Consider the following 57671-nt stretch of genomic DNA (forward strand, 5'->3'; position numbering starts at 1 on the left):
TCCAGGAGTCGTATGCGGGCCTGGAGCGAAAGGTTAAAGAGCGCACTCGCGATCTGACCGAAGCGCTCGAGCAGCAGACCGCGACCAGCGAGATCCTGCAGGTGATCAGCAGCTCGCCGACTGACTTGAAGCCAGTATTGGACGCGGTTGCCGAAAGTGCGGGACACCTGTGTGACGGCGATACAGTCGCAATCCTGCGCGTTGACGGTGATGGACTTAAATTTGCTGCGGCGTGGGGCCCACTTCCTTCGCTTCCATCTTACGAGACCATACCGATCCGCCGCGATTTAATAAACGGCCGGGCAATTCTCGATCGAAAAGTTATCCATATTCCAGACTACCGGAGCGAGTCAGACGAAGAATTCGGGGGTGCCAAGGGTTACGCAGCGCGTTTGGGATTTCAAGCGGCGCTCGCGGCACCCATGCTTCGAGAAGACCTTGCTATTGGTGTAATTCTCGTTGAGCGTGTCGAGGCCCGCGCGTTTTCAAACAAGCAAATCGAGATGCTCAAGACCTTCGCCGACCAAGCGGTCATCGCCATTGAGAACGTGCGGTTGTTCAAGGAGCTTGAAGAGCGCAATAAGGCGCTTACCGAATTGCTCGAGCAACAAACCGCAACCAGCGAGATTCTTCGCGTCATCAGCCAGTCCCAGCGCAATGTGCAGCCAGTGTTCGAGGCGATCGCGGCAAACGCTCAGAAGCTGTGCGAAGGTACTTTTAGCGGCGTGTGGACTTATGACGGGGAGCTGATTCACCTTGAATCCGCAGTGGGCTTTACCCCAGATGAGGCTGAGGCGATGCGGCAAACATTTCCCAGGCGACCGGGGCACGGGGGAACCAACGAACGCGCGATCCTGACCGGAGCGGTCGTCTACCTCCCGGATGTCCTGGAAGATGCGGAATATGAGTTACAACACCTAGCTCGTGAAATCGGGTTCCGCAGCATGTTGTCTGTCCCGATGCTGAAAGATAGCAGGCCGATCGGAACGATCGGCGTCTCCGGTGCCGAACCGGGAATGTTCTCCCCAAGGCAGATCGCCATGCTGGAGACGTTTGCTGATCAGGCGGTGATTGCAATCGAGAACACGCGCCTGTTTAAGGAGCTCGAGGAGCGCAACAAGTCACTCACGGAAGCGCTGGAGCAGCAGACCGCAACGAGTGAAATCCTGCGGGTCATCAGCAGTTCGCCGACCGATCTGCAGCCAGTGCTGGACGCGGTAGTGGAGCGAGCTGCACGCCTGTGCTCGGCAAGGGATGCTGTGATCTTTCGAGTTGAAGGCGCGTCGCTGCGGGCAGTAAAGCAATACGGGTCTTTACCGCCGGTCCCGGGAGAGGGAGTGCTGCCGATCAGCCGCGAGTTCGTATCCGGGCGAGCTGTCTTGGATCGACAGACTATTCACGTGGCCGACATTCTGGCCGAGCCGGAAATCGAGTTCGCGGGCGGGCGAGAGATCGCAATTCGTATGGGTTACCGAACGGTGATCGTCGCACCGATGATGCGTGAAGGCGAGCCGATCGGCGTTATCGGTGTGTGGCGCACCGAGGTACGTCCCTTTTCGGATACGCAGATCGCGCTCCTCCAGACCTTCGCCGATCAGGCGGTGATCGCCATTGAGAACGTGCGATTGTTTACCGAGTTGCAAGAGCGGCTGGAGCAGCAGACAGCTACCAGCGAGATTCTGCGGGTGATCAGCAGTTCGCCAACTGATTTACAACCGGTTCTGGACGCGGTGGCAGAGAGTGCGGCGCGGCTGTGCGATGCCAGTGAGGCCATGATCTTTCGTAGCGGGAGCGACGGGCTCCAAATGGCCACACAATACGGATCACTACCAACGATCCGCGCCGACGAGCGTATCCCGATCCGCCGTGACATGGTTGCCGGACGGGCCGTGATCGACCGCCACATCGTTCATGTGTCCGACCTCCTCGCAGAATCCGACGAAGAATTCGCCGGCTCAAAGGCCTATGCGGCCCGTTTGGGCCACCGAACCGTGCTCGCGGCACCGATGCTTCGGGAAGGGGAGTCCATCGGGGTAATCTACATTCGCCGTGTGGAAGTGCGACCATTCACGGACAGGCAAATCGAACTCCTCAAGACCTTCGCCGACCAGGCCGTGATCGCCATCGAGAACGTGCGGCTGTTCAAGGAGCTGCAGGCACGCACGGAGGAACTCGCGCATTCTGTCGAGCAGCTGCAAGCACTTGCCGAGGTCAGCCAGGCAATCAACTCGACACTCGATCTCCAAGAATTGCTGTCGGCAATCGTCATGCGAGCGGTGGAACTCTCATCGACGGACGGAGGCGCCATTTACGAATATGACCAGGCAAGTGGCGAGTTCCGGCCGCGGGCAACGCACGGATTCCCTCAGGAGCTGGTCGAGATGCTGCTGGCCACGCCTTTGCGAATCGGTGAGGGCGCCACCGGACGGGCGGCAGCAACGCGTGCGCCGGTTCAGATCCCGGACGTACAAGCCGAGGGCGCATATTCCAGTCCGCTTCAGGAGGCGACCATTCGGGCAGGAGCGCGTGCAGTGCTGGCGGTGCCGTTGCTGCGCGAGGGGCGCGTTCTTGGCGGACTTGTCGTCTCACGAAACAGCGTTGGAGACTTTCCGCCCGATGTGGTCGACCTTCTGCAGACCTTCGCAGCACAGTCGACTCTCGCGATCCAGAACGCGCATCTGTTCCGCGAAATCGAACAGAAGAGCCACGAGCTGGAGGTCGCGAGCCAGCACAAGTCGCAATTCCTTGCCAACATGAGCCACGAATTGCGCACGCCGCTCAACGCGATCCTCGGTTATACCGAACTGATCGTCGACGGGATCTACGGCAAGGTGCCGCAGAAGATACGCGACGTCCAGGAGAGGGTGCAGAAGAGCGGGCGCCACCTGCTCGGCCTCATCAACGATGTGCTGGACCTGTCGAAGATCGAGGCCGGACAACTCGTGCTGGTGCTCAGCGACTACTCGTTCAACGACGTCGTGCAGACAGTCATCACTTCGGTCGAATCTCTTGCCGCCGAAAAAGGGCTGCGACTGACTGCAGACGTCGCGCCCGATCTTCCGGTAGGGCGGGCTGACGAGCGGCGCATCACGCAGGTTCTGCTGAATCTGGTCGGCAATGCAATCAAGTTCACGGACAAAGGAAAGGTCTTGGTGAGCGTAACGGTCGCCGACGGCAAATTCGTAGTTTCAGTCAAGGACACCGGTCCGGGAATTGCCGTGGCCGAGCAGGACAGGATTTTCGAGGAGTTTCGTCAGGTCGACAGCTCGTCGACACGCGCCAAGGGTGGCACCGGGCTGGGGCTCGCCATCGCCAAGCGCATCGTGGAGTTGCATCGCGGGCGGATCTGGGTCGAATCTGCCATCGGGAAAGGTTCGAACTTCTTCATTAGCATTCCGGTCAAGGCGGATCTACAGGGAGGCACCTCATGAGCAAGCGGATACTGGTGGTCGAGGATCAGGAGGACAATCGGCAGATCGTGCGCGATCTGTTGACGGCCAAAGGATTCGAATTGTATGAGGCGGTCACCGGCGAAGAGGGGGTCGCGTTCGCCAAACGCGAGCGACCCGACCTTATCCTGATGGACATCCAGCTCCCGGGGATCGACGGTTATGAGGCTACGCGACGGATCAAGGCCGATCCCGAGCTGTGGCATATTCCCATCATTGTCGTTACGTCGTATGCACTGAGCGGGGACGATCAGAAGGCGTTCGCGGCGGGGTGCGACGGTTACGTGACCAAGCCGTTCAGCCCGCGGTTGCTTCTGGCCAAAATCCGCGAGTACTTGCCGAAATAGCTCGCCATGCACGTGCCGCCGCGCATCCTCGTCGTCGACGACAACCAGGCCAACGTAGATATTCTGCGCGCTCGCCTCGCCGCGCAAGGGTACGACATCGTCACGGCGACGGACGGGGAGGAAGCACTCACGGCGGTGAGCAAGCACCTGCCGGACCTCGTCCTGCTCGACGTCATGATGCCCAAGCTCGACGGCATCGAAGTCTGCCGCCGGCTGCGCGCCGATTCCACGCTACCTTTCATCCCGATCGTGCTGGTCACCGCAAAATCCGACTCGAAGGACGTGGTGGCGGCACTCGAAGCCGGCGGGGACGAGTACCTGACCAAGCCGGTGGATCACGCGGCATTGGGGGCTCGCGTCAAATCCATGCTGCGCATAAAGGCGCTCCAGGACACAGTTCACGAACAGGCGGCGCAACTTCAGGAATCCAATTGCACGCTCGAACAGCGAGTCGCGGGCCAGGTTTTCGAACTGGAGCGGCTCGGCCGGCTCAAGCGTTTCTTCTCGCCGCAACTCGCCGAGTTGATCCTGGCCGGCGGCGCCGAAGATCCGCTCAAAAGCCATCGCCGCGAGGTAACCGTCGTGTTCCTCGACCTGCGCGGCTTCACCGCTTTTGCGGAAACCAACGAGCCCGAAGAGATCATGGACGTGCTGCGCGAGTACCACGCGGCAATGGGGCAGGTGATCCTCGCCCACGAAGGCACGCTCGAGCGCTTCGCCGGCGACGGCATGATGGTGTTCTTCAACGACCCGGTTCCGGTGCCGGATCCCGCGGCGCGGGCAGTGCGGATGGTTCTGGAGATGCGCGAGCGGCTCGGCGACCTGACGGCGAAGTGGCGAAAACGTGGTTTCGATCTCGGTTTCGGCGCCGGCATCGCTCAGGGATTTGCGACCATCGGCGCGGTCGGATTCGAAGGAAGATGGGACTATGGCGCGATCGGAACGGTTACCAACCTCGCGGCACGCCTGTGCAGCGAAGCGAAACCCGGGCAGATCCTGATCTCGCAGAAAGCATCCACGGCAATCGAGGGCTTCGTCGAGTTGGAATCCGTCGGCGAACTCCAGCTCAAGGGTTTTCTGAAGCCGGTATCCGCATACAACGTGATCAGGCTCACTGTGTAGGTCTCTGTCGGTGCACGGTCCGGCGAGTCACCGCACTGCGCTCGGAAGTCCCGGCAGCGAGTCTTCGTCGATCCAGGATGTGAAGTGCTGAACTCACTCGTTGGTGGAGGACGCCACGCGGATCGGGGTTTTCGGCATCGGCTTCAAGCTGTTCGATCCCAACGGCGCCTTCATGATTCGCTACGGGGCCACGGTGCTGCAGTTGAACCAGTGGGTGCACGTCGCCGGGGTGTACGACGCGGCGGCGCAGACCATGGCGGTCTACCTCAATGGCGTGGCCGACAACGGCACGCTGCTCGGCACGGTGGCCGGCATGCAATTGAACTCGACGCTGGATCTGTTCATCGGACGGCGCGCCGACACGGCCGGGCAGTACAATTTCAACGGCACGATCGACGAGGTGCGCCTCTACAACCGCGCGCTGTCCCAGGCCGAGATCCAGGCCGACATGAACACGGGACTGGGGAGTACGTCGCCGGTGGCGCTCTACTTCATCCAGCCGGACCCATTGAACACCCCGCGGGTCATCACCAAGGAGGGGGGCTACGGGGTCGTGCCTGCATAACTGTATAACGAAGCCCTCCAACGCCCGCATTCCTGCGGGCGTTTTTGTCTCAGCCGCTCTCAGGCGCCGGCGATGATCGCCAGTGCTGCGGTTGCGGTGAGGATGCGGATGCGCCGATAGCTTTTGAGATCGAGCAGATGCGCATCTCCCGACACGATGAGATCGGCCTGGGCCGAGAGCGCACAGGCGATCACGTGCTCATCGTTGGGATCGGCGCTGCCGGTGCCTTCGATCATCGCGGCAGCCGTCAAATTCGCGATCGTCATGAAACGGCCGATGCACCGATCGACCGAATCACCGTTGGCGGTGATGCGCTTGGCGAACTTCGCATAGGCGAGCGCCTCGCGTAACTCCATGGCGAGCACCGCGCTGGTATAGATATCAACCGTCCCGCTGATCGCCGCATCGAGCAGTCTGCGCGGCGGGCCGTTCCATAAAAGCCCCGAAATGACGATGTTGGTATCGAGGACCAGGCGCATCAAGTAGCGCCGCGCTTGCGCCGCTCGGCGCGCACCGCGCGCACTTCAGCCACGATCTCCTGCTCCATCGCTTCGGTGAGTTCCTCTTGCGGCATGCGCGCCCACATCGCGCGCAGTTCCTCGCCGGCCTGACGGCGCTGCTCCTGTGTTGCCAGGAAATCCACGAAGTCGGCGATCTGCCCCAGACGCTCGGGCGGCAGGGCTTTTAACTTGGCGAGCAATGCTTCGGCGGTAATAGGGGCGTTCATGGGCTGGCCTCCTTTAGCGGCTTGCTTGCGCGAGCACAGTCATCACGCTTCAATTGTCTCGAATTATCTACCTGTTTCGTTTGCCTTACAAAAGCTTGCTCAAATCACGCGCGCAACTAAAAGTGCGCCTCTAGGCAAAAATCTGGAATGAGTGGAGGTGTATCTTCGTTTCGCGCGTGCAACTGAATGAGGCGTCTTGAGAAATCGCCTGCGACTACGACGAATGCGCGTCAGGCGGTTCTGTTTACAAGTACTTCAGGGATTACTCGCCTGATATTGGTGCGCACGCGCCCTTCGATGCTATTGCCTCTCTACCGCAGGCGGCTTGGGTGACCCCTTTCCGCTCCTGTTTACGAGAGCTTGCGTTGACACGGTATTCACCTGTCCCCTAGTCGCGAAGCCGACCAAAAAAAAGGCCCGCTGTAAAGGCGGGCCAAAGCCGGGAGGGTCTTCGGTTCAGTTGGAGGTGGACGAAGCCACGCGCACCGGTGCGGCCGGAATCGGTGCGCAGTGGATCTTGTCGTCGATCAGAACGCACTTGTCGTTGCCGTTGAGGCTGAAGTCGACGTGCTGCTTGCCGTTTTCCATGGAGACGCGCAGCGTGTCTTCGGCGAAGGCGGTGGAGCAGGACAATATGGCTGCGATCACCAGGGTGCTGAGAATCTTGTTCATGGTTGGTTCCTCCAAAAGCGTTTCGTGTTGGAGAAACTTTACGTTTGAGGGGGGTGTAGGCGCGTTGAACTATTACCGCCTTTGCGTGTGATTTATTCACGGGCAATGCGCGAGGGCCAACTAGCCCGCGGAAGGCCTTTTGATGTCCCATGCCGACGGGCCGATAGCGGGCCAGTACCGGAACTTGAGTTGAGCCGGTGGTTTCGAATCGCCTCCGGCGCGAGTCGCTTTCAGTGAATATTCACACAGTCGCGTTGGTCGGTGCCCATCGCGTTCAGCTGTCGATATTCGCTTGACCAATAGCGGGCGAGATCGTCGTTCGCATGTCCGGCCACGCAATCGGGGCCCGGGTTCCATTCGACGACTTGCCAGGCCCGGTTATGGCGGGCGGATTCCTGTTCTTCAGCCCCGAGTCCCAAGCCGTCGACAATCAAGGCTGCCGCCGCTAAATGCAGCGCGATCAATACGGGCAACAGCATTTTCGGGTTCATGAGCGATCCCCTTTCGCCGGCGTGTGACTTATTCACGCTTCCCCAGCCTGTCGATTCAGCCGTTGACACGGGCACGCTCGTCCACACCACACACGCCTGACAAGACGCATTCGAATTCCTGGCGCGTGACATTGGAGCCAATACGCAAGGCCTCGTCGGCCTGCCGCACACGGCAGGGCTGCAGGCCACGCGCCCCGCCTTCCTGATGCGTACAGCGAATGACGGACTCTCCGGCGCGCTGCGTTTGTTGAGGTCTTGCGTCCGGGGTCGAAACGGGCTGGGCATGGGCAAACATTCCCGGCCAGGCGGTCAACGCACTATATATTGCGATTGCTGTCATTCGGTTCATGGCTTTCTCCTTCATCGGTCCGGTTGTCTAAAGGCACGAAGCGATGCCAGATTAATGCGGCCAACCCGATTGATCCCGTACGTTTGACACAGATGTCCTGTGAAAAATTACCGCTCGCCACCGGGGGAGCGGGATTGGGGGCGGGATCGGATGGGACGGCCAGAGGTCGTGCCTGCCTTGTCGCCCCCGGGTAATAGGCGCAGAATTTTGCGGCGCGGACAATTCAAGGCCAGGGAGAGGAGCGATGACAGCGTCGTTTGATGAGAGTACCCAGTTCTGGAGTTTGCCTCCGCAACATCTCAAAACTCTTTCCGATCAGGGAAGCGTGAAGGCCTATCCGAAGAACACGATCATCATCAGCGAGGGTGAGCGTAGTGAGTCGCTGTTTATCGTTCTTTCGGGTAAGGTCAAGGTCTTCCTTGCCGACGAGGATGGCAAGGAAGTCCTGTTAAGCACGCAGGGACCCGGAGAGTATTTCGGCGAAATGATCCTGGACGAGGGACCGCGTTCCGCCTCGGTGATGACGCTGGAGCCTTGCCGCTTCGCGGTCATCACCACCGATCAGTTCAAGCAGTTCCTTGCCAAGAACCCGGAAGCCGGCCTGGAGCTGGTCAAGAGCCTGATTCATCGGGTGCGCGCGCTGACCAAGGCGGTTGGCAATCTGGCTTTGCTCGACGTGTACGGCCGGGTCGCGCGGCTGCTGCTCGACCTGGCAACCGAGATTGACGGCCGGCAAGTCATTACCGAGCATCTGACTCAGCAGGACATGGCCAGCCGCGTGGGATGTTCGCGCGAAATGATCAGCCGCATCATGAAAGACCTGCGGGTGGGCGGCTACATCAAGATGGACGGGGAAGACATCATCGTTGCCAAGACCCCGCCGCGCAATTGGTAAGCCTCGCGCCGGCTTCGGCGACATCTTCATCGTGAATTTTCATGTTCCGCAACGGCAATCCTCACGAGATTGTCCGCACCCTCCTCGATATTCTGGAATCGTGGGCATGTGCTCACGCAACCTCTCGCGAGGAGTGATATGAGAACTCAGTCGAAATCCGTTGTGGTATCCGTGGTTGCGGCATTGTTCGCAGTCGCGGCATTCAATATCCACGCAGCAGATCAGGTGAAGTCCGGCGGACCCTCCGACCGGCCTGCCCGCGCGCTCGATGCTGAAGGCGTCAAGTCGCAAGGTGCAAGCAGCAAGCCAGGCCGTGCACTCGAGGAAGGTTCGGTCAAGGCGCAGGGCGCATCGAACAAGGCCGGCCGTGCGATCGATGAAGGCACGGTGAAATCCGCCGGGACGTCGAACAAGCCGGCTCGTGCTATCGAAGAGGGTGCAGTGAAGTCAGGTGGCGCGTCGAACAAACCTGCCCGCGCGGTCGATGAAGGCGTGGTGAAGACCAGCAAGCACAAGAAAGCACATGACCGTGCGATCGAAGGCGGTGCAGTAAAGTCGCAAGGAGCTTCCGACAAGGCCAGCCGCGCGGTGGATCAGGGAAACAAGTAAATCAGCGGACTTTGCCTAGCCAGGCCGACCGATCTGGTCGGCCCTTTTTTTGTCGGCTGCGACGTACAACGGCCGGCATCTTCCCTGCAGCGACGTTGGTCGAAAGCTGGTGGAGTACATAAGAATGCTGGACACCAGGTGCCTAGCATATTGCCATCCCAACGAGGAGACTCCGCTGCTACCGGCCTCGGGCGATCCGCATTACACGTCCCAGGGGTTCGGCCGGTCGGCGGCAATGCCGTATTTCTCGATCGCGCGCCTGACGATCTTGCGATCGATCGCGCCTTCGTCGGCCAGCGCCTTGAGCGCGGCAACGACAACGTGGTTGCGATCCACTTCGAAGAAGTCGCGCAGCGCGGCACGGCTGTCGCTGCGGCCGAAGCCGTCGGTGCCGAGCACGACATACTTGCGCGACACCCAGGTGCGGATCATGTCGGGCAGGGCGCGCATGTAGTCGCTGGCCGCGATGACCGGTCCCGACGTTTTCGCCAGGCTTTGCTCGACCCAGGATTGTTTCGGCTGCGCATCGGGATGCAGGCGGTTCCAGCGCTCGACGCCGAGGCCATCGCGGCGCAGTTCGGTGAAGCTGGTTACGCTCCACACATCGGCGGCGATGGTCCAGTCTTTCTCCAGCAGTTCCGCGGCAGCGATGACTTCGCGCAGGATGGTCCCGGAACCGAGCAGTTGCACGGTGGGCGCGCCCTTCTTGCTCCTGCCCTCGCGAAGTTTGTACATTCCTTTCAGAATGCCTTCTTGCGCGGTCGCCGGCATCGCGGGATGGACGTAGTTCTCGTTCATCACGGTGATGTAATAGAACACGTCTTCCTGGTTTTCCAGCATGCGGCGCATACCGTCGCGCACGATGGTCGTGACTTCGTAGCCGAAGGCCGGATCGTAGGCCACGCAGTTCGGCACCGTAGAGAACAGGATGTGGCTGGAACCGTCCTCGTGCTGCAAGCCTTCGCCGGACAGCGTGGTGCGTCCGGCCGTGGCGCCCAGCAGGAATCCGCGCGAGCGTGAATCCGCCGCCGACCAGACCAGGTCACCGATGCGCTGGAAGCCGAAGCAGGAATAGAAAATGTAGAACGGGAGCATCGGCACGCCGTGCGCACTGTAGGAAGTGGCGGCGGCGATCCAGGAAGAAATCGCGCCGGCCTCGGTGATGCCTTCCTCCAGGATCTGTCCGTCCTTGGCTTCCTTGTAGTAAAGCAGTTCGTCCTTGTCTTCCGGTTCGTAGAGCTGGCCGTGCGGCGAGTAGATTGCGACCTGGCGGAACAGGGACTGCATGCCGAAGGTGCGCGCTTCGTCGGCGACGATCGGCACGATGTGCTTGCCGATGGCCTTGTCGCGCAACAACTGCGACAGCATCTGCACGAACACCATGGTGGTCGATTGCTCGCGGTTGCCGGAGCCTTCGAGCAGCCGTGCGAAGGATTGAAGTTCCGGGACAGGCAGGGATTCCCCCTTCGGCTTGCGCGCCGGGACATAGCCGCCGAGCGCCTGGCGGCGCGCGTGCAGGTATTTCATTTCCGGACTGTCGTCCGCCGGCTTGTAGAAGCGCAGGTTGTGCACGTCCTCGTTGCTGAGCGGCAGTGCGAAACGGTCGCGGAACGCGAGCAGCGTATCGTCCTCGAGCTTCTTGGCCTGATGCGCGGCCATCTTGCCTTGCGCGGCGCTGCCCATGCCGTAACCTTTCTTGGTCTGGGCCAGGATCACGGTCGGGCGGCCCTTGTGGTTCACCGCCGCGTGATAGGCGGCGTAGATCTTCATCGGATCGTGGCCGCCGCGCTTGAGCCGGTCGATGTCCTCGTCCGACATGTCCGCGACGAGTTGCTGCAGTTCCGGGTACTTGCTGAAAAAAGCTTCGCGATTGAAACGGCCGTCGGTCGCCGCGTATTTCTGGAATTCCCCGTCGACGGTTTCGTGCAACCGCTTGAGGATCACGTTGTCGCGATCGCGCGCGAACAGCGGGTCCCAGTCCGAGCCCCACATGACCTTGACGACATTCCAGCCGGCGCCGGCGAACAGCCCCTCGAGTTCCTGCACGATCGAACCGTTGCCGCGCACCGGGCCGTCGAGGCGCTGCAGGTTGCAGTTGACGACGAAGATCAGATTGTCGAGGCCTTCGCGCGCCGCCATTGCCAGCCCGGCGATGGATTCGGGCTCGTCCATCTCGCCGTCGCCGACGAAGCACCATACCTTGCGCGACTTGGTTTCCAGAATGTTGCGGTCTTCGAGATAGCGCATGAAGCGCGCCTGATAGATCGAAGTGATCGAGCCCAGGCCCATCGAACCGGTGGGAAACTGCCAGAACTCGGGCATCAGCCACGGATGGCAATACGACGACAGGCCTTTGCCGCCGGTCTCGCGACGGTAGTTGTCGAGGCTTTCTTCGGGAAGCCGGCCTTCCATGTAGGCACGCGCATAGACGCCGGGCGCGGAGTGCGGCTGGAAATAAATGGCGTCGCCATCCTGGCCGGCGCGGAAGAAATGGTTGTAGCCGACCTCGAACAGATCGGCGGACGAGGCGTAAGTAGCGATATGACCGCCGAGTTCGGAATTCGCGCGATTGGCGCGCACCACCATCGCCAGTGCATTCCAGCGCACCAGCGCGGAAATGCGCGACTCGATTTCCGGATTGCCGGGAAACTGCGGCTGGTCGGCGAGCGAGACCGTATTCGCATAAGGCGTATTCAGCACCGGCGGCATCGGTACGCGCACCATGCGCGCGTGGTCCAGCAGCTTTCTCAGGACGAAAGTCGCCCGCTCCGCGCCTTCGTTCTCGACGATGGCGTCGAAGGCATCCAGCCATTCCCTGGTCTCGATCGGGTCGAGATCCTGCGCGAGCACGCGCCAGAGGCCGGAAACGCTGATGTCGGAAAGATCGGTCATTGCTTGGCTCCTCGCTTAGGCGGTGGCCGGACTCAAGCAACCCGGCTGCCATTTTCTGCAAGGCGGAATGCTACCCTGATTCGAAAAGCACAGGGTTTCGTTTTGCACATGAAAAATCCATATTTAAGGCATAATTATTCGAAATTGACATTCTGGAAAGCATTAAATGCCGGAATTGCAGCTGGATTCGATAGACTGGAAAATTCTCGGCTTGCTCCAGGCAGACGCGCGCATACCCAACGTCGAGCTGGCGAAAGCGATCGGGCTGTCGCCATCGCCTTGTCTGAACCGCGTGCGCGCGTTGGAAGAAGCCGGCTATATCAGCCGCTACGTTACCTTGCTCGACGCGTTGCGCGTCGGCCTCAAGGTCAGCGTATTCATCCAGGTCACGCTCGAACGTCAGATCGAATCCGCGCTGGAAAGGTTCGAAAACGCCATCCGTGGCCGGCCCGAAGTCATGGAGTGCTACCTGATGACCGGCGATGCCGACTACCTGATACGTGTCGTCGTGGCGGACATCCAGGTGCTGGAAGAATTCATCCTCAAGTTCCTGACGAAACTGCCCGGAGTGGGAAATATCAAGTCGAGTTTCGCACTGAAGCAGGTGAAGTACCAGACGGCGTTGCCGCTGCCCTCGGCAGCGGTCGCGCGAAAACCGGGCGCTAAGGGGAAAGGGAAAAGGTGAAAGCTTAAAGGGTAAAGGTAAAAGTAAATTGTAGTAGTCGCGACTTGATTTCACATACAGCGCCCGATGTGGTCAAGAGTTTTGTTCCATCAAAGGCAGGAACCAGTCAGAAGCTGCTGCTCGGGCATGCTTAAGTGAGAGACACCATTCAGACTGACATGAGCCATTCGTCTTCGACTATCATCGACCGCACACGACTGCTAGGCACGGACGGCCAGAACGACGAAAATTTACAAAGACAAACACCGAACGTATCGTCCATGAGACGCTTTAAGAAATCAGAGTTGGAAGCTCTCACAGAATGCCCCGATCAGGGTGCAGCGGAATGGCTCGCCGGTGCAGAGGACTCGGTGTCCTACCTGAAAGTCAATGCTGAAAACGACGAGCTGGTGATCTACGCCAGTGCGAAATCTGTCTTGGTCCATGGGGTGCTTGCGCCAACCTCCAAAGTTACGCCACCGGACGGACACGATTTGCAACATGGTTCTTTTCCGATGGCTGACGATTGCTGGGCCATTCAACGTGTTTGGGGCGGCGGGCAAGGGCACCGCATATACCTAGAACCTCCTCTCAGTTCATGGGGTAGCAAATCATTCGAGGGCGGCGAGAAGCTGATTTACCGGCGGTCATTTGATGGAGTACAACAAGGCCCTTCGCCTATCGAATTGAGTCAAAAGCTCGTACACAGCCTGGACCTCTACTTCGTACCCGAACGCAAAGCGTATTGCAGGCTTGATCGTCGGGGCGAAATCGAGGATGTGATCAAAATCATCCAACGCGAGTCAGCCGAGGTGTGGGAAGGCTTGGACGTGGTCACGATCCTTCGCAAGGATCTGGACAAGTTCATGGCGCTGTCGGAAACGTCTCTGGTCCTCAGGTTTGATTTTACGCGTGTAAGGTGGGGAGCCTTTGGCGGCTGGGGCGAGATTGATCGATACGAGAGGGATGAGCCTGACCTGTTCTATCACGGGGGCAAGGATGGTCAAGGTAGCTTTGCGAACGGAGCCATCATCGTCAGGCCTAGAGTCACCGTCGATGAATTGGTAGAAGCATGGAAAGACGAGGAAGACCCAAAGAAGCGCCAGTACGCGATATTCAAGATCTACGACCGCAAGAACAAAACCAACGTCGAGACCTCCTGCGCCCCCGAATTCCTGTCTAACTACTTTCAGAAGTCTGATCTGCCGTGGGAGTTGTCCCCGGCCTTCTTCCGGCCGGAAGTCTTGCTCCGTTTTAAAGCCGATCCCGAAAGATTTACATTAGAGGATCGAAGCATCACGTCCCGGAGCGCGTGGCACCTTAAAACGTTTGACATCAATGAGGCTGGCCATGTGCACTCGTACATCGGTTACTTGGCAGCCCTGCCGTATGAAGAACAGCTCTACTGGCAATCCTTCAACGAATGGCCGCAGGGGTCGATATCCGAGCGCGCTCACCAAACCGATATTCTGGGCGAGTGGGACACCGCATATGACCCGCTGAACGCCCTGAAACATACGATCCGCCGACTCGATAAATCGCCGCCTGAATGGTGGAAACCAAGGGGCGAAGCACTGTCCGACGCGACACGGTATCCGGCGACGGATTCCCCGAAGGAGTGGGCAGACGAAATCTTGGCGCTCGATCAGTTCCTTGTCGAAGGCTTCCTCGGTAAACCCCTGAGAGCGCTGGCTGAAGTGGCTGGGCGCAAACTTGACCCGAACTGGGGACCGCTCAAGGTCATGCAGGAAGTACTGGTCGCGAAAGGGCGGAGCGAAACAGAGGCAAAAGCTGCTGTGGCACCCATGCAGAAAGTCCACGGCCTGCGGACTGAACTAAAAGGCCACGCGACAACTGACAAAAGGAGGAAGGCCGAAATTGAGGCGCGGGTCAAGCACGGTAGCTTCCGTTCGCATTTCACTCAGTTAGCGGCAGAGTGCGACAAGGCACTTAACGAGGTGCTTTCTACTTTCGGCATTGTCCTTGAGTCGTAGAATGCGCTGACCTTCGCGATCGACCGGTTTTTCTGTGTTGCTGCCGCTCAAAACCCGGGGCTGAATGTCTGCAGAGGGTCGACAGTTGCCGGCCACGTTTACGAAACGCTTCCGGTCAATTCGTGTACGCTCCGACACTATCTATCCGGTCGCGTCTTAAAGTTCTACAAGTAAATACGGAGTGCAGTCCCGGCCCTTTGCTCTTCCACTTTCCCCTTTAACCTTTCAGCTTTCACCTTCTTCCTGGAACGGCTGCTCGGGCCGCATCGCGAATGCCATTACCGCACCGAGCAGCATCAACACCATCGATCCGACGAACGGCAGATTCCAGTTGCCGGTGGTATCGATGATCCAGCCGGCCACCACCGGCGAGACGATCGCGGCAAAAGCCGAGCCGACGTTCATCAATCCGGCTGCGGTACCGGAGAATTGCGGTGCGATGTCCATGGGGATCGCCCACATGGGGCCGATGGTCAGTTCGGCAAAAAAGAAGCCCAGGCTCAGACACATCACCGCGACCGCGAGGTCCCGCGTGAACAGCAGCGGCAGCAGCGACAGCATCGCGCCGAGCATGCCGAACACCACGAGGTTGCGCCGGGCGACAGTGCGGCTGCCAGTCCGGCGCAGCAGCCAGTCGCTTGCGATGCCGCCGATCGTGTCGCCGACCACGCCGGCGAAGAACACGCCGGAGGCAAAGATCGCAGATTGCTTCAGGTCCATGCCATAACGCTGCAGGAAGTACATCGGAATCCAGCTCAGGAACAGCCACAGCGTCCAGCCATAGCAGAAATACACCAGGGTGACCGGCGCCATGCGCCGCATCAGCCTTGCCCATGGAACCGGCTGGCCTGTGCGGCCGCCAGTATAGGCAGGGAGGATCTGCAGTTCGTGCTGCGTCATGCCGGGATGGTCCTTCGGATCGTCGCGAAAATAGAGCACCCAGACGACCGTCCAGGCGAGGCTCGCCGCGCCCAGCACGAAAAACGAACCCCGCCAGGTCAGCACTATCATCAGCCAGGCGACCATCGGCGGCGTGATCGCATTGCCGATGCGCGCAAAAGCGTGGGTGATGCCCTGCGCGAAACCGCGCTGCGAGGCCGTCGTCCAGTGCGACATTGCGCGGGTGGCGGCCGGAAAAGTGGCGCCCTCGCCGAGGCCGAGCAGCACCCGCGCGGCCAGCATCGAAGCCAGTCCGCCCGCGAAACCGGTCAGGATGGTGGCGCCCGCCCAGACGACACCGCAGATGAACAGGGTTCGGCGCGCGCCGAAGCGATCGCTAAACCAACCACCGACGATCTGGAACACGAGGTAAGGATAGGCGAAGGCCGAAAATACGAGTCCGACCTGCGTGTTGCTGAGCCCGAGTTCCTGTTTGAAGGCGGCCGCCGCCGTGCTGACATTGACGCGATCGACGTAAGTGATGAAGTACATCAGGCACAACATCGCGAGGACGCCGTGGGTTGCGCTGATTTTTTTGATGTTCATATATGCGACGTGCCGGCAGGTCCGCGCAGTGTACCGTCAGGTGGCGCGGCACATTTGAATGGCCGCGGACAAGTCGTGCTAAATTCGCACAGAACGCGTCGATCGTACGATCGGGGGGAAGATCTAATGACTGTGGAAGCCTGGACCAAGCTGGAAGAAGAAGTCGCGATGCGCGTGACCAATCCCGGCGTGAGCCCGCTGGAGGAAATGCGCAAGCGCTCGGGGCTGGAATTTCTGCGCGACATCGCCTCGGGCGTGCTGCCGTTGCCGCCGATCGGAAAAACGCTGAATTTCTTCTTGATGGAAGCGGAAGAAGGGCGGGTGGTCTTTCAGGGCACGCCGACCTTCGATTTCTACAATCCGATCGGTACGGTTCACGGCGGCTGGGCAGCGACTCTGCTGGATTCGTGCATGGCCTGCGCGATACAGACCACGCTCAAGAAAGGTTACGGCTACACGACCGCCGAGCTCAAGGTCCATCTGGTGCGGCCGATGACCGACCAAACCGGCCCGGTGCGCGCCGAAGGCAAGGTCATCCATCCCGGCAGGCAGGTGGCGACTTCGGAAGGGCGGCTGTTCGGTCCGGACGGGAAACTCTACGCGCACGGCACGACGACCTGCGTGATTTTTCAGATACCAACCTGAGATTTCCGCGCCTCGTTACCTCGCGCCGCACATCTTTAGGAAGGTTGCAAACTCTCTCGAAAGGGATATTGTGACCTTGGCGGTCGACTCGCCATGATTGCCAGAGCCGCATTTCCCTTGCCGTGACTGAATCGCTACCGGACAGGCGTTGATCACGGCCCTGGTCTGCTCGGAGGGGCCCACTTGATGGAGCCTGGTCGCAGCCTACCAGAAGAAAAGCACGATCGCGAGGACGCAGCGGCGCCGTCCCGTCTTGTGCCGGGAGGAAGCCCGCCGCCGGCACCCGCTGGTGCGCGCGAGCTTTCTGTCGAAGTCGGGCAGGCCGGTCAGTCGCAGGAGGAATTGCGCTTGTTACGCGAACGGCAACGAGCAGCGGATGCGCGTGTCGACGAGCTGGCACGCGTCAACGAATCCTTGCGCGCGGAACCAGTCGAGGTCGGCCGCGTTCGACGCACAATTCCGCTCGAGCCCGCGGCCGTCGATAGCGTATCCCGCGCCCAGATCGCGGTCATCACCACCACCCTGGCGTCGCTGACGACGGAACCGAGCCTCGACGCATTCATCGGACCGTTGCTCAAGACCATTGTGCAGCAGGTGGGCGGCCAGGAAGGCGCTTTGTGGAGGAGCGAAAACGTATCCGGGACCCAGCGCCTGGCTTTGAACTATGAAGCTGGACAACTGGTGCGCGGCGAAGACGCACAGCACCCGGGGCGCTCGCCGCAGAAGATCCCGCGTCAACTGATCGAAAGATGGAAAAACGGTGATTCGCGTCCGATCGTGTTCGATGCCGCTTCCGCGGCCGACGAGCCGGAATGGGCCGTCTATTGCGACTACTACTCGCGGCGCGGCATCAAAACGGTACTGATGCTGCCACTGATTTCCGGCGATCAACTGATCGGAAATTTTGCGGTGCGGTTCATCGGCGTGAGAACGTTCCGTCCGCACGAACTGGAGCTCGCCCAGGCACTCGCGCTGCAGGCAACGCTGGCGTTGCATCTTGCGCAACTGGGCGAAAAAGCCCAACAGGCCGCCGCGGTGCGCGAACGCGAATCTGCGGAGCGGGAGAAGGCGGCCGAACTCGCGCGGACCAACAAAGCGTTGCTGGCGGAAATCAGCGAACGCCAGCGCGCCGAACAGATGCTGCGCACTCATGGCGCGGTCATCAATACCACGCTGAAGTCCTTGACGACGGAATCCAGCCTCGATGGATTCATCCGCAATGTGCTCAAGACCATCGTGGAGCAGCTCGGCGCCATAGGCGGGGCGCTGTGGATACCGAGCGAAATACCGGACCGCGCGCAGGTCGTGCTCAACTATTACCTGGGCGAGTTCGACGACGGGGAAAACATGGCGCACCCCGGCCGCGTTCCGCAGCGCCTGCCTGACGATGTCTCGCGGCATTGGGTCAACAATCGAAACGCCGCGCCGCTGGTGTATGACCGGTCCTACATCGAGACCAATCCCAACTACGCGCCCTATCGCGAATGGGCGAACAAGCTGGGAATCAAGAGCGTGTTGCTGGTGCCGCTCATGTTCGGAGACGAATCGCTGGGCGGGCTGTCGCTGCGCTTCAGCAACGACCGCAAATACACGCCGGAAGAATTGCAGCTCGCGATGACGCTGGGGCAGCAGGCCACGCTGGCGCTGCAGTTGAAGCGTCTGGGCGAGAAGGCGCAACAAGCCGCTGTCGCTCAAGCGCAGGAGAAAGCGGCGCGCGAACAGGCGGCCAGGCTGGCGGAGGCCGATCGGGCGCTGCGTAACAGCGAAGAACGTTGGCGCTTCGCGCTGGAAGGGGCCGGCGACGGAGTTTGGGATTGGAATGTCAAGACCGACGAAGCGTTGTTCTCGAAACGCTGGAAGGAGATGATCGGCTACGCGGAGGACGAGTTCGAGAATCGCGGCGCGGAATGGATGGCGCATCTCGACCCGGCTGACAAGCCACGGGTGCTTGCCACCCTGGACGATTATTTCAAAGGCAGGATTGCAAACTACATCGTGCAGTTCCGGCTCCGCTGCAAGGACGGAAGCTGGAAATGGATACTCGCCCGCGGCATGGCGGTCAGCCGCGATAAAGACGGCAAGCCATTGCGCATGCTGGGCACCCATACCGACATTACGACCGAGGTCGCCGCAAAGGCGGCACTGCAAGCGGAAGTGATCGAGCGGCGGCGAGCCGAGCAACTGGTCCGCGCCAACGCCGCGCTGATCACGGATACGTTGCGGTCGATCACGCGCGAACCCACGCTGGAAGCCTTCATCGAGCAGGTATTGAAGACCATCGTCGAGCAATTGGGCGGCATGGGCGGCACGTTCTCCGTGCCCGGCAGTGTGCCCGGCACGGTGCTGGCTTATCTGCACTACCAGGACGGACGGGTCCTACCCGGGCAGGCATCGGACCATCCCGCCCGCGTGCCGCAGAAAGTTCCGCATCCTTCCAGCGGCTGGACGGCACAGACCGCGGAACCCGAGATTCTGGACGCGGAGTACATGCGGACCAGTCCTGATTACGCTCCTTACCGTGAATGGGCGAGCCGGCAAGGCGTGAAGACGGTGCTGCAATTCCCGCTGTTATTCGGCGGCGATGCTTTTGGCGTGCTTGCCGTCCGCTTCCCGGTGGAACGGCAATTCAACCGCGACGATCTCGAGCTCGGCAAGGCGCTTGCGCTGCAGGGAACGCTCGCCGTACGGCTCGCACGGCTCGGCGAAACCGCACTGCAGACCGCGGCGCTGCAGGAACGGGAGCGTGCCGCGCAGCAGCGCGTCGGCGAGCTGGATCGCGCCAACGCGGCTCTGCAGCGCACCCTGTCGAAGCTGGTCGGCGTCCAGGACCTGACACCGCTGCTGGAACACATCCTGCGCGAAGCCGGCAATGTGGCGCAGGCGAGGATGGCGACAATTTTCCTGCACGATGAGCGTACCGACACGCTTTCGCTCGCCTGGTGTGTGCGCGACGGCGCACCGGTCGATGTGGCGAAGGATCCGCGCTTCGAAATCTGGCGCAAACCCGTTCCGGCGCTCTCCTCCAAGGCATGGAACAAGATCGCCGAAACCGGAGGTTATTCCTGGTTTTCTTACGACGACGAGGACTACCACACACCGCCCTACGCGCTCGAGTGGCAGCGCTCGATGGGACACCACGCGATCCTGCCCGTGCCGCTGCTGGTCGGCGATCAACCGCTGGGCTTCATGGCGCTGTTCTTCGATCACGCGTCATTGCCGGTGCAGGAGCACGTCGAGTTTGCGCGGGTGTTCGCGCATCAGGCGGCGGCCGCAATCCAACTGGCGCGCCTCGGGGAGCAGGCCCGGCAGGCAGCCATCAGCCAGGAGCGCGAGCGCGCGGCGCAGGAGCGCGTCGCGCAACTGGTACTGACCAACGATGCGCTCACCCGCACACTCGACCGCCTGGCCTCCGAACCGTCCCTGGACGCCGCGCTCGGACATGTCATGGTCGCGATCACGCAGCAACTGGGCGCGGTATCGGCGGCACTCTGGCTGTACGACATTCCGGCCGGAATGTCGCGCATGCATATGACCTGCGAAGGAGGGCGGATCATCCCGGGCGGCGAATCCGATCATCCGCACTCGCGGGTGCCGATTCCCATTACCGGATCGAATTTCCAGAGCAGGATATTGGACGGCCGGGTGTCCCTCACCGTAGTTTCACCCGAGAACGGGTTCCACTCGAGCGTATGCGAGTACTTCAGGGCGCAAGGCGTCCACTCGATCCTGAGTGTGCCGATGATGGCGGGTGGCGAATCGGTGGGCTGCTATCTCGCGCGGCTGACAAAAGGACAGAAGCCGGATGCCGAGCAGATCGAACTGGCTCGTGTGTTGGCACAACAGGCGACCCTTCTTGTCCAGGTCACGCGGGTGGCGGATCTGGCCCGACAGGCGGCCGTCAGCCAGGAACGCGAACAGGCCGCGCGCGAGCAGGCGGCTGCGCTGGAAACGCTCAACGAGGTACTGCGCAATGAGATCGCCGAGCGCCAGCGTGCAGAGCAGCTTGCGCGCGCCCACGCCGCGGTGATCAGCACGACCCTGGAGTCGATCCGTCAGGATGCAGCGGCGGATGCCTTCGTCGCCCAGGTGCTGAAGATCCTGGTGGAACGGCTGGGCGGGATTGGGGGAGCACTGTGGATGGCCGGGTCGGACGATGAAGTCGGCCGGGTCGTGCTCAACTATCACCTGGGCGTTTTTCAAAGGGGTGCGGAGATCGATCATCCCGGCGGCGAGCCGAGCAAGCTCGCGCAGGAGGAATGGCAGACGTGGAACCGAAACAACGCCGAACCGCTGGTGCTGGACTCTCATCACATTGCAACGTCGCCCCGTTACGAGCGGGTCCGTTCGTGGGCACACAAGCTCGGGATCAAGACCGTCCTGCTGGTGCCGCTTGTCTTCGGCGACGAGTCCATAGGCACGCTGGCGGTGCGCTTCGCCGACGAGCGCCGGTTCTCCGCCGAGGAGATGCAACTGGTGAAAGCGCTCGCGTTGCAAGCCACACTATCGCTGCAACTCGCACGTCTGGGCGAGCAGGCCAAGCAGACCGCCGTTCTCGAGGAACGCGAACAGGCCGCGCACGACCGTGCCGCGGAACTCGCCAAGGCCAACAGCGTGCTGCAGGAGTCTCTCGCGGTGCTCGCCTCGCAACCGGAGCTGGACCGGTTCCTGGAGCACGTGCTGGCCGCCATCGCCGAACCGCTGCATGCGCACAGCAGCGTGCTGCTGCTGATCGACGAGTCGAGTGGAACCATTCGTCCGCACCTCTCATACCGGAACGGCGTGATCCAGACTGCCGAGGAACTGGGCACCTCGGGTCTTGCCCGGGCCCTGGAAGCCTGTCGCGGCGATCCTGCCTTCAAGGCCGAGTTCGAAAGCGCCGTTCCCCACGTGTACACCGATGTTTCAAGCACCGACAGGCTTCCCGAAGGGCTCCGCCGAGCGCTGGTTGCCCTCGGCGCGCAATCGGCGATCTCGATTCCGGTAAGAGTGGGAGAACGCGTGCTGGCGCGGTTCGCCGTGCGTTTTGACCGCGAGCACGTGCCCGTGCCGGGCGAACTGGAATTGCTGCAGGCGCTTACGCATCAGGTCGCGCTTGCGCTGCACCTGGCCAGTCTGGGCGACCGCGGACGCAAGTCCGCGGTGCTGGAAGAACGCAACCGGATGGCGCGCGACATTCACGACACGCTGGCCCAGGGCTTTACCGGCGTCATCATCCAGCTCGAAGCGGCGACCGACGCACTCGTCCGCCGGCGCAGCAAGGAGACCCGGGGACATATTCAAAGCGCCGCGGATCTCGCGCGACAGAGCTTGGCAGAAGCGCGCCGCTCCGTCCATGCACTGAAGACCCTGGCGCTGGAGGACGCGGATCTGCGCACCGCTTTCGAGGGATTGTTCAACCGCATGACCGCCGGGACCGGCATCCGCGCCCGCGTTTCGGTGGCGGGCGTGGCGCGGCCGCTGCCAGCCGATTGGGAAGAGCACTTGTTCCATATCGGCCGGGAGGCGTTGACCAACGCCATCCGTCACGCCAATCCGTCGCGGTTCGAAGCCGTGCTTGCCTATGAAGACTCGCGGGTCACGCTAACCCTGCGCGACGACGGCACGGGCTTCGATCCCGCCACGGCGGCAGGCGAGGGGATCGGCCTGATCGGAATGCATGAGCGCGCCGCAGCCATCGGCGCGCATCTCCAGTTGCACAGCGTCGCCGGCAAAGGCACCGAAGTCGTTCTGACGCTGGAGCTTTGAGTCCGGCGGGTACAAAGAATAAACAACAACAAGCGAGACAGCGAGACCTGAAGCATCATGACATCAGATAAAAATAGAAACACATTGAACGCCGCCTCGGCGAATACCGGCAGGAAGATCACCGTATTGCTTGCCGACGATCATGCGGTCGTGCGCGAGGGGCTGGTCGCCATCATTGACCGCCAGGCGGACATGACTGTGGTGGGCGAAGTAAACAACGGCAAGCAGGCGTGCGCCTTATGGCAGGCGCACCGGCCCGACGTCACGCTCGTCGATCTGCGCATGCCGGAGATGGACGGCGTCTCGGTCATCTCGGCCATCCGGGCGATCGAACCGAAGGCGCGCATCCTGATCCTGACCACCTACGACGGTGACGAGGACATTTATCGCGGCATGCGTGCCGGCGCGAAGGCCTACCTGCTGAAGGACACGCCAAGGGAGGATCTCCTCGCCTGCATCCGCGCCGTGAATGCGGGCGAGACCTACATCCCGCCGGCCCTGGCAGCCAAGCTTGCCTCCCAGGTCAGCGGCGAGCGTCTTACCCAGCGCGAGCAGCAGATACTCGAGTTGCTGGCCGATGGCAAGAGCAACAAGCTGATCGCCCGCACGCTGCTCATCACCGAGGGAACCGTGAAGACTCACGTCAAGAGCATCCTGGAGAAGCTCGGCGTTACCAGCCGCACCCAGGCGGTATCGCTCGCCGCCAAGCGTGGATTGATCAAGCTCTGAGAGGCGGATATCCGTCTCGGCCGCGAAGATGCCTTCCTGGCCTGCCATGGCGAGGGTGGCAGCAAAGCGCAGGCAGACGACCGGCATGCATCGCCGGCGGGCTTCTATCCCTAAAGAGGCACTCCCTTCTATCCCGCTGTCCATAGGCGGACCTCCGGAAGATTGAGCACTGAAAAATCCTGCTTGCTGCCGATGGCCCCGGCGCACGCCGCGGACGACACTGTGCATCATCCGTGGCGCGTGCTGGCCCGTTGTCGAACGATGTTCGAACAGTGCAAGCGCCGCTGCCCCGGATCCGAAGGATTGCTGGAGTAGCGACGATGCAGCAGGCACCGAACCATTGTGGCCGCACAGGGACGGAATCCCGTCCCGCCGGTGGCATCGCCACGGAGCAGCAAGGCGGCAGCGTCCTTGATCTCGTGTTTCCTCCCCCGAACAAGGCCTTCGGGCCCGCTGTTCGGTTATCCAGCGGCTGGGCTGTTCCCCTGCGGTCCAGCCGTTTTTTTTGAGGTGCTGGTAGCGCAACCGAACTCTTCCAATTCTGCAGTAACGATGAATATTCGAAGGACGGCGTTGCGCCTGGAACACGGCATCCCGGGACACTCTGTCGCGGGTACGCTTGCGCGTGTCCGCAGCGATGCCGTTGCCAATGCGCTGATTTATCCGTGCTGCCGATGATGCCGAGACTGCCGGCGACTGCAATGTCACGCCAGGGCGGCAGCGCGCGCCCGGCGTTGCTCGGTTTCCTGCTTGCTGTTCTTGTCGTCGGGTTGCTGATGCTGAAGCACTGGCGCGAAACCGGTGTGCATCAACTATGGGGTTCCTCGGCGGTTCTGCTCGTCATCCTGGTTGCGGCCTTCGCGTCGCTGTGCTGGGCGATCGCATGCTCGCAGCGGGGTGCGCGGCGGGCGCTGTCATCGCTTCGCGAGAGCGAAGAACGCTTCCGCAACCTGACAAACCTGTCGTCGGACTGGTACTGGGAGCAGGACGACAAGTTGCGCTTCACTTTCCTGTCCACCGGCTTGTTCACGCGTTCCGGGTTTGCGGACGCCAGCGCTCTGGGACGCCTGCGATGGGAACAGCCGGGGATAGATCTTGCATCCGCGGATTGGGAATCGCACAAGGCAGCCTGCCACGCGCATGAGCCGTTCCGTGATTTCGCATACCGACGGACGCATGAGGACGGATCCGCCTGCTGGATCGCAATCAGCGGCGAGCCCGTGATCGATGCGGACGGACGGTTCCGGGGCTACCGCGGCGTGGCGAGCGATATCACTCACAAGAAGCGGACCGAACAGGAAATCACGCGGCGCAAGGACTTCTATGCGGCGCTGTCGCACACCAACCGTGCCCTGCTTCATATCCGCGAGCCGGAAGCGCTGTTCCATGAGGTGTGCCGCGGCGCCGTGGAGTACGGCCACTTTTGCCTGGTCTGGATAGGCTTGCTGGACGAGCAGACCGGCTGGGTCCGCCAGATTGCCACCGATGGTCCGGCCAGCCGTGGCTGTCCGCCGATCCGGGTTTCCGTCGACCCGGAAATTCCCGAGGGACGGGGCTTCTCGGGCGCGGTACTGCGCGAGGGCAAGTCCTACGTCGTCAACGACTACTTCGCCGAGGCACGCATAGGACCCTGGGCGGACCAGGCCCGCGCCGCCGGAGTCAAGTCGATGGCGACACTTCCCCTGACGAGGAGCGGCCGCTGTGTCGGAGTGCTCAATCTGCACGGCGACGAGGTCGGCTTCTTCACCGACGATCTGGTGGCACTGCTCGAGGAGATGGCGGCGAACATCTCCTTTGCGCTCACCGGCATGCAACACGAGACCGAGCGCGAGGCCGCGCAATGGGCGCTGCGCGGCAGCGAGGAGAAATTCCGGCTGCTCGCCTCCAGCATTCCGGAAGTGTTCTGGATCTCCGAACCGGGCTGCACCCGTGTCATCTACGTAAGTCCCGCTTATGAGCAGATGTGGGGGCGTAGCGTCGAGGAGACACTGGCGAACCCGCTCGACTGGATCGAGTCGGTGCACCCCGATGATCGGCAACGCGTGGCGGGCGTCGTGCGTCAAAGCGACACCGGCAGATTCGATCACGAATACCGCATCGTTCGCCCGGATGGAAGCCTGCGCTGGATCCACGACCGCGCTTTTCCGGTGCTGGACGAGTGCGGCAAGGTCATGCTCGTCACCGGGATCGCCGAGGACATCACCGCTCGCAAGGAGACGGAGGAATGTCTGCTGTACCTGGCCCACTACGACAGCCTGACCGGGCTGCCCAAACGGTTGTTGTTCTACGACCGGTTGCGGCAGTCGCTGGCCCATTGCAAGCGATACGGCAGCGGCGTCGCGGTAATGTTCGTGGACCTGGACCGCTTCAAGCTCGTCAACGATAGCTTCGGCCATGCGGAGGGCGACCGGCTGCTGCAGATGGTGGCGGTCCGGCTCAAGGAGAGCCTGCGCGACGGCGATACGGCCGGTCGTTTGGGCGGCGACGAGTTCGCGATCATTCTTTCCGATCTGGGTTCCGCGGACGATGCTTCGGCCATCGTGCAAAAGCTCATGCATGCCCTGGAACGGCCTTTCGATCTGGACGGTCACGAGATCTTCGTTACCGTCAGTGCCGGCATTTCCCTGAGCCCGCTCGACAGCGACGATCCGGACGTGCTGATCGGGAATGCGGATGTGGCCATGCATCTGGCCAAGGAGCAGGGGCGAAGCTGCTTTCAGTACTACAAGGCGGAGATGAACGCCCGTTCGATCGATCGCTTGTCCATCGAGAACCGGCTGCGACGGGCGCTCGAACGCAACGAGTTTCTGCTGCATTACCAGCCGAAGGTGGATCTCGCCAGCGGCGACATCACCGGAGCGGAGGCGCTGCTGCGCTGGAATCATCCGGAGTCCGGACTGGTCCCGCCCGCCCGCTTCATCCCCATCCTGGAGGACAACGGACTCATCGCGCCGGTCGGGGAATGGGTGCTTGCCGAGGTCTGTCGCCAGATCAACGCCTGGAGCGCGGATGGACTGGTGCCGGTCCCAGTCGCCGTCAACCTGTCCGGCCGCCAACTGCAGCAGCCCGGTCTGGACCGGCGCTTTCAGCGCATCCTGTCGGAGTCCGGCATCGATCCGCGATTGATCGAACTCGAGATTACCGAGAGCGTGCTGATGCGCAATGCCGAGCACGCCGCCGGCATGCTGTGCGGGCTCAAGCAGTTGGGCGTGCGCTTGTCGGTGGACGATTTCGGCACCGGCTATTCGAGCCTGAGCTACCTCAAGAGCTTTCCGCTCGACGGCCTCAAGATCGACCGATCCTTCGTGAGCGACATTACGGCCAATCCCGACGATGCGGTGATCACTCGCACCGTGATCGCCATGGCTCATGGCCTGCACATGAAGGTGGTCGCGGAGGGCGTGGAAACCGAGGAACAGCTTGCCGTCCTGGCTGCGAACGGCTGCGACGAGATGCAGGGATATTACTTCTCGGCTCCGGTCAGTGCCGGGAACTTCGTGCAGATGGTGCGCGAGCGCCGGCAATTGCGCGTCCCGGGGCCGGCAAGAAGGAGCGGTCGGAACGTGCGGTCATTGCCGCGCGACGAACACTCCGCCGCCGAATCCGAACCACGTACGCCAAGCATGCGATAGGAGCCGAGAGGACCATGATTCGCATTTGTACCGACGCAGACCTTCCGGCAATCCTCGAGATCATCGGCGAGGCTGCGCAAACCTGCCGCGGTCCTGTTCCGCTGGACGGCTGGACGGAATCGTACATGTCGGAGCTGCGCCGCGAAGTCGCCAGCCATGTCGTCTTCTGGGGTTACGAAGAAGGCGGCCAGTTTCTGGGCGTGATGGGCGTCCAGGATGTCGCCGATTTCACCCTGGTGCGGCACGTCTATGTGCGGATTCCGCATCGCAATCGTGGAATCTCCACGGCGTTGCTCTCCCATCTGCGCACACTGACCGGCAAACCTATCCTGATCAGTTCCTGGAAACCGGCGACCTAGGCGACAGTTGTCGCCGCACACGCGGCTTCCGTTTGATCCCCCAAAAAAGGAATTCCTGCCAACGAGGCACGCGCCGGTCCGGCTGGCCGCCGGCGCCGCGCTGCTGTGTCTCTGACAACAATATGGTTCGATCGGATTGACGGCGGTACCGCAATCGTCCGCGGCCCCGATGCACAACAGTCAGGCGCTCAGGCCGTCGTCATGCGCAAAATCGGTGCCGCGTGCTGCTTCCCCATTTTGCGCCACGTGAAAAATCCGCTCGCCGACCCTCTGCAAGTCATAGATTGATTTCGTTGTTTCCTTCGGGGAAACCTCACCCCCGAAAGAGCGGCCTGCTCGCGTTGCGATGGCGCGCTTGTTGCGATGTGAATGCCGGACAGTCGGTTCGGCACCCCGCGTTCTTCCGGTTTGCCCGGAGTGTTTTCCCGGTGCCCGTCATTTTCCTGAAGAGGGATTCATGTCCGAGCAACACGCCAGTTCCTGCAATCACGACCACGCTGCCGAGGAAACATCCACCGCAGCGCAGGAGTCGCCGCAAATCGACGCAAGCCGCAGGAACTTCGTCTGGGGAACGCTCGCCGCCGGCGGTGCCGCGGTGTCGGCGGCAACCATGTCGATCCCCTATGTGTCGACCGCACAGGCGCAGGGCCTCGATCCGGTCAAGACGGGCGTACGCAACCACTACTATGTGGCTGCGACGGACAAGACCGTGCACTGGGGATACTTCAGCAAGAAGCTCAAGCCGGTCGTGACCGTCGACTCCGGCGATTTCGTGACCGTCGAAGCCATCACGCATCACGCTTACGACGACTACGACCGCCTGATCAAGGGCGATCCGGGCGTCGAGAGCATCTTCCACTGGGACAAGAAGAAAAAGAACGTCAACCGCCGCGGAGCGGGTCCGATGGACGCGTCTATCAAGGGACGCGGCGCCGGCGAAGGATTCGGCGTACATATCTGCACCGGACCGGTGTTCGTGAAGGACGCGGAACCGGGCGACATTCTCGAAGTGCGCATCGTCGATGTCAGCCACCGGCCGTGCGCCAATCCGGCGTACAAGGGCAAGAGCTTCGGCATCAATGCCGCCGCCTGGTGGGGATTCCACTACAACGACTTGATCGAAGAACCGAAGAAACGCGAAGTCATCACTGTTTACGAAGTGGACTCGACCAAGGAGCGCAGCTGGGCGAAAGCGGTCTACAACTACCGGTGGGTAGCGCAGACCGATCCGTTCGGCGTCGTCCACAGCATCATCGACTATCCCGGCGTGCCGGTGGACCACAGCCTGGTCAAGGAGAATCACGGCATCCTCAAGGACGTGCGCATTCCGGTGCGGCCGCATTTCGGCGTCATCGGCCTGGCACCGAAAGAAGCGGACATCGTCGACTCGATTCCGCCGGGGCCGTTCGGCGGCAACATCGACAACTGGCGCATCGGCAAGGGCGCCACGATGTATTACCCGGTACAGGTGAGCGGCGCGCTGTTCTCGGTAGGCGATCCGCACGCATCGCAGGGCGATTCGGAACTGTGCGGGACGGCAATCGAATCCTCGCTGACTGGCACCTTCCAGTTGATCCTGCACAAGAAGGCGACGCTCGCCGGCACGACGCTCGAAGATCTCAAGTACCCCCTACTGGAAACCCAGGAAGAATGGGTGCTGCACGGATTCAGCTTTGCCAACTATCTCGAGGAGCTGGGCCCGGAAGCGCAATCGCAGATCTACTCGAAATCATCCGTGGACCTGGCAATGCGCGACGCATTCCGCAAGGTGCGCCATTTCCTGATGACGACACAGGGGCTTACCGAGGACGAAGCCATCTCGCTGATGACGGTCGGCGTCGACTTTGGCATCACCCAGGTGGTGGATGGCAACTGGGGTGTGCACGGTATCGTCAAGAAAGGGCTGTTCGCGGGGCGCAGCGATTTCTGAACCAGGCTGGGGGAAACGAAAAGGGCGCCTCGCGGCGCCCTTTTTTCACGGAATTCGTGAAATCAGTCGCGGATGGCTATTCCCGGCGAATGAGCTTCTTCAGGTTTTCCGGATCCTCCCAGAAGGCCTGCGCCCGCGTCAGATATTCCTTGGGCGATTGCAGGAATTTCTGCTTGGCCGCCTGGTTGGCGAAGCAATAAAGCTTGTCATCGGGCCCGACCCAGAGGATGGAGCAGTCGGTGGCGTGTTTCTTTCCTTCCGCCATGCCCATCGTGCATTGCCCGTTGAATTCGGGATCCGCGGCGTAAGCGTTCGAGAACAGGTAAAGCAGGGCAGCGAACAGGAGACTGAAGAATTTCATGACGTTTTCCTCGAAGTGCAGTCACTGGCTGGGAGATTTTACAGGAAGAAAGCGGCAAGATGCTGCGGGGTACTTCCCGGCGCGCAGAACGCACCAGACTACTTTCTCACGCCCATCCGGCGTTCCTTCGCCCGCACCAGGGCGCTGATGACTTCGTTAAAGGGTGCCGCGATGCCGACGGCTTTTGCGGCTGCGGGGATCGCGCCGTTGATCGCCTCGATCTCCGACATCCGTCCGGCCATGTGGTCGAGCAGCATCGACGGCCGCGCCTTCGGGATCTTCATGCCGAAGGCGTGCACATAGGCAACGGGGTCGTCGAAGTCGAGCCTGATGCCGCGTGCACGCGCTACCTGATAGGCCTCGGTCGCGCATCCCGAAGCCACTTTCCAGGTGTCCGGATCCTCGATCACTTCGACAATGGTGCGCTCGGTCACGGCGCAGGGTCCTGAGAAGCAGACATTGCAGATCAGTTTTTCCCATACCAACTGGTCGATGTCGTCGAAACACTTCACGCGAAATCCGCCGGAGCGCCAGACTTCGGCCACCGCTTCCAGTCGCGGCGAGATCGGCCCGGCGAGTTCGCCAAGACGAACCAGTTCCCAGCCGTTGTGATGGGCATGGCCCGGCGCTTTCATCGATGCGCCGAAGCCGCCGACGACACCGACGAGTACGCGTTCGCGGCCGAGGACCTTCGCCGCGCTGTCCGGTCCGCCGAGTCCGTTCTGGATCGAAAGCACGACCGTGTCCCGATGCAACAGCGGCTGCATCGACTTCGCTGCCTTCTCGACGTGCATCGCCTTGGTCGCCAGGATCGCCAGATCGCAAGGTCCCGCATCCGCGGCATCCATCGTCGCATTCACGCGCACGGTGCGGTCTCCGGATGCGCCTTCAACGCGCAAGCCATTGGTCATAATCGCGTCGACGTGCTCCTTCCAGTTGTCGATCGCCCACACTTCGTGCCCCACATCGGCAAGCAGCGCCGCGTAGACGCTGCCCATGGCACCACAACCGACTACGGCTATCTTCATGCGTAGTTCTCCTTTTCTGTCCGGCGATTCTAATGAACTATGGCGTTTCGCGTGCGGCGCCGTTCGATGGGCCCTGGCGCGTGCCGTTGAATTACAATCCGACTCTGCATAGTTCACAACCCGGCTCTGTGGCCAGATAGAGGAACGATCGATGGAATTCAGGCAGCTTGGTGGTTCGGGTTTCAAGGTTCCGGTGTTGAGTCTGGGTACCGGCACCTTCGGCGGAGGCAATGAGTTTTTCAAATCCTGGGGTGCGAGCGATGTAGCCGAAGCCACGCGGCTTGTCGATGTCTGTCTCGAGGCCGGCCTGACGATGTTCGACTCGGCGGACGTCTATTCGAACGGAATGGCGGAGGAAATCCTCGGACAGGCGATCAAGGGCCGGCGCAACCAGGTGCTCATCTCCACCAAAGGCACCTTTCGCACCGGTCCGGGTCCGAACGATCTGGGTTCGTCGCGCTTCCATCTGACCGAAGCCGTCGAAGCGAGTCTGCGGCGGCTGGGAACGGATCATATCGATCTGTATCAGCTCCACGGCTTCGATGCCAGGACGCCCATGGAAGAGGTGCTCCTGACCCTCGACAACCTGGTACGCGCCGGCAAGATCCGCTACATCGGCTGCTCGAATTTTTCCGGCTGGCACCTGATGAAGTCGCTAGCGATTTCGGAAAAATACGGCCTGGCGCGCTACGTCGCCCACCAGGCTTACTACAGCCTCGTCGGACGCGACTACGAATGGGAACTCATGCCGCTGGCCCTCGACCAGAAAATCGGCACCGTCATCTGGAGTCCGCTCGGCTGGGGCAAACTGACGGGCAAATTGCGCCGCGGACAAGCGTTGCCGGAAACCACGCGCTTGCAGAGCAAGCTCTCGAACGACAAAGGCCCGCCGGTTGCGAACGAGCATATCTACAAAGTGGTCGATGCCTTGGACGAAGTGGCCCGGGAGACGGGCAAGACCCTGCCGCAGATCGCGCTCAACTGGTTGCTCCAACGCCCATCGGTGGCGACCATCATCGTCGGCGCGCGCAACGAAGAACAATTGCGCCAGAACCTCGGCGCAACCGGCTGGAGTCTGACCCCGGCGCAGATTGTAAAACTGGATGCCGCCAGCGCCACGACACCGGCTTATCCCTATTGGCATCAACGCGGCTTTCCCGAACTCAATCCGGCGCCGGTTTGAATTGCTGCAGTCGGCCTGACGTTGAACTCTGAAAAACAATGATTTGTTCTGGTTGGTAACGAGGATCGGATAGATGCGTCCATTGGATGGAGTAACCGTTGTAGCTCTTGAACACGTGATTGCCGCGCCTTTCTGCACACGGCAACTGGCGGACCTCGGCGCCAGGGTGATCAAGATAGAGCGTCCGGGCGTGGGCGATCCCGCGCGAGCTTACGATGAGCGGGTGCGCGGCCTGGCCTCGCACTTCGTGTGGACCAATCGATCCAAGGAAAGCATCACGCTGGACCTGAAGCAGGAGGACGCCAGGAAGATCGTCCGCAAACTGCTGCAGAACGCTGACGTGCTGGTGCAGAACCTCGTACCGGGTGCCGCGGCCCGCATGGGTTTTTCCTACGAGATGCTGAAGGACGAATTCCCCCGCCTGATCGTTTGCGACATCTCCGGCTACGGCGCCGACGGGCCTTATCGCGACAAGAAAGCCTACGACCTGCTGATCCAGAGCGAATCGGGATTGCTCTCGATTACGGGAACGCCCGATGCACCGGCGAAGGCCGGCTGCTCGATCGTCGATATTGCCGCCGGCATGTATGCCTATACCAACATCCTCGCGGCATTGATCCAGCGCGGCAAGACCGGGCAGGGATGCCGCATCGACGTGTCGATGCTGGAAAGCATGGCGGAGTGGATGAGCTTCCCGCTCTACTACGCCTATGACGGGGCGGAACCGCCCGCGCGCGCCGGCGCGGCGCATGCCACCATCTACCCGTACGGACCGTTTCCCGTGGGCGACGGCAATGTGGTCATGCTTGGGCTTCAGAACGAGCGCGAGTGGGCGATTTTCTGCGACAAGGCGCTGGAGAAACCGGAACTGAAAACCGATCCACGTTTCTCGACGGGTCCGCGCCGATCCTCCGCCAGGCAGGAATTATATGGAATCATCGTCGAGTCGTTCTCGCGCCTGACAGCCGCGCAGGTCGTGAAGCGGCTCGATGACGCGCAGATCGGCAATGCGGCCATGAACGACATGCGCCAGGTGTGGGAACACGCGCAACTCGAAGCGCGCAAGCGCTGGGCCGAAGTCGACACGCCGAACGGTAAAATTCTCGCGATGCGGCCTCCGGGTGTGCCGGAAAGCTTCAATGCGCGCATGGATCCGATTCCGGCGATCGGCGAGCACACCACGGCGATACTCGAAGAGATCGGTTACAGCGAATTCGAGATCGCGCGGCTGCGCGCCGGGCAGGTGATCTGACGCGGGCGCCGTCTATGCCTTCATCAATTCAAGCAGCAGCGGTGCAGCAGATGATCGCGCGGTCCTATCTTTTCGTTCCAGGCGATCGTCCGGACCGTTTCGACAAGGCCTGTTCAGCCGGGGCCGATATGGTGATCGTCGACCTCGAAGACGCCGTGCCGCCCTCGAAGAAGATCGAGGCGCGCACGGCGATCAAGAACTGGTTGTCATACGATAGGACGGTGGTATTGAGGATCAATGCGGACACGACCGAATGGTTCCGCGATGATCTGCACTTGGCCCGCGCCCCGGGCGTGGCCGGTATCATTCTGCCGAAGGCGGAACGCATCGACCGCGCGCTCCAGACGATTTGCGCCGATGATGGAAAATTCCTGCTGCCCCAGATCGAGACCGCGCAGGGCTTCGCCAATATCCGTGCACTTGCGTCCGGCCCCGGCGTACAACGATTGATGTTCGGGACGCTGGATTTTCAGATGGACCTCGGCATCGACGGGGAAGGCGAGGAGCTGGCTTACTACCGGTCGGAGATGGTGCTGGTATCACGCCTCGCTGAAATTCAGCCGCCGGTGGACGGACCTTGCACGGCGCTGGACGATGCGGCGCAACTGACCGCCGATACGCGCCGGGCGAAGCGCATGGGTTTCGGCGGCAAACTATGCATTCATCCCAAGCAGGTTGCACATGTGAATGCGGCGTTCGCGCCGACTGCTGATGAACTGACGTGGGCCCGGCGCGTAGTGGCGGCTGCCGCGGAGTCAAAAGGCGCCGCGGTTGCATTGGATGGCCGCATGGTGGATCGTCCCGTCATTCTCAAAGCCGAACAGATCATCCGCGAAGCGGCGCGGCGCAGGATTGGGGCTTCGCGATAAACCTTTAGCCACAGAGGTCACAGAGGACACAGAGAACGGCAAAAAACGAACATGGGAACCGGCCCAAGAGACAGGATATCCTGGGGTAAATTATTTTCTTCCCTCTGTTTTTGTTTTCCTCTGTGCCCTCTGTGGCAAATGCATTTTTTTTGGCCTTCAGAATGAGATCGGAACAATGACACCCAAGACCATGCGCGCGCTGGAAGCCACGGACTTTACGATCGATGCATTGAAGCTCGGCGAGCGGCCGGTACCGAAACCTCGTCGCGGCGAGATCCTCGTGCGTATCAAGGCCGCCAGCCTGAACTATCGCGATCTGGCGATTCTGGCGCAGAAATACCTGCCCAGTCTGGCGCTGCCTTACGTGCCGGCGTCGGACGCCTGCGGCGAAGTCGTCGAAGTCGGCGAGGAAGTGACGCGCTTCAAAGTGGGGGATCGGGTGACGCCGATCTATACCCAGGGCTGGCATGACGGTTTGCCGACGCTGGAATTGCGCACCAAGCGCACCCTCGGCGCACCGCTGTCCGGCGTGCTGCAGGAATATATTGTGGTTCCCGCGGAAGACGCCGTGTCGGTGCCCGCGCATCTGAGCGATGGCGAAGCGGCGACGCTGCCGATCGCCGCGCTGACGGCGTGGTCCACGCTGCAGGAGGGCGGCGTCAAACCCGGCGACACGGTGCTGGTGCAGGGCACAGGCGGCGTGGCGTTGTTCGCACTGCAGTTCGCCAAACTCGCCGGCGCGCGCGTGATCACACTTTCGTCGAGCGACGAAAAACTCGCACGCGCCAAACAACTCGGCGCCGACGTCGGCATCAACTACCGCACGACTCCGGACTGGAACGTCGCCGTGAAAGATGCCACGCTAGGCAAAGGCGTGGAGATCGTCGTCGAAACGGCGGGCGCCACCATGGACAAATCCCTGGCGTCCCTGGCCTTCGGAGGCTTCATCGGCGTGGTCGGATTCGTCGCGGGCTATAAAGCGGAGATCCCGCTGCGCGCCGTGATCGGGCCGATGATCCGGGTACAGGGCATTGCGGTCGGTTCGCGTGCGCGCTTCGAGGCGATGAACCGCGCGATCGCACAACACGAGCTCAAACCCGTCGTCGATTCGACTTTCCCACTGGAAAAAGCGACGGAGGCGTTCCGGCACATGGAGCAGGGCAAGCACTTCGGCAAGATCGTGGTGAAAATTTGAGCACCGGAAATTCCAGCGTTGTGGATATCGATCATTTGCGCGAGTGGATCGGCCGTACCGAAACGCGCCTCGACCAGGCGACCGCGGCGCCGATCGCCGCGCTGTCGGTTACGCTCGACCGCGACGATGGCGAGCCGCTGCCGGGGTCGGACGTGCCGCCGCTCTGGCACTGGCTGTACTTCCTGCCGCTGGCGCGGCAGAGCGACATCGGCCCCGACGGCCATGGCAAGCGCGGCGGATTTCTGCCGCCGGTACCGCTGCCGCGCCGCATGTGGGCCGGAGGACGACTGGAATTCCATCATCCCGTGCAGATCGGTGACAAGATCTCACGAGCATCGCGCATTGTGGACGTGAGCGGCAAGGACGGGCGCAGCGGCACGCTGGTCTTCGTCACCGTGCGTCACGAGATTTCCAACGCAAGCGGAGTCGCGTTGACCGAGGAGCACGACATCGTCTACCGCGAGAATCCACGGCCCGATGCGCCGGTATCGAAGCCGCAACCGGCGCTGAAGGACGAGGCGTTCTCGCGCGAGATTGTGCCCGATCCGGTGCTGCTGTTCAGGTATTCGGCGCTGACCTTCAATGGCCATCGCATACACTATGATCGTTCCTACGTGACCGGGGTGGAAGGCTATCCCGGCCTCATCGTGCACGGCCCGCTGATCGCCACGCTGCTGGTCGATTTGTTGAGGCGCAATCTGCCGCAGGTTCAGGTGCGCCGCTTCAGTTTCCGGGCGATGCGGCCGCTGTTCGACGTCCATCGCTTTGCCGTTTGCGGACGCCGTGACGGGGATCGCATCGCGCTATGGGCGCGCGACCATGAAGGCTGGCTCGCAATGGAAGCGGGTGCCGATCTTGCCTGAATGATATTCTCAGCCGAGTGATATCCTCGGACCCCGCCATGCAGAATTCGACAACAGACAAGTACCATGAAATCCGTGAAGCCGTGCGGGATCTCTGCGCAGACTTTCCGGATGAGTACCACCGCAAGATCGACGAGCAGCGCGGCTATCCCGAAGCATTCGTCGAGGCGCTGACGCGGGCCGGCTGGCTCGCTGCGATGATTCCGCAGGAGTACGGCGGCTCCGGCCTGGGCCTGACCGAGGCCTCCGTGATCATGGAAGAGATCAATCGCTCAGGCGGCAACGCCGGGGCTTGCCACGGCCAGATGTACAACATGGGTACGCTGCTGCGTCACGGTTCGGCGGAGCAGAAGCGTGCCTACCTGCCGAAAATCGCCGATGGCGAACTGCGGTTGCAATCCATGGGCGTGACCGAGCCGAGCACCGGCACCGACACGACACGGATCAAGACCACTGCGGTGAAGAAGGGCGACCGTTACGTGGTCAACGGCCAGAAGGTGTGGATCTCGCGGATCCAGCACTCGGACCTGATGATCCTGCTGGCGCGCACAACGCCGCTTGGCGACGTGGAGAAGAAATCGGACGGCATGTCGATTTTCGTCGTCGACCTGCGCACGGCGATCGGCAAAGGCATGACCGTGCGGCCGATCCGAAACATGGTCAATCACGAAACCAACGAATTGTTCTTCGACAACCTGGAGATTCCGGTAGAGAACCTGATCGGCGAGGAAGGCAAAGGCTTCAAGTACATTCTCGACGGACTCAACGCCGAGCGCACGCTGATTGCCGCCGAATGCATCGGCGACGGCTACTGGTTCATCGACCGGGTGACGAAGTACGTCAAGGAGCGGGTCGTATTCGGTCGCCCCATTGGGCAGAACCAGGGCGTGCAGTTTCCGATCGCCGAGTCTTACATCGAGGTCGAGGCGGCGAACCTGATGCGCTGGAAAGCATGTGAACTGTTCGACGCTCACCAGCCTTGCGGCGCCGAGGCCAACATGGCCAAGTACCTCGCGGCCAAAGCCTCATGGGAGGCGGCCAATGCCTGCCTGCAATTCCACGGCGGCTTCGGCTTCGCCAGCGAATACGATGTCGAACGCAAGTTCCGCGAGACGCGGCTGTATCAAGTGGCCCCGATCTCGACCAACCTGATCCTTTCCTACGTCGCCGAGCACATCCTCGACCTGCCGCGTTCGTTCTGAAACAAGCGGTTTATTTTCGAGTCGGCGCAAAAATCTGAGTTTTTCGGAAATGGCGGTGATAGCAGGCGTGAGAATTGGGCGGATGGCGCAGATCCAATCCTTGGCCCAGTGACGAATTAGCGAGCTGTGCGCGTTATTCTGAAACGCGGCGGCTTTTCTGCCAGCGCTTCTTCATCTTCGAGAAAGTCCTTTACCTCCCTATCTGAAAGATCTGCAAAAAGTCTTCGCTTATGTCTTGGCAGGCGATTTCGCTCAATTTTTCTCAGTCTTGCGCTTAGACTTTCAAAGTGTCTGTAAATCTCTGCCTCTGTCGGCAGTTCGTCATGCAAAAATTTCCTGTACCGGATAGTGGCTGTGTGGTACCGGACTACCCAGTAGTAGAAAAACTCCCATGCGGCCTCTTCATCGATTGCCTTTCGGTCGACCAAGAAGCCGATCTCCTCAAAGAAATTCAATACATCATCTACGCAATCATTGCCATCTGTAGTGCTCAAAAGCAGCGCCTTTCCGGCTTTTGATCGAATTGCTCGCATCTCGGATGTGTCGAATCTTTGTCCGAACTTCAAGATCAAATCTATTGCAAGTGCATAGCGCGCTCGGTTTGCTTGTACAAGGATTCCCATTAAAGCGAAAAACGCGCTGAACCATGCCGCATATGGCAATACGGTAGCGATTAATTCTTTAATTCTGCCTTCCGACATTGTGGCGCTCCACGTTGGGAAATATGTCGTGAAGACAGCGCCTAGTATAAAAAATACAGCACTTATTAAAAGTAAAATCGTGATGCGCCAATAAGCTTGCGCCGGAATCAATTTAGTCCAAGAGATTCAAGTGAATTGTCATTTGTTATTTTCCAATAAACCGCTGCCAATGAACAGATGAACACAAATCATGAGGGGTGAATTACGCCCTTCCCCGAAGTCTGCGCGTCGAAAAGCTTGTAAGCTTCCTCGGCCTGTTCCAGTTTCCAGCGGTGCGTGAACAACCGGTCGATGTCGATGCCGCGATCGGCGATGTAGCGCGCGCAATCGGCCTGGCCGACGGTGGAGAAAGTCCACGAGCCCATCAGCGTGACTTGCCGGCGCAGCAGGTCGCTGCTGACGTCGAGCGTGACGCTGTCGCCTTCTCCCACGAAGCAGGCTTTTCCCCAGGTGCGCACGCAGCGCACGGCCTGGGCTCTCGCTTGCGGCGAGGACGAGGCGTCGAGCGACGCATCGGCGCCGCGCCCGTGGGTGAGGTCGCGAACGGCCTGCACGACGTTTTCTGTTTTCAGGGGATTGATCAGCACGTCGGCGCCGAATTCCTTTGCCCGCGCCAGCCTTTCCTCGCTGGTGTCGAGCGCGATGACTCTGGCGCCCATCTGCGCGGCGAGCAGCGTAACCGACAGGCCGACCGGGCCCTGGCCGAATACGGCGATGGTGTGGCTGCCCTGCAAGTCGAGGCGGTGTAGTGCGCCCCACGCCGTGCCGGTTCCGCAGGAAATGGCCGCGCCGGCGTCGAAGGACAATTCGTCGGGAAGCGGAACCAGGGTGCGCGCCGGGCATTTCATATAACGCGCGTGTGCCCCATGTCCCGTCGCTCCGTACACCTCCGCCACGCCCTCCACGCAAAGCTGCATCCAGCCGGTCGAGCAATGCTCGCATACGCCGCAACCGCGGTAGTGGTGCTGCATCACGCGCATGCCGACGCGCGCCTGTTTCTCCGCTACGCCGGCACCCACCGCGATGACGACTCCGCACGGTTCGTGTCCTGCGATGATGGGGCCACTGACTTTTCCCAACCCGAGGGAGGAGGCGCCACCGACGGCACGATAGAACTTGAGATCGCTGCCGCACATGCCGGAGGCTTTGATCTCGAGCACGACCTCACCGGGACCCGGTGTCGGGTCCGGAAAATCGAGAAACTGAACCTTGCGTTCGCCGGGAAATACGACTGCCTTCATTTTCTCCTCCTCCTGTGCAGAATCTTGTTGTGGTCCGGACACCGCTCCGAGTTTAAAGCGTGCAGCCACGCGCCGCCAAGGTTTCCGCGCCGAGGCTGTTGCCCTGGATCGGTGGTGGAGTTGAAAAAAGTCATAAAGAGCCGAGAAAGGCGGTGAGCGCTGCGCGATCTTCGCGCGGGAATTTCCTGAAGGCTTCACGCGATACTTCGGCTTCGCCGCCGTGCCACAGGATCGCCTCGGTGAAATTGCGTGCGCGGCCGTCATGCAGAAAGGCGTTCGCGCCGTTCACCGTTTCCGAGAGTCCGATTCCCCATAGCGGTGGAGTACGCCATTCGGCTGTACCGGCCAGGAAATCCGGACGTCCGTCTGCCAGTCCTTCACCCATGTTGTGCAGCAGCAAGTCGGTGTAAGGCAGGATCGTCTGCCTTGCAAGCTGCGGCAGACTCGCCGATTCGCCGGTCTTCAACTCGGGGACATGACAGACCGAGCAATGCGCCTGGGCAAACAATTGCTCGCCCCGTACTACCCGCGCGTCGCCGGTATGCCTGCGCACCGGCACCGTCAGCGCGCGAATGTAGAGCTCGGTTGCGTCGAGCCGCAGCGTGGTGATTTCCGGTTTGCCGGCAACCATCTGCTCCTTGCAGACCTTCTGCACCGGCGGACAGTTCTGGTCGGGATAGACTGGCGAGCTCAATCCGATGTCGTTGAAGAAGGCGCTTGCGACCTGCTCGCGAACGCTGCCGTGATTGGCCTTCAGGCCGAAGCGACCGAGCACCGTTTTCCCCTGGCTTTCGTCCCACACCCGGTTGACCTTGCCGCGGATGCCGGCGACGGGTTCGCGCGCCGCCAGGGCGACGATGGCGTCCTCGGGTATCGCCTCGAGCAGGCCGAGCCCGACCAGAGGCGGCGCGAGACGAGGCCCGATCATCGCGTCGTCGCCCAACGGTCCATAGGCGAGATCCGTGATTGTGATGATGGGCGAACGCAACCGGACCTGCTCCCCGTCGCCCAGCGTGGAAACCTGTTCGCGCCACTCGATGCCGAACTGGCCTTCCGCCGGAACGATGCCTTTTACGCCGAAGATCTGCAACTGATCGCCGTAATCGGGATGCGGCAACGGTCCGCCGTGCGGGCCGTTGCCCCTGAGGCTGATGCGAATGACCATGTTCGGTGCCGGCTCGTAGGGCACCGTGATGTGGTGATCGCGCACGGCACCATCCACCCCGGTCATCGCGGCATGCGGTGTTGCCGGCGCCAATCCCCGGCCGTTGTTGGCATGGCAAGTTGTGCAGGCTTGCGCATTCGAAGTCGGCCCGCGTCCGAATTCCGCATTCTCGAACCAGAAAAACGCCCAGCGGTTGTTGAACATCTTGTGGCCGAGTGCAAACAGTTCGGCCTGTTTTGCGTCGAGCGTGGCGGGCGGATGCAAATAGGCAGTGTTGCCCGCGTCATCGTTGCTGATGCTTCCACCCGACAGCGCCTGGGGCGGCAAATCCGCGGCAACCTGCAGAAATGCCGGCGCCGGCATCAGCAACAGTGCCGCAGTCAAACCCGCTCGCAAGAATCTGTGCATCGCTGTCTATCTCTTTTCAAAGTCTTCACCGCAGAGGCGCGAAGGCGCAAAGGAAACGCAAAGGGGGGCAAGGGACATATTGGAAGAATGGGATTGAGGTCGGGCAGTCATCCTTTGGTAAGGGCATCCCTCGTCGAATCTTGTCCATTGCGACAATTACACCGGCGGCTCCCGTGACCCCTGCTCCCGTTCCCCGCTTTCTTTTATTGGAACTCCTTTGCGTTTCCTTTGCGCCTTCGCGCCTCTGCGGTGAAAGGTCTTGATTTAGAGTGGTGGTAGTTCTACGCCGATCTGCTCCAGTATTCCCCTAGGTGCGCCGCCGACGAACGGCTCGGGGAAGATGATCGTCAGTTTGTCGTTGGCTATACGGTAATAAAAGTAATGTTCCGGAATGCGCACCGCTTTCCCCGTCGGCGCAATCGGTTCCATGCCGGGCATCGCCCAGGTGCCGGTGTGCGTGCCGCCCTGATCCCATTTGATGGCGTAATTGCCCTGGCCGCGATCCTCGATCCGCTCATAGGCATAGTTCCAGTCGGGAAAGCCGGTGTACAGCGCGGTGAGCATTTTCAAGGCCTGCTGCTTGTCGAGAATCCGCGTCGCCGAAATGAATTTGAGGTCTTCCGCCGCGGTGCTCGCGATCTTCTGAATGTCGTGCGTCTTCAGTCCATCGACATAGGTCAGCAGCACCGGTGGAATCGGTTTGTTCACTCCCGTCTCCTCCTTCATTTATTTTTTTGGTCAGTACCACACTGCCACGCCGAACAGGTTGGCGTGGAATTTCAGCAGCAACGCGTAGGCGATCAGGCCGGCCACAACCGCGCCGATATCGCCCGCGATCGTGCGACGGTTTTGCGCCGGGAGGACACCGCGCCGGTTCTGCGACCACATCGCATAGAGAGCATAAAGGCCGAACCCGCCGAACAGCAACAGACCGGCGAGGTCGCCGTTCGCGAGCAGATGCACCAGCGCCCATAGCGCGATTGACCAAAGCATCGGATGTGCGGTGAATCGCTTCAGATTTCCGGGAATGAAGGCGGCCACGAGCAGAATCAGCGCGAAGGGCATGAACCAGATCGCCGCATAACGCCCCCACGCCGGCGGGTCCCAGAGTTCGATCGGCGGCGCCTTGCTCATGCCGGCAACGATCAATCCGAAACCGGCCAGGGAAAGAAGCGAATAAAGGCCCTTGTATGGACCTTCCCCCAGTTTGGCGATGAGGCGCTCACGCGCCGAACGCAAGCTGGTAAAGACATGAACGCCGAGAAATAGTGCCAGACCGGCAATCAGCCATGACATGATCCCACCTCCTTCTGCGTCAGTGTCGCTTGCGCGCCTGCACGATCGCGTCGCGCAACAGGATGCCGACGCCGAAAACGAGCAACACCAGTCCGCTCCAGGCAATCCACATTTTCGGTTTCTCCACGCCGGTATCGATCTGCAGGCCCACGCCGGAAACCGTCAGTGGCGGGGTGCCGACTTCTTCCAGCACCAGCAGGTAGCTGCCGGGATAGAAGATCTGCAGCGGATCCAGCGCCACGGCGACATTGCCCCGGCCCCTGACCCGGATGCTGCGCTCGGCCACGCCAGTATCTCCTTGCAGCAGGCTGACCTGATAATTGTTCGTCGCGTCGGTGGCGGCGGAGTCGGCCTGCGTGACATTGAAACTGAAGCGCAGTCGATAGCCGTTGGACTCGGGCGTGAGCTCCAGCGGCAACGGCTTGTAGGCCAGCCCGCCGCGCAATCTCAGTATCGAGCCGTCCGGCAACGGCCAGCGATTGCCGCGTTCGGTGAGCGCGTAGTTCTGACCGGCGCGACCGCTGACGTGCTCGCAGAATGCATAGTAACCGGGGCCGATCAGCAGGCCGAGCACGATCAGAAGCAGCGCCTGCGGTTTCACGCGTTTCCAACCCTCATGTTCCGGTTTGTCATTGGCATGTCCCGGGATTACCTGCTGCGCGGCGTGGATTGGGAAACACGTAACCGTGACTGCGATAGTGCGCAACCTGCATCGCGCCGAGTGAGTTGCCCAAGTTATCTCCGCCCAATAGTGATATATATACGGGTATTGTCGCATGCAGGCGAGAACGGGTTCCGTGCCTTGACATGGAACACGCGGCGCCATCCCATGGTGCGACGGGGGGAGCGCTCAGATGAATCACCGACCGGTCCGTCGACCGGTGAAAGCGCTGCTTTTCCATGACTTGAAGGTTTCGTCCCGCTGACTGGCGCGCTTATTGCACCGCGCCTATTGCACTAAGTTCGCCGCTGACAGCACGCATGGCCAAGTGGGGGAGATAATGACCGCACCGAAGGCCTGGACCCTCGGCATCCTGTTTTCGCGTACCGGGCTGATGGAGATTCCGTCGACGCAGCATGTCTACGGCGCGATGCTCGCGATCGACGAGATCAACGCGGCCGGCGGGGTGCTCGGCAAGCCCCTCGAAGCGATTCACTACGATACCCGCTCGGACCTCGGCTTGTACCGGCAATTCGCCGACCGGCTGCTCACCGAAGATGCGGTCGGCGTCATCATCGGCTGCTGCACTTCGCTGAGCCGCAAGGCGGTACTGCCTTCGATCGAGCGGCGCAATGGGCTGCTTTGGTATCCGGACCTGTATGAGGGTTTCGAGTATTCGCCGAACGTCATCTATGTCGGCGCGGCCACCAACCAGAACAGCCTGCCGCTGGCGCGCTACCTGTTTCGCCTCGGCGCACGGCGCTTTCTGCTGATCGGTTCCGACTACATCTATCCCCGTGAAGCCAATCGCGTCATGCGCGACCTGATCGAGCGTCATGGCGGCGAGGTACTGGACGAGATTTATGTGCCGATGCAACCGCCGGAGGAAGAACTGGACCGGCTGGTGGCGCGCGTGCGGACGCTGCGGCCGGACGTCGTCTTCAGCACGCTGGTCGGACGCAACATCTGCCACTTCTGCGAGCGCTATGCGGACGCCGGTATCGATCCTGCCGATATTCCGATTGCCAGCCACAACGTGACGGAAGCGGAATTGATCGAAGTCGGCCGCGCAGAATGCGCGGGATACATCACCGCCGCGCCGTACTTCAGCAGCATCGACAGCAAGGCAAACCGCGACTTCGTTCGCGCATTCCGGCAGCGCTTCGGCGCTTCGGCGCCAATCAGCCAGTACGCGGCATCCGCCTATTCTGCGGTGCGCCTGTTCGCGGTAGCACTCGAACGCGCCGGCGAAATGGACACTCAGCGCATGATGGTGTGCGCGCGCGGCCTGGAAATGGAGGCGCCGCACGGACGCATCGTCATCGATTCGGATAACAATCACACCTGGCTCACGCCTCGCGTCGGCGTCTGGAACGGTGTGGATGAATTCGATCTGGTCTGGGAATCGGAGCAGGCGGTGCAACCGGATCCGTGGCTTGTATCCTACGGTGGCGTCGAAGATTTGCCCGAGACCGACCAGGCTGCGGGCTGACAGACAAACAAGGAGAGCATCGATGTCCCTCGATCCGATTCGTGAACTGCGCGGCACGCGCGTGTTGGTCATTCATCCAGCCGATGAGGAAATCGACGAATTGATCCGGCATTTGCGGCGCATCGGCTGCCAGACGAGGCTCGCATGGCCGTTGCCGCCGGCTTTGCCGACGGATGTCGATGTCGTGTTCTTTTCGATCTGGCCGACCGGGTCCACGACCGTGCCGGAATCCGCCGCTGAGCCGGGACCGTCGCTGATTGCGATCGTCGACTTCGAAAATCCGACGGCACTGAGGAGCCTGCTCGACACCAATGCGCACAGCTTCGTCAGCAAACCGATACGTCCATCCGGAATTCTTTCGAGCCTGGTTATGGCGCGTGCGCTGCACGGCTATCAGATCCGGCTGCTCAACAAAGTCGCCAAGCTCGAGGAGACGCTGCGCAGTCGTCGCGAAATCGAGCGGGCGACGCGTATCCTGATGGAGGTAAAGGGTTCGAGCGAAGACAGCGCGTACCAGCTCATCCGCCAGCAGGCGACCGCGCAGCGTCTCGCCATGGGCGTGGTTGCGCGGTCGATCATTACCGCGCACCGGGTGTTCGACAAGAGTGTCGAAGACAACACACGCATTGCGCGCGAGACGCGCAGCAGCGTGCTGCGCTTGCCGGTTCGCAAATCGCCTTGACAGATTTGTGGGCGCCGTGAAAAACTGGTGCTGTTGGGTTGCGCACGCGGCAGGGCTGCCGCGTTACATTTGAGGCTATGAAGCCTTCGTTCTGACGCCGGTACGGCGGAACGAGGGCTTTTTTATTTTCTGCGCAGGGTTTCGCGCTGGTGCATGCATCGAATGGATGCACGCATTCAGTGCGCGGCAGTGATGCTCGCTGTGCGCAAAGCGCCGATTCAACTGTTCTGTTGACCGCGGTTCAGCGGCATGGCGTTTGCATTGGCACTGCGCTGGCTGCGGCTGATGAAGGTAATCGATTGGAAGCGACAGCACGGACCTTCGCGACTGCAACGGCCCGTGTTACCTGAACCGAAATCCTTATGTGGAGGTAACCATGTCCCGGAAAACCATTCAATTGTCCGTCGGCGCAGCGCTGATGGGCGCATTGCTCTCCAGCTCCGTCGCCCTGGCGGAGGACGTCATCAAGATCGGCATTCCCGTGGGCCTGAGCGGGGCCAACAGCGTGGTCGCACCCTCGGTCGTGCAGTCGGCTGAACTTGCGGCCGAGGAAATCAACGCCAAGGGTGGCATTCTGGGCAAGAAGGTCTTGCTCGAAGTGGCGGACGACGGCAGCGGCGCCGCCGGCGCGCAGAAGGCTTTCGATTCGCTGATTTTCCAGAAGAAGGTCAATGTGCTGATCTCCATGGAAACCAGCGCGGCGCGCAACGCGGGATTGCCGATCGTCACGCGCGGCAAGACGCCGTTCATCTATACCTCGTTCTACGAAGGCCGTTCGTGCAACAAGTATCTGTACGTCAATGCCTGGGTTCCGGACCAGCAGGTCGCGCCGATCGTCGACTTCTTCAACAAGAACTACAAGGCGAAGACCTTCTTCCTGATCGGCAGCGATTACGCGTTTGGGCGCGGCATGCTCGAGTTCACCAAGGGCTATATCGAGAAAACCGGCGGCAAAGTCCTCGGTGAGGAGTACCTGCCGATGGATGGATCGGACTGGACGCCGATCATAAGCAAACTGAAGGCCGCCAAGCCCGATGCCTTGATCACGTCGACTGCCGGCGGCGCACCCAATGTCACGCTGACCAAGCAGCTTCGCGCTGCGGGCGTGAACATTCCCTACGGCAACCTTGCCGTGGATGAGGGCACGGCGAAAAGCATGGGCCCTGATGCGGAAGGCATTTTCATTTCCGGTTCGTACTTCACGACCATCGATTCGCCGAAGAACAAGGAATTCCTGGCAGCGATGCAGAAGAAGTTCGGCGCCGGCCTGAAGACGCCGAACGACCTGTCGGTGCCGGAGTATGAAGGCGTCTACGCCTACAAGCTGGCGGTGGAGAAGGCCGGTTCGGCCGATGCCGACAAAGTTATCGCTGCGCTGTCCGAGGTCGCCTTCGAAGGCCCGCGCGGCGTGATCAAGATGAACAAGCAGCGCCATGCCCCGCTCACCATGTATCTCGGACAGGTGCAGAAAGACGGTAGCGTGAAGACGCTGTCGACGTTCAAGGACGTCGATCCCGGCGCACAATGCCCCAACCTGAAGTAATGAAGTACAGGGTCGCCCACAGGATACCGGCCTTCGGCCATAAGGGGAGAGGGGAGAGGGGCGAGGGAACGGCGCTTTTGCCGGCTTCCTGTGGTTTTTCGTCCTTCGGATTCTCGGGCTTTTCCCTCGCCCCTCGTCCCTCGCCCCTCTCCCCTCGGCGGTAGCCGCATGGCGACTCTCCTCGACATCCTCACCACCGCGGCGATCTTGTACAGCGTCGCAGCCGGACTGCTGATCGTGTTCGGCGTGATGAAGATCATCAACTTCGCCCACGGTGGCTTTCTCACCGTCGGCGGCTATTCGGCGCTGCTGATCACCAAGATGGGATTGAACCCGTGGTGGTCGGTACCCTGTGCCTTCGCCATCGGATTCGTCTGCGGCATGGTCATCGAGCGTCTGGTGATGAAGCCGCTGTATTCGCGCCCGCTCGATGCGATTCTCGCCACGTGGGGACTCGGCATCATCATCGGCCAGTTGATCACGCTGGGTGTGGGCCGGGAGGTTCAGTTCGTGCAGAGTCCGGTTACCGGAACGGTCGACCTGCTCGGCGGATCTTATTCGGAGTACCGGTTGTTGCTCGTTCTGGTCGCGATCGCCATCGCGATCGGGATCGCTCTGCTTCTCAACGGCACCCGTCTGGGGCTGGTCACGCGTGCTGTCATCATGAACGAAAACCTGGCGCGCGGACTCGGCATCAACAGCGGATTGGTGCGGTTCATCACGTTCTCGCTCGGCGCGGGACTGGCAAGCCTCGCCGGTGCATTGATTACGCCGCTTTCGAGCGTCGATCCGAACATGGGCGTACCCTGGCTGATCAACGCATTCATGCTCGTGATGGTGTCCGGCGTGTCGCTCGTGAGCCTGGCCGTGGCCTGCCTGGTACTCGGCGGCGCGCAGGTGCTGGTCAGTTCCTGGGGTAATCCCATCCTCGGTGGGCTCACCATCGTCGTGCTCGCCGCTGTGGTGTTGCGGCTGCGGCCGCAGGGGTTCAGCCGTGGCTGACGGGCAGATCGCCGCACCGGTTGCGGGCGTCGCACCCCGCGTACTCGGCCGCGCCAGCTTGCGTACGCTGACCGTCGTCTGCGGCATCGCGCTGCTGTTAACCGCGATCGGCCCCTACGTGCTGCCGACTTACATGGTCAACAGCCTGATCCGGGCTTTCCTGTATGCCGCAGTGGCGCTGACAGTCGATATTCTCTGGGGCTATACCGGCATTCTGACGTTCGGGCAATCGGCGTTTTTCGGCATCGGCGCCTACGCCGCCGGACTGATTTTTACGCACGCCGGCTTCGGCACCGGCTACGCGGCGCTGGCATTGGTTACCGGCATCGCTGTTGCCATCATCGTTGCAGCGGTGGTCGGCTGGCTGGCGTTTTATCACAGCGCCTCGCCGCTCTACGGATCGGTCGTCACGCTGGTATTGCCGATCGTGGTCAGCCAGATTCTCTACTCCGGGGGTAATTTCACCGGCTCGAGCAGCGGGTTGTCCGGATTCGAAAGTTTTGACGTGTCGATCGAGGCCTGGTTCTGGATCGCCGGCAGTTTCCTCGTCGTGCTCACGGCCGGCGCGTGGCTGTTCGTGCGCAGCGACGCCGGCCGCATCCTGGTCGCGATCCGGGAGAACGAGCAGCGCTGCGAATATGTCGGCATCAACGTGTCGCGCGTGAAAATCCTGCTGCTGGTGGTATGCGCGGCGATCGCCGCGGTCGCGGGCTACATGTTCGCCGGCGTGCAAATGGTGGTTGCACCGGAATACGCCGGCTTCGTGTTCGGGACCGAATTGCTGATCTGGGTGGCGCTGGGCGGACGCGGCACGCTGATCGGTCCGGTGATCGGCACGCTGGTCCTGGACGTCAGTACCTCTTACCTGAGCGGCAACCTGCCTTTCGTCTGGAAGCTGGTCATCGGCTTTGCTTTCGTCGTCGTCATCGTCGCGTTGCCCCAAGGTTTGATGCCTTTGATCAAAGCGGCCATCCGGCGCGTGTTTGGCCGGAAAAAAATGACGGCGGCTTTCGCTCCCCGGCTGGAGCCTGCCGTCGAACAACCCTATGCGGGATTGGCAGGCGCAGGCAGCCGCGCGCTGGTGGTTCGCGAAGTGCGCAAGCAGTTCGGCAGCCTCAAGGTGCTGGAAGGCATCGAATTCGAGGCGAAGCGCAGCGAGCTGTTGAGCCTGGTCGGGCCGAACGGCGCCGGCAAGACCACGCTCATGCGTTGCATTGCCGACGGCAACGAGCGCTCCGGCGGGACGGTGCTGCTCAACGACCACGACATCCGGAAGTTGCCGCCGTACGCCTGCGTCGCTTTCGGCGTGGGGCGCAAATTTCAGACCGCCAACGTATTCGAAACGCTCACGGTTGCGGAAGCGCTGCGCATCGCGCGCACACGCCTCGCTCCGCCGTCACTGTGGAAGCGCGAAGAAACGCTGGCATTGCCTCACGCATCCATGCAGGTGGTTCGCGCAACAGGCCTCCACGAGCGACTGGGTATCGAGGCGCGCCATCTCTCCCACGGCATGAAGCAGGCGCTGGAACTTACGATGGTGCTGGCGCTCGAGCCCAGCGTCCTTCTGCTCGATGAGCCGACCGCGGGCCTGACCAAGCCGGAGCGCACGTTGATCGGCGGAATCCTCACCGATCTCGCGCGCAATCACCAGCTTTGCATCCTGCTGGTCGAGCACGACCTGGATTTCGTGCGCGAGATCAGCTCGCGGGTGATCGTGCTGCACCAGGGCAGGATCCTGCTGGACGGCACGGTGGCCGAGGTCGTGGAGTCGGAACTGGTGCGTACGATCTACTCCGGCGGCGGCCACGCGGTAGAGGGAGCAGGCGCGTGAGCGCAGCCGCGCTGGACGTGAAGGGAGTGCGCAGCGGCTACGGCGAAGCGCCGGTCGTGCGCGACGTGAGCTTCGACGTCAGGTCGGGAGAAATCTTTGCATTGCTCGGCAAGAACGGCATGGGCAAGAGCACTCTGCTGAAAAGCGTGATGGGTTTTCTTCCGCTGCACTCCGGCAGCGTCGGCCTGTTCGGCACCGACATCACCGGCCTGCCGCCGCACAAGGTCGCGCGCCGGGACATCGCCTACACGCCTCAGGAGCAGGCGCTGTTCCAGGATCTGACGGTGGAGGACAACCTGCGCCTCGGTATGCGCGACGACACATCGTTCGATGCCGGCCTGAAGCGCATCGGCCAGTTCTTCCCGGTGCTGCCGACGCGGCTGAAGCAGCGCGCCGGCACGCTCTCGGGCGGCGAGCAGAAAATGCTGCTGGTGGCGCGCGCGCTGATGTCTCGGCCGAAGCTCATGCTGATCGACGAGATTACCGAAGGTCTGCAACCGTCGGTCATCGAACGGCTGGCCGGCGTGCTGCGCGCGGAGCGCGACGAGTCGAAGGTGTCGATCCTGATCATCGAGCAGAACGTGAAGTTCGCGTTGTCGGTCGCCGACCGCTACGCGGTGCTCAAGCTCGGTGAAATCGTCGATCGCGGCGATATCGGCGGAGCCGATGTCGAGCGCCGGATCACAGACCAACTGAGCGTGTGAATCACGCAGGGGTTAGGGGAAAAGCAGGGACTAGGGGCTAGGGAAGAACGGGGGCTAGGGAGAAACGTAATGCCGATGCAGTGCTACGCAATGAAATTTTTAAAACAAAGGAGCGGAGAGCTTTGTAACTTTTCGCGGGAAGCTTTCCAATCTCTAGCCCCTAGCCCCTAGCCCCTAGCCCCTAGCCCCTATGACCTATTCCATCGTCGCCCATTGTCCCCGCACCGGCATGCTCGGCGTTGCGGTTGCCACGGCCGTTCCGGCCGTGGGTTCGATGTGTCCGTATGTCAAAGCCGGCGTGGGCGCCGTGTCCACCCAGTCCTGGGTCAATCCCTATCTCGCCATCGATGCGCTGCGCATGATGGAGACCGGCAAGTCGGGACCCGAAGCGCTTAATGCGGTAATGGCCGCCGATGGGGCGCGCGAGGTGCGCCAGATCGGCGTGATCGATGCGCATGGCCGCAGCGCAGCCTGGTCGGGCAGGAACTGCACGGACTGGTTCGGCCAGATCGTCGAACCGCATTTCGCGGTGCAGGGAAACATGCTGGTGTCGGCACCGACCATCGAGGAAATGGCGAAGGCGTTCCGGGCGAGCGAGGGACTCGATCTTGCCGAGCGGCTGATGCTGGCGATGGAAGCGGGCGAGTCTGCCGGCGGCGACAAGCGCGGCCGGCAGTCGGCCGCTTTGAAGGTGCATCACACCGAAGAGTATGCGTTGCTCGACCTGCGTGTAGACGAGCATGCTTATCCGGTCGGTGAGTTGCGACGCGTATTTACGATCGCGAAGCTGCAACTGCTGCCCTTCGTGCAAGGCATGCCCACGCGCGGCAGTCCCGGCGCGGCGGCGCCAGAGGCTGTCGTCAGGCTGCTCGGTTACCCGCCGCCGCAGCGCCCTGGCGGTGGCGGCAGCGCACCGTGAATGACACCAAGGACACTGAGATGAACGACCCCGACCCGTACAAAGATGTGCTTGGCCTCGACCTGTCACCCGAACGCCTGCAGGAAGTGGTCGCGGCGTATCGGGATATCCTCGCCGAGGTGAACAAGTTGCGAACGCTTGATCTGACCGACACGCATCCGGCGATCCTGTTCGAACCGACCGCGCCCTATCGCGCAGGCGGCAAGCGATGACGCGCGAACTGTGGACACAGCCGATCGAGACGCTGGCGCCGGCCATCCGCGCCGGCAAAGTCTCGCCGGTGGCCCTGACCGAAGCCTGCCTCGACCGTATCGAAAAAATAGACGGCAAGCTCGACAGTTTCATTCACGTCTCGAAGCATGCGCTGGACGCCGCCCACGCGGCCGAGCGCGAGATCAAGACCGGAAAATGGCGCGGCCCGCTGCACGGCATACCGGTTGGCGTGAAGGACAACTACGTTACGCGGGACATGCCGACCACCGCGGGCAGCGTGGCGCCCGGTTTGTCATTTCCTCTGCGTGACTCGGCTGCGGTGTCACGGTTGCGCGCAGCCGGCGCCATTCTGATCGGCAAGACGCGCACCCATGAATTCGCGTGGGGCAATGTCACGCCGCCGGTTTGCAATCCCTGGGATCTGACGCGGGTACCGTCCGGATCGAGCGGAGGTTCGGGCGCGGCGGTGGCCGCCGGACTGTGTGCAGCGGCTTTGGGCTCGGATACCGGCGGATCGATCCGCATGCCGGCCGCTGCCTGCGGAACGGTTGGTCTGAAAGCGACCTTCGGGCGCGTGAGCCGCGATGGCATTGTGCCGCACAGCTGGTCGCTCGATCATGCCGGGCCGCTGACTCGCACCGTGGCAGACGCCGCGCTGATGATGCAGGTGCTGGCTGGCTACGATGCGGCCGACCCTGCCTGCCAGGCGCAACCGGTGCCCGATTACTCGAAGGCGCTCAACAGACCGGTCAGGGGATTGAAGATCGGTGTCTGCCGCAATCATTTTTTCGACAATCTGCAGGAAGACGTGGAGCACGCTGTCGAGAACGCGATCGCCGATCTGGCCAGAGCCGGTGCACAGGTGCGCGAGCTGAAAATTCCCCTGCTGGAGTACGGGCTGGGCGCGATATTCGCCATCGAGTTGTCGAGTTCCACGGCCTACCATGATGCATCGCTGCGCGCGGGACGCGTGCCGCACTACCAGCCCGATGTGCGCATGCTGGTGGAAATGGGGCGGCTCGTCACGGGGCCGGATTATCTGAAGGCCGAACAGTATCGCAGCGCGCTGATGGACGAATACCGCAAGGTGTTCGAGAGCGTCGACGTCGTGATCGGTCCGACCACGCCGATCACGGCATGGAAGCGGGGCGAATGGACGGTGCAGGTCGCGGGGAGGCCGGAGAGCGTGCTGGCGGCGTCCTGGCGATTCACTTATCCGTACAACCTGACCGGATTGCCGGCGATCTCGGTGCCCTGCGGTTTCGACCGTGACGGCCTGCCGATCGGCCTGCAGATCGCGGGACGACCCTTTGACGAGACTACCGTACTGCGCGTTGCGCATGCATATGAACGCGATCACGACTGGAAAGATCGCCGGCCGCAGCTTTAATCGGGAGAGAGACGACAATGAATCCACAACAGGAAAGCCGGATGCGCGTGGCCTGTCTGCAGATGGAGCCCAGGATCAGGCAGGTACGCGCCAATGTCGCGCGCAGTCTGGAGTTGATCGCGCAGGCGGCAAAGGCCGGGGCGCAGCTGGTCGTGCTGCCGGAGCTGTGCAATACCGGTTACGTTTTTGAGACGCGCGAGGAAGCCCTCACCTTGTCTGAGACGGTGCCGAACGGGCCGACCTGCGATGCGTGGATAGCGGCAGCCCGCAAGCATTCGATGTTCATCGTCGCCGGCATTACCGAACGCGAAGGAGGGGATCTGTACAACTCCGCGGTCCTGATCGGATCGGAAGGCCATATCGGCACCTACCGAAAAAACCATTTGTGGGGTGCCGAGAACACGATCTTCGAACCCGGTAATCTGGGCGTCCCGGTCTTCGACATCGGCGCCGGCCGTATAGCCTGCGCAATCTGCTACGACATCTGGTTTCCCGAGATTTTCCGTCTCGCGGCCTTGCAGGGCGCCGATATGCTATGCGTGGCCACCAACTGGGTGCCGATGCCGGCGCAGCCCGGCAATCTGCCGATGATGGCCAACATCCTGGCCATGGGCGGCGCGCACGCCAACTCGATGTTCGTGGCGGCCGCCGATCGCATCGGCGTCGAGCGCGGGCAGCCCTTCCTCGGCAACAGCGTGATCGTGAGTCATACCGGCTGGCCGCTTGCGGGTCCCGCAAGTCTGGATCGGGAAGAAATGCTCATAGCCGATATCGACCTCGCGGATGCGCGGCGCAATCGTAACCTGACCGATTTCAACGAACGGCTGCGGGATCGTCGTACGGATATGTACGGGGAAATGCTCGGCTCCACGGCAATCCCCGGCTACTGATCACCGCGTCGGCCGATCTTCCTGCATCGTCGGGCCGGACAACACAGTCCGGCTCGCTTGCCATCGCCGCGGCCCGCACGCTATCTTCCGTGCGTCCCCGTACAAAACGGTCCTGCGCCGGCAAATGGAAACGACGGTTCTGTTGATCTTCGGCGTGGTCTACCTGGGCATGATCCTGGGCGGGCTGCCTTTTCTGCAACTGGATCGCACCGGCATCGCGCTCCTCGGCGCGATAGCGTTGATCGGCGCCGGTGCGCTGAGCCTGGAAGAGGCGTGGGAAGCAGTGCACGTTCCGACGCTGATTCTCCTGTTCGCATTCATGGTGGTTTCGGCGCAGTTGCGCATGGGCGGCTTCTATACCTGGGTCACGCACAAGACCGGTCATTTGCCGCTGTCGCCACCGAAGCTGCTTGCGGCGCTGATCGCGATCGTCGCCGCGCTCTCGGCGGTGTTCAGCAACGATGTCATCTGCCTGGCGATGGCGCCCGTGCTCATCGATGTCTGCCTCGCGCGGCGGCTCAATCCGATTCCCTATCTGTTGGCGCTGGCCTGCAGCGCCAACGTCGGCTCGGCTCTGACGCTGATCGGGAATCCCCAGAACATGCTGATCGGCGGGAAGCTGAAGCTTTCCTTTTCCGGCTATCTGCTGGAAGCGGCGATTCCGGTAGTGCTGGGGTTATTCGTGGTGTGGGCCCTGATTGCCTGGCGCAGTCGCGGGTTTTGGACGCTGGCTGCGGAGGAGGCGGCGACCGATGCGGTGCCGGCCCACCTCGAGCCGGCCCCGCGGCTCGATCGGTGGCAAACGACGAAAGGCCTGTCGGTCGCGGCGGCGGTATTCGTTTTGTTTCTCATAGCGCCCGTGCCGCGCGAGGTGATTGCCCTGACCGCGGCGGGTGTCCTGACGATGAGTCGCCGGCTGCATTCGAGAAAAATGCTCGGCTTGGTGGACTGGCAGCTGCTGGTCCTGTTTATCGGCTTGTTTGTCGTCAACCATGCACTGGAAAAGACAGGCCTGACGAATCAATTTGTCGGGCGCATGGCGGCACTCGGCGTGGACCTGCATCAGCCTTTGCCCCTGTTCATGACGACCTTCTTCTTGTCGAACGTCGTGTCCAACGTTCCGGCGGTCATGTTGTTGCTGCCGGTCGCCACCCACGAACTGGCCGGGCCGCTGCTGGCGCTCGCCAGCACGCTGGCCGGCAATCTGCTGATCGTGGGCAGTATCGCCAACATCATCGTGGTTGATGCGGCCCAGAGGCGGGGCGTGACCATCGACTGGAGAAGGCACGCTCGCACCGGCATTCCCGTGACTCTGCTGACAATGGCGATTTCCTGGGTGTATCTGTGGTTCCGGGTGTTGCATTGAAGACTCAACGGATTGCGCCGACGGACGTTAATGGCCCATGAAGCCCGCATTCCTTCTGACCCTGCTCCTGTTGTCGTGCCTTGCGGCCGCCGCGGATGTGCAGCCCGTGGAATTGCACCAGGAGCTCTCGTTACCGGCAGGTGCGATTGACAAGGTCGTGGCGCTGACGCTGGATGCGTGCGGTGGCGGCTTCGACGCGGATCTTGTCAATTTTCTGATCGAACATCGCATTCAGGCAACCATCTTCGCGACGCGCAGATGGATCCGGCGCAACCCGGACGCGCTCGCCATCCTGAAGGCGCATGCCGACCTGTTCGACATCGAGGACCATGGAGCCAATCATCTCCCGGCGGTCATCGGAGCCGACCGGAGCGTATATGGACTGGCCGGTGTCGCCGACCTGAAGCAACTCAAGCGCGAAGTTGCTGGCGGTGCCGATGCGGTGAAAGCCGCCACCGGCACTGCGCCGCACTGGTATCGCGGAGCGACCGGAGAATACGATCCGGAGGCGCTCAAGACCATCGAAGCGATGGGATACAAGGTTGCCGGTTTCTCGGTCAACGCCGACAACGGTGCCACGCTGGCGAAAAAGCAGATCGTCGGGCGGCTGAAGAAAGTCAGGAGCGGCGACATCATCATCGCTCACCTGAACAAGCCCGCATCGGACACCGGCAAGGGCATGGCGGAAGGATTGCAGTTTCTGCTCGATCAAGGCTTCCGTTTCGTCAAACTCAACGGCTCCGAAGTGCGCCCGCTGCAAAAACGCATCTGATTCCCAACAGCCGCCTTCGCGTCGCCGCCGGGCGACGAGAAGCCCGCCTTTCCCCTCCAGTCTGAACACGCAATCGCTGCTGCATCGCGGCGTTACTTTGCGTGACAAAATCCTCTGTAACCCGGGGTCAACGCCGGAGTCTGACTTGCGTTGAGTTGTGTAACACCCGCGCCTTCGCGGCGGATGGAGCGTTGAATAAGTAAATAAATGGAGGAGGGCAGGCCATGAGCAAGCTTTCCAGAGTTTTCGCGGTGACCAGAATAATCGCAATGACCGTAGTGGTGTCGTTTTCGCTGTCGTCGGTCGTCGTACCCGCGGCAGATGAAGTCGTCGAACTCGGAGATGCGTCTTCCGCACAACAGACGGAGACTGCCTCGCCCGTGTCGTCGCCGTGGCCGGTGCAAGTGACCGACAATGGCCGCACTTTCCTGATCTACCAGCCGCAGGTCGACAAATGGGAAAACAACCGGCTCGAAGGCCGCTCCGCGGTATCGGTGCGCAACGATGCCAGCGGTCAGCAGAACTTCGGCGTGGTCCATTTCTCCGCCCGTACCGAACTTGACCAGGGCAGCCGCACGGTGACGGTTCACGACGCCGTGGTCAGCAAGGCCGACTTCCCGGCCGTGACCACTGGCGTCGACGAATATCTGTCGGTATTGCGGCCGCAGTTTGCGGCGCAATCCTGGCGGGTCGCACAGGACAGGCTGCAATCCGACATGGAAATCGACAGGCTCGCCCAGCAGTCGTCGAAGCAGCCGCTCAAGAACGATCCGCCGCGCATCCTGTACAGCGAACGCCCCGCGGTGCTGGTCCCGATCGACGGCAACCCGGTTCTGCGCCCGGTCGCCGATACCGGACTCATGCGGATAACCAATACCCGTGCGTTGATCCTGCAGGACAAGGCAACGTCACGTTACTTCCTGTTTGTGTCCGACCACTGGATGGAGGCGCAAAGCCTGGAGGGTCCGTGGTTGGTTACAGCGAATCCATCCGCGCAACTGGAGCAGGCCAAGCAACTTGCAATGCAGCAGGACCAGATCGACCTGCTCGACGCGGATGCCGAGGAGAGTGCCGTGACGCCCGCTGCCGTGTCTGTTTTCGTCAGCACGACGCCGACCGAACTGCTGCAAACCGACGGTCCTGCACAATACTCGCCTATCGAGCGCACGCAATTGCTCTACGTGACCAATTCGCCGAACAAGTTGTTTCTCGACCTGAGGACGCAGAATCACTACGCGCTGATCTCCGGCCGCTGGTATCGCACGACCACGCTGGCACAAGGCCAGTGGATTTACGTGCCGGCCGCAAGCCTTCCCACCGACTTCGCCATGATTCCCGCCGAGCATCCGACCGAGAGCGTGCGCGCCGCTGTGCCGGGCACGCCGCAGGCCCGTGAAGCGGTGATCGCGAACACCGTGCCGCAGGTGGCGATGGTGGCACGCAGTGCCGCGCATCTGGAAATTACCTATGACGGCAATCCGGTGTTCCAGCCGATCGAGGGCACCACCTTGCAGAGTGCGGTCAATTCGCCGGTGCCCGTGATTCGCGTCAGCGAAGAATCTTTTTATGCGCTCGACAATGGTGTCTGGTTCGTTTCCTCTTCACCTTTTGGACCGTGGACGGTGACGAGTTACGTGCCACCAGTGATCTATTCCATTCCGCGCAGCTCGCCGCTCTACTATGTGACTTACGTGCGCGTGTACGACGCGACTCCCGAGGTGGTCTACGTCGGCTACACGCCGGGCTATGTCGGTTCGTATGTGTCGAGCGATAACGTCGTCGTGTACGGGACCGGCTGGCCTTATAGCCCCTGGATCGGCAGCGTCTGGTATGGCGCGCCGGTGACCTGGGGGTTCGGGTTCAGCTTTTTCTACACGTGGTGGCATCCGTATCCCTGGTACTCCTGGCACAGAGTGGCCTGGGCACCGCCGCCGCCGTGTTTTCGTCCGTGGTGGGGACCGTGGCACGCGCCGGTCTTCGGACGTCCGGGCTTCGTCGCCGGTGGTGGTCATGCCATTCGTTCTCCGGGACCGCGGTTGCATAACGTCGGCCGCATCTATGACCGCTGGGATCGCAGGAGCGTTGTCTGGAACGGACCGAGGGCGATCGCCAATCAGCAGCGGCCGACGGCGCAGTCACTT

General features: G+C 61.6%; 48 protein-coding genes (2 of these 48 running past the window's edge). 33 read left to right on the top strand and 15 right to left on the bottom strand.

Going from position 1 to position 57671, the window contains the following annotated elements; genetic code table 11:
- The 4 genes from HY067_03755 to HY067_03770 form a co-directional block, all read left to right on the top strand.
- Positions 1-3431, top strand: partial view of a GAF domain-containing protein gene (locus HY067_03755; GenBank protein MBI3527060.1) — the 3' portion only. 1066 nt of this gene lie to the left of the window's left edge; the window shows 3431 of its 4497 coding nt (coding positions 1067-4497); its start codon lies off the left edge, out of view; its stop codon occupies positions 3429-3431.
- The gene (locus HY067_03760) at positions 3428-3796 is read left to right on the top strand and encodes a response regulator (protein ID MBI3527061.1); all 369 of its coding nucleotides are present in this window, start codon (positions 3428-3430) and stop codon (positions 3794-3796) included. Before HY067_03755 ends, HY067_03760 begins: the two co-directional genes overlap by 4 nt.
- A gap of 6 nt (positions 3797-3802) precedes the next feature.
- Positions 3803-4918, top strand: a complete 1116-nt coding sequence (locus tag HY067_03765) for a response regulator (GenBank protein ID MBI3527062.1) — start codon at positions 3803-3805, stop codon at positions 4916-4918.
- A 103-nt stretch (positions 4919-5021) separates the two neighbouring features.
- Positions 5022-5483 carry a LamG domain-containing protein gene (locus tag HY067_03770; GenBank protein MBI3527063.1) on the top strand — a complete coding sequence of 154 codons (462 nt, stop codon included), beginning with the start codon at positions 5022-5024 and terminating at the stop codon, positions 5481-5483.
- A gap of 59 nt (positions 5484-5542) precedes the next feature.
- Here HY067_03770 and HY067_03775 read toward each other — a convergent pair whose 3' ends face one another.
- From HY067_03775 to HY067_03795, 5 genes are all read right to left on the bottom strand, one after another.
- Positions 5543-5962 carry a putative toxin-antitoxin system toxin component, PIN family gene (locus HY067_03775; protein MBI3527064.1) on the bottom strand — a complete coding sequence of 140 codons (420 nt, stop codon included), beginning with the start codon at positions 5960-5962 and terminating at the stop codon, positions 5543-5545.
- Complete coding sequence (locus tag HY067_03780; GenBank protein ID MBI3527065.1) at positions 5962-6210, bottom strand: hypothetical protein; 249 nt, start codon at positions 6208-6210, stop codon at positions 5962-5964. Before HY067_03780 ends, HY067_03775 begins: the two co-directional genes overlap by 1 nt.
- A gap of 456 nt (positions 6211-6666) precedes the next feature.
- Positions 6667-6882 carry a hypothetical protein gene (locus HY067_03785; GenBank protein MBI3527066.1) on the bottom strand — a complete coding sequence of 72 codons (216 nt, stop codon included), beginning with the start codon at positions 6880-6882 and terminating at the stop codon, positions 6667-6669.
- A gap of 230 nt (positions 6883-7112) precedes the next feature.
- Positions 7113-7373 carry a hypothetical protein gene (locus HY067_03790; GenBank protein ID MBI3527067.1) on the bottom strand — a complete coding sequence of 87 codons (261 nt, stop codon included), beginning with the start codon at positions 7371-7373 and terminating at the stop codon, positions 7113-7115.
- Positions 7374-7428: 55 nt separating this feature from the next.
- Positions 7429-7722, bottom strand: coding sequence for a hypothetical protein (locus HY067_03795; protein ID MBI3527068.1), 294 nt, complete (start codon positions 7720-7722; stop codon positions 7429-7431).
- Between the two features lie 244 nt (positions 7723-7966).
- Between HY067_03795 and HY067_03800 the strand changes: the two genes are divergently transcribed.
- Together HY067_03800 and HY067_03805 are read left to right on the top strand one after the other, a co-directional pair.
- Positions 7967-8617, top strand: coding sequence for a cyclic nucleotide-binding domain-containing protein (locus HY067_03800; protein MBI3527069.1), 651 nt, complete (start codon positions 7967-7969; stop codon positions 8615-8617).
- Between the two features lie 138 nt (positions 8618-8755).
- Entirely contained in the window at positions 8756-9226 is a 471-nt protein-coding gene (locus HY067_03805) for a hypothetical protein (protein ID MBI3527070.1), read from the top strand.
- 201 nt (positions 9227-9427) lie between these two features.
- Here the strand turns inward: HY067_03805 and mdeB are convergent, their stop codons facing one another.
- Positions 9428-12118, bottom strand: a complete 2691-nt coding sequence (gene mdeB / locus HY067_03810; protein MBI3527071.1) for an alpha-ketoglutarate dehydrogenase — start codon at positions 12116-12118, stop codon at positions 9428-9430.
- 166 nt (positions 12119-12284) lie between these two features.
- Here mdeB and HY067_03815 point away from each other — a divergent pair, with 166 nt between their 5' ends.
- Positions 12285-12803 (top strand): Lrp/AsnC family transcriptional regulator, encoded by a 519-nt coding sequence (locus HY067_03815; protein ID MBI3527072.1) that lies wholly within the window; start codon positions 12285-12287, stop codon positions 12801-12803.
- A 260-nt stretch (positions 12804-13063) separates the two neighbouring features.
- Entirely contained in the window at positions 13064-14776 is a 1713-nt protein-coding gene (locus HY067_03820; protein ID MBI3527073.1) for a hypothetical protein, read from the top strand.
- A 225-nt stretch (positions 14777-15001) separates the two neighbouring features.
- Here HY067_03820 and HY067_03825 read toward each other — a convergent pair whose 3' ends face one another.
- Positions 15002-16261 carry an MFS transporter gene (locus tag HY067_03825; GenBank protein MBI3527074.1) on the bottom strand — a complete coding sequence of 420 codons (1260 nt, stop codon included), beginning with the start codon at positions 16259-16261 and terminating at the stop codon, positions 15002-15004.
- A gap of 126 nt (positions 16262-16387) precedes the next feature.
- On the opposite strand from HY067_03825, the gene HY067_03830 reads away from it, so the two are divergent.
- From HY067_03830 to HY067_03855, 6 genes are all read left to right on the top strand, one after another.
- Positions 16388-16906 carry a PaaI family thioesterase gene (locus tag HY067_03830; protein ID MBI3527075.1) on the top strand — a complete coding sequence of 173 codons (519 nt, stop codon included), beginning with the start codon at positions 16388-16390 and terminating at the stop codon, positions 16904-16906.
- Positions 16907-17089: 183 nt separating this feature from the next.
- Positions 17090-22651, top strand: a complete 5562-nt coding sequence (locus HY067_03835) for a GAF domain-containing protein (protein ID MBI3527076.1) — start codon at positions 17090-17092, stop codon at positions 22649-22651.
- 57 nt (positions 22652-22708) lie between these two features.
- Positions 22709-23380, top strand: coding sequence for a response regulator transcription factor (locus tag HY067_03840; protein MBI3527077.1), 672 nt, complete (start codon positions 22709-22711; stop codon positions 23378-23380).
- 701 nt (positions 23381-24081) lie between these two features.
- Entirely contained in the window at positions 24082-27012 is a 2931-nt protein-coding gene (locus HY067_03845) for an EAL domain-containing protein (GenBank protein ID MBI3527078.1), read from the top strand.
- Between the two features lie 14 nt (positions 27013-27026).
- The gene (locus tag HY067_03850; GenBank protein MBI3527079.1) at positions 27027-27371 is read left to right on the top strand and encodes a GNAT family N-acetyltransferase; all 345 of its coding nucleotides are present in this window, start codon (positions 27027-27029) and stop codon (positions 27369-27371) included.
- Positions 27372-27828: 457 nt separating this feature from the next.
- Positions 27829-29301 carry an acetamidase/formamidase family protein gene (locus tag HY067_03855; protein ID MBI3527080.1) on the top strand — a complete coding sequence of 491 codons (1473 nt, stop codon included), beginning with the start codon at positions 27829-27831 and terminating at the stop codon, positions 29299-29301.
- A gap of 76 nt (positions 29302-29377) precedes the next feature.
- On the opposite strand, the gene HY067_03860 is transcribed toward HY067_03855, so the two are convergent.
- Entirely contained in the window at positions 29378-29662 is a 285-nt protein-coding gene (locus HY067_03860; protein ID MBI3527081.1) for a hypothetical protein, read from the bottom strand.
- 98 nt (positions 29663-29760) lie between these two features.
- On the bottom strand, positions 29761-30690 hold the full coding sequence (locus HY067_03865; protein ID MBI3527082.1) for a 2-dehydropantoate 2-reductase: 930 nt from the start codon (positions 30688-30690) through the stop codon (positions 29761-29763).
- A 151-nt stretch (positions 30691-30841) separates the two neighbouring features.
- Here HY067_03865 and HY067_03870 point away from each other — a divergent pair, with 151 nt between their 5' ends.
- The 6 genes from HY067_03870 (at position 30842) to HY067_03895 (ending at position 37254) form a co-directional block, all read left to right on the top strand.
- Positions 30842-31873: an aldo/keto reductase gene (locus HY067_03870; protein ID MBI3527083.1), complete on the top strand. Its 1032-nt coding sequence runs from the start codon at positions 30842-30844 to the stop codon at positions 31871-31873.
- Between the two features lie 73 nt (positions 31874-31946).
- Positions 31947-33125: a CoA transferase gene (locus tag HY067_03875; protein ID MBI3527084.1), complete on the top strand. Its 1179-nt coding sequence runs from the start codon at positions 31947-31949 to the stop codon at positions 33123-33125.
- A gap of 50 nt (positions 33126-33175) precedes the next feature.
- Positions 33176-33994 (top strand): CoA ester lyase, encoded by an 819-nt coding sequence (locus HY067_03880; protein ID MBI3527085.1) that lies wholly within the window; start codon positions 33176-33178, stop codon positions 33992-33994.
- 190 nt (positions 33995-34184) lie between these two features.
- The gene (locus tag HY067_03885) at positions 34185-35189 is read left to right on the top strand and encodes an NAD(P)-dependent alcohol dehydrogenase (protein ID MBI3527086.1); all 1005 of its coding nucleotides are present in this window, start codon (positions 34185-34187) and stop codon (positions 35187-35189) included.
- A complete protein-coding gene (locus HY067_03890) occupies positions 35186-36052 on the top strand; it encodes a MaoC family dehydratase N-terminal domain-containing protein (protein ID MBI3527087.1) in 867 nt (288 codons plus the stop codon). The genes HY067_03885 and HY067_03890 overlap by 4 nt, the downstream gene beginning before the upstream one ends.
- Positions 36053-36090: 38 nt before the next feature.
- Complete coding sequence (locus HY067_03895) at positions 36091-37254, top strand: acyl-CoA/acyl-ACP dehydrogenase (GenBank protein MBI3527088.1); 1164 nt, start codon at positions 36091-36093, stop codon at positions 37252-37254.
- A 116-nt stretch (positions 37255-37370) separates the two neighbouring features.
- On the opposite strand, the gene HY067_03900 is transcribed toward HY067_03895, so the two are convergent.
- From HY067_03900 to HY067_03925, 6 genes are all read right to left on the bottom strand, one after another.
- A complete protein-coding gene (locus HY067_03900; GenBank protein ID MBI3527089.1) occupies positions 37371-37955 on the bottom strand; it encodes a hypothetical protein in 585 nt (194 codons plus the stop codon).
- A 188-nt stretch (positions 37956-38143) separates the two neighbouring features.
- Positions 38144-39196 carry a zinc-binding dehydrogenase gene (locus HY067_03905; GenBank protein MBI3527090.1) on the bottom strand — a complete coding sequence of 351 codons (1053 nt, stop codon included), beginning with the start codon at positions 39194-39196 and terminating at the stop codon, positions 38144-38146.
- Positions 39197-39326: 130 nt separating this feature from the next.
- The gene (locus tag HY067_03910) at positions 39327-40769 is read right to left on the bottom strand and encodes a c-type cytochrome (GenBank protein MBI3527091.1); all 1443 of its coding nucleotides are present in this window, start codon (positions 40767-40769) and stop codon (positions 39327-39329) included.
- Positions 40770-41033: 264 nt separating this feature from the next.
- Positions 41034-41477 carry an ester cyclase gene (locus tag HY067_03915; protein ID MBI3527092.1) on the bottom strand — a complete coding sequence of 148 codons (444 nt, stop codon included), beginning with the start codon at positions 41475-41477 and terminating at the stop codon, positions 41034-41036.
- A gap of 30 nt (positions 41478-41507) precedes the next feature.
- Positions 41508-42065 (bottom strand): NnrU family protein, encoded by a 558-nt coding sequence (locus HY067_03920; GenBank protein ID MBI3527093.1) that lies wholly within the window; start codon positions 42063-42065, stop codon positions 41508-41510.
- Positions 42066-42084: 19 nt separating this feature from the next.
- Positions 42085-42666: a hypothetical protein gene (locus HY067_03925; protein ID MBI3527094.1), complete on the bottom strand. Its 582-nt coding sequence runs from the start codon at positions 42664-42666 to the stop codon at positions 42085-42087.
- Between the two features lie 400 nt (positions 42667-43066).
- Between HY067_03925 and HY067_03930 the strand changes: the two genes are divergently transcribed.
- From HY067_03930 to HY067_03990, 13 genes are all read left to right on the top strand, one after another.
- Positions 43067-44218: a transporter substrate-binding domain-containing protein gene (locus HY067_03930; GenBank protein MBI3527095.1), complete on the top strand. Its 1152-nt coding sequence runs from the start codon at positions 43067-43069 to the stop codon at positions 44216-44218.
- 22 nt (positions 44219-44240) lie between these two features.
- Positions 44241-44900 (top strand): ANTAR domain-containing protein, encoded by a 660-nt coding sequence (locus HY067_03935; protein MBI3527096.1) that lies wholly within the window; start codon positions 44241-44243, stop codon positions 44898-44900.
- Between the two features lie 376 nt (positions 44901-45276).
- The gene (locus HY067_03940; protein ID MBI3527097.1) at positions 45277-46443 is read left to right on the top strand and encodes a substrate-binding protein; all 1167 of its coding nucleotides are present in this window, start codon (positions 45277-45279) and stop codon (positions 46441-46443) included.
- Between the two features lie 168 nt (positions 46444-46611).
- Positions 46612-47445, top strand: a complete 834-nt coding sequence (locus HY067_03945) for a branched-chain amino acid ABC transporter permease (protein MBI3527098.1) — start codon at positions 46612-46614, stop codon at positions 47443-47445.
- A gap of 133 nt (positions 47446-47578) precedes the next feature.
- Positions 47579-49276: an ATP-binding cassette domain-containing protein gene (locus tag HY067_03950; protein ID MBI3527099.1), complete on the top strand. Its 1698-nt coding sequence runs from the start codon at positions 47579-47581 to the stop codon at positions 49274-49276.
- The gene (locus tag HY067_03955; GenBank protein MBI3527100.1) at positions 49273-49980 is read left to right on the top strand and encodes an ABC transporter ATP-binding protein; all 708 of its coding nucleotides are present in this window, start codon (positions 49273-49275) and stop codon (positions 49978-49980) included. The genes HY067_03950 and HY067_03955 overlap by 4 nt, the downstream gene beginning before the upstream one ends.
- A 190-nt stretch (positions 49981-50170) precedes the next feature.
- Positions 50171-50899, top strand: coding sequence for a DUF1028 domain-containing protein (locus HY067_03960; GenBank protein MBI3527101.1), 729 nt, complete (start codon positions 50171-50173; stop codon positions 50897-50899).
- Between the two features lie 20 nt (positions 50900-50919).
- Positions 50920-51111 (top strand): hypothetical protein, encoded by a 192-nt coding sequence (locus HY067_03965; protein ID MBI3527102.1) that lies wholly within the window; start codon positions 50920-50922, stop codon positions 51109-51111.
- Positions 51108-52502, top strand: a complete 1395-nt coding sequence (locus HY067_03970) for an Asp-tRNA(Asn)/Glu-tRNA(Gln) amidotransferase GatCAB subunit A (protein ID MBI3527103.1) — start codon at positions 51108-51110, stop codon at positions 52500-52502. The genes HY067_03965 and HY067_03970 overlap by 4 nt, the downstream gene beginning before the upstream one ends.
- Positions 52503-52519: 17 nt before the next feature.
- Positions 52520-53392 (top strand): hydratase, encoded by an 873-nt coding sequence (locus tag HY067_03975; GenBank protein ID MBI3527104.1) that lies wholly within the window; start codon positions 52520-52522, stop codon positions 53390-53392.
- Between the two features lie 124 nt (positions 53393-53516).
- Positions 53517-54758, top strand: coding sequence for an anion transporter (locus tag HY067_03980; protein MBI3527105.1), 1242 nt, complete (start codon positions 53517-53519; stop codon positions 54756-54758).
- A 37-nt stretch (positions 54759-54795) separates the two neighbouring features.
- Entirely contained in the window at positions 54796-55530 is a 735-nt protein-coding gene (locus HY067_03985) for a polysaccharide deacetylase family protein (GenBank protein ID MBI3527106.1), read from the top strand.
- A gap of 224 nt (positions 55531-55754) precedes the next feature.
- Positions 55755-57671 carry the 5' portion of a hypothetical protein gene (locus HY067_03990; GenBank protein ID MBI3527107.1) on the top strand. It continues 750 nt past the right edge of the window, so only the first 1917 of its 2667 coding nucleotides appear in the window; it begins with the start codon at positions 55755-55757; its stop codon lies beyond the right edge, outside the window.

It is taken from the genome of Betaproteobacteria bacterium (genome assembly GCA_016194905.1).
GTDB lineage: Bacteria > Pseudomonadota > Gammaproteobacteria > Burkholderiales > JACQAP01 > JACQAP01.

Excerpts from the sequence above, each read along its gene's own strand:
- HY067_03760 (MBI3527061.1), top strand. The coding sequence starts at position 3,428 with ATGAGCAAGCGGATACTGGTGGTCGAGGATCAGGAGGACAATCGGCAG.
- HY067_03765 (MBI3527062.1), top strand. The coding sequence starts at position 3,803 with ATGCACGTGCCGCCGCGCATCCTCGTCGTCGACGACAACCAGGCCAAC.
- HY067_03775 (MBI3527064.1), bottom strand. The coding sequence starts at position 5,962 with ATGCGCCTGGTCCTCGATACCAACATCGTCATTTCGGGGCTTTTATGG.
- HY067_03780 (MBI3527065.1), bottom strand. The coding sequence starts at position 6,210 with ATGAACGCCCCTATTACCGCCGAAGCATTGCTCGCCAAGTTAAAAGCC.
- HY067_03785 (MBI3527066.1), bottom strand. The coding sequence starts at position 6,882 with ATGAACAAGATTCTCAGCACCCTGGTGATCGCAGCCATATTGTCCTGC.
- HY067_03790 (MBI3527067.1), bottom strand. The coding sequence starts at position 7,373 with ATGAACCCGAAAATGCTGTTGCCCGTATTGATCGCGCTGCATTTAGCG.
- HY067_03795 (MBI3527068.1), bottom strand. The coding sequence starts at position 7,722 with ATGAACCGAATGACAGCAATCGCAATATATAGTGCGTTGACCGCCTGG.
- HY067_03800 (MBI3527069.1), top strand. The coding sequence starts at position 7,967 with ATGACAGCGTCGTTTGATGAGAGTACCCAGTTCTGGAGTTTGCCTCCG.
- HY067_03805 (MBI3527070.1), top strand. The coding sequence starts at position 8,756 with ATGAGAACTCAGTCGAAATCCGTTGTGGTATCCGTGGTTGCGGCATTG.
- mdeB (MBI3527071.1), bottom strand. The coding sequence starts at position 12,118 with ATGACCGATCTTTCCGACATCAGCGTTTCCGGCCTCTGGCGCGTGCTC.
- HY067_03815 (MBI3527072.1), top strand. The coding sequence starts at position 12,285 with ATGCCGGAATTGCAGCTGGATTCGATAGACTGGAAAATTCTCGGCTTG.
- HY067_03820 (MBI3527073.1), top strand. The coding sequence starts at position 13,064 with ATGAGACGCTTTAAGAAATCAGAGTTGGAAGCTCTCACAGAATGCCCC.
- HY067_03825 (MBI3527074.1), bottom strand. The coding sequence starts at position 16,261 with ATGAACATCAAAAAAATCAGCGCAACCCACGGCGTCCTCGCGATGTTG.
- HY067_03830 (MBI3527075.1), top strand. The coding sequence starts at position 16,388 with ATGACTGTGGAAGCCTGGACCAAGCTGGAAGAAGAAGTCGCGATGCGC.
- HY067_03840 (MBI3527077.1), top strand. The coding sequence starts at position 22,709 with ATGACATCAGATAAAAATAGAAACACATTGAACGCCGCCTCGGCGAAT.
- HY067_03845 (MBI3527078.1), top strand. The coding sequence starts at position 24,082 with ATGTCACGCCAGGGCGGCAGCGCGCGCCCGGCGTTGCTCGGTTTCCTG.
- HY067_03850 (MBI3527079.1), top strand. The coding sequence starts at position 27,027 with ATGATTCGCATTTGTACCGACGCAGACCTTCCGGCAATCCTCGAGATC.
- HY067_03855 (MBI3527080.1), top strand. The coding sequence starts at position 27,829 with ATGTCCGAGCAACACGCCAGTTCCTGCAATCACGACCACGCTGCCGAG.
- HY067_03860 (MBI3527081.1), bottom strand. The coding sequence starts at position 29,662 with ATGAAATTCTTCAGTCTCCTGTTCGCTGCCCTGCTTTACCTGTTCTCG.
- HY067_03865 (MBI3527082.1), bottom strand. The coding sequence starts at position 30,690 with ATGAAGATAGCCGTAGTCGGTTGTGGTGCCATGGGCAGCGTCTACGCG.
- HY067_03870 (MBI3527083.1), top strand. The coding sequence starts at position 30,842 with ATGGAATTCAGGCAGCTTGGTGGTTCGGGTTTCAAGGTTCCGGTGTTG.
- HY067_03875 (MBI3527084.1), top strand. The coding sequence starts at position 31,947 with ATGCGTCCATTGGATGGAGTAACCGTTGTAGCTCTTGAACACGTGATT.
- HY067_03880 (MBI3527085.1), top strand. The coding sequence starts at position 33,176 with ATGATCGCGCGGTCCTATCTTTTCGTTCCAGGCGATCGTCCGGACCGT.
- HY067_03885 (MBI3527086.1), top strand. The coding sequence starts at position 34,185 with ATGCGCGCGCTGGAAGCCACGGACTTTACGATCGATGCATTGAAGCTC.
- HY067_03895 (MBI3527088.1), top strand. The coding sequence starts at position 36,091 with ATGCAGAATTCGACAACAGACAAGTACCATGAAATCCGTGAAGCCGTG.
- HY067_03900 (MBI3527089.1), bottom strand. The coding sequence starts at position 37,955 with ATGTCGGAAGGCAGAATTAAAGAATTAATCGCTACCGTATTGCCATAT.
- HY067_03905 (MBI3527090.1), bottom strand. The coding sequence starts at position 39,196 with ATGAAGGCAGTCGTATTTCCCGGCGAACGCAAGGTTCAGTTTCTCGAT.
- HY067_03910 (MBI3527091.1), bottom strand. The coding sequence starts at position 40,769 with ATGCACAGATTCTTGCGAGCGGGTTTGACTGCGGCACTGTTGCTGATG.
- HY067_03920 (MBI3527093.1), bottom strand. The coding sequence starts at position 42,065 with ATGTCATGGCTGATTGCCGGTCTGGCACTATTTCTCGGCGTTCATGTC.
- HY067_03930 (MBI3527095.1), top strand. The coding sequence starts at position 43,067 with ATGACCGCACCGAAGGCCTGGACCCTCGGCATCCTGTTTTCGCGTACC.
- HY067_03935 (MBI3527096.1), top strand. The coding sequence starts at position 44,241 with ATGTCCCTCGATCCGATTCGTGAACTGCGCGGCACGCGCGTGTTGGTC.
- HY067_03940 (MBI3527097.1), top strand. The coding sequence starts at position 45,277 with ATGTCCCGGAAAACCATTCAATTGTCCGTCGGCGCAGCGCTGATGGGC.
- HY067_03945 (MBI3527098.1), top strand. The coding sequence starts at position 46,612 with ATGGCGACTCTCCTCGACATCCTCACCACCGCGGCGATCTTGTACAGC.
- HY067_03950 (MBI3527099.1), top strand. The coding sequence starts at position 47,579 with ATGGTCAACAGCCTGATCCGGGCTTTCCTGTATGCCGCAGTGGCGCTG.
- HY067_03960 (MBI3527101.1), top strand. The coding sequence starts at position 50,171 with ATGACCTATTCCATCGTCGCCCATTGTCCCCGCACCGGCATGCTCGGC.
- HY067_03965 (MBI3527102.1), top strand. The coding sequence starts at position 50,920 with ATGAACGACCCCGACCCGTACAAAGATGTGCTTGGCCTCGACCTGTCA.
- HY067_03970 (MBI3527103.1), top strand. The coding sequence starts at position 51,108 with ATGACGCGCGAACTGTGGACACAGCCGATCGAGACGCTGGCGCCGGCC.
- HY067_03975 (MBI3527104.1), top strand. The coding sequence starts at position 52,520 with ATGAATCCACAACAGGAAAGCCGGATGCGCGTGGCCTGTCTGCAGATG.
- HY067_03980 (MBI3527105.1), top strand. The coding sequence starts at position 53,517 with ATGGAAACGACGGTTCTGTTGATCTTCGGCGTGGTCTACCTGGGCATG.
- HY067_03985 (MBI3527106.1), top strand. The coding sequence starts at position 54,796 with ATGAAGCCCGCATTCCTTCTGACCCTGCTCCTGTTGTCGTGCCTTGCG.